The 57,671-nt window shown below is 46.5% G+C and carries 56 protein-coding genes (2 of these 56 cut by a window edge); 27 read left to right on the top strand and 29 right to left on the bottom strand.

Going from position 1 to position 57,671, the window contains the following annotated elements; translation table 11 throughout:
- The 10 genes from purH to ppa form a co-directional block, all read right to left on the bottom strand.
- On the bottom strand, nt 1–1,560 hold the 5' portion of the coding sequence (gene purH, locus WG89_RS14270; RefSeq protein ID WP_062267235.1) for a bifunctional phosphoribosylaminoimidazolecarboxamide formyltransferase/IMP cyclohydrolase. Its footprint begins 27 nt before the window's first position; only the first 1,560 of its 1,587 coding nucleotides appear in the window; it begins with the start codon at nt 1,558–1,560; its stop codon lies beyond the left edge, outside the window.
- A gap of 319 nt (nt 1,561–1,879) precedes the next feature.
- Nucleotides 1,880–2,182, bottom strand: coding sequence for a DNA-binding transcriptional regulator Fis (fis, locus tag WG89_RS14275; protein ID WP_062267237.1), 303 nt, complete (start codon nt 2,180–2,182; stop codon nt 1,880–1,882).
- Nucleotides 2,179–3,120, bottom strand: coding sequence for a tRNA dihydrouridine synthase DusB (gene dusB, locus WG89_RS14280; RefSeq protein WP_245662922.1), 942 nt, complete (start codon nt 3,118–3,120; stop codon nt 2,179–2,181). Before dusB ends, fis begins: the two co-directional genes overlap by 4 nt.
- A 541-nt stretch (nt 3,121–3,661) precedes the next feature.
- On the bottom strand, nt 3,662–4,513 hold the full coding sequence (locus WG89_RS14285; protein ID WP_153301602.1) for a DUF3426 domain-containing protein: 852 nt from the start codon (nt 4,511–4,513) through the stop codon (nt 3,662–3,664).
- Nucleotides 4,514–4,719: 206 nt separating this feature from the next.
- A complete protein-coding gene (prmA, locus tag WG89_RS14290) occupies nt 4,720–5,616 on the bottom strand; it encodes a 50S ribosomal protein L11 methyltransferase (RefSeq protein WP_062267240.1) in 897 nt (298 codons plus the stop codon).
- A gap of 148 nt (nt 5,617–5,764) precedes the next feature.
- Complete coding sequence (accC, locus tag WG89_RS14295) at nt 5,765–7,108, bottom strand: acetyl-CoA carboxylase biotin carboxylase subunit (protein WP_062267242.1); 1,344 nt, start codon at nt 7,106–7,108, stop codon at nt 5,765–5,767.
- 10 nt (nt 7,109–7,118) lie between these two features.
- Nucleotides 7,119–7,580, bottom strand: a complete 462-nt coding sequence (gene accB, locus WG89_RS14300; RefSeq protein ID WP_062267243.1) for an acetyl-CoA carboxylase biotin carboxyl carrier protein — start codon at nt 7,578–7,580, stop codon at nt 7,119–7,121.
- Between the two features lie 178 nt (nt 7,581–7,758).
- Nucleotides 7,759–8,205 (bottom strand): type II 3-dehydroquinate dehydratase, encoded by a 447-nt coding sequence (gene aroQ, locus WG89_RS14305; RefSeq protein ID WP_062267245.1) that lies wholly within the window; start codon nt 8,203–8,205, stop codon nt 7,759–7,761.
- A gap of 185 nt (nt 8,206–8,390) precedes the next feature.
- On the bottom strand, nt 8,391–10,229 hold the full coding sequence (dsbD, locus tag WG89_RS14310; RefSeq protein ID WP_062267246.1) for a protein-disulfide reductase DsbD: 1,839 nt from the start codon (nt 10,227–10,229) through the stop codon (nt 8,391–8,393).
- A 199-nt stretch (nt 10,230–10,428) separates the two neighbouring features.
- Nucleotides 10,429–10,956, bottom strand: coding sequence for an inorganic diphosphatase (ppa, locus tag WG89_RS14315; protein ID WP_062267249.1), 528 nt, complete (start codon nt 10,954–10,956; stop codon nt 10,429–10,431).
- Nucleotides 10,957–11,159: 203 nt separating this feature from the next.
- Here ppa and WG89_RS14320 point away from each other — a divergent pair, with 203 nt between their 5' ends.
- Entirely contained in the window at nt 11,160–11,579 is a 420-nt protein-coding gene (locus WG89_RS14320) for a CBS domain-containing protein (RefSeq protein WP_079253846.1), read from the top strand.
- A 58-nt stretch (nt 11,580–11,637) separates the two neighbouring features.
- Here the strand turns inward: WG89_RS14320 and WG89_RS14325 are convergent, their stop codons facing one another.
- Nucleotides 11,638–12,258, bottom strand: coding sequence for a trimeric intracellular cation channel family protein (locus tag WG89_RS14325; RefSeq protein ID WP_216638491.1), 621 nt, complete (start codon nt 12,256–12,258; stop codon nt 11,638–11,640).
- Between the two features lie 152 nt (nt 12,259–12,410).
- Between WG89_RS14325 and WG89_RS14330 the strand changes: the two genes are divergently transcribed.
- From WG89_RS14330 to frdD, 16 genes are all read left to right on the top strand, one after another.
- Nucleotides 12,411–14,201, top strand: a complete 1,791-nt coding sequence (locus tag WG89_RS14330) for a hypothetical protein (RefSeq protein WP_062267254.1) — start codon at nt 12,411–12,413, stop codon at nt 14,199–14,201.
- 131 nt (nt 14,202–14,332) lie between these two features.
- Nucleotides 14,333–15,184 (top strand): hypothetical protein, encoded by an 852-nt coding sequence (locus tag WG89_RS14335; RefSeq protein ID WP_062267256.1) that lies wholly within the window; start codon nt 14,333–14,335, stop codon nt 15,182–15,184.
- Between the two features lie 18 nt (nt 15,185–15,202).
- Nucleotides 15,203–15,679 carry a SycD/LcrH family type III secretion system chaperone gene (locus WG89_RS14340; protein WP_245662920.1) on the top strand — a complete coding sequence of 159 codons (477 nt, stop codon included), beginning with the start codon at nt 15,203–15,205 and terminating at the stop codon, nt 15,677–15,679.
- A 16-nt stretch (nt 15,680–15,695) separates the two neighbouring features.
- Nucleotides 15,696–17,258 (top strand): type III secretion system translocon subunit SseC family protein, encoded by a 1,563-nt coding sequence (gene sctE / locus WG89_RS14345; protein ID WP_062267260.1) that lies wholly within the window; start codon nt 15,696–15,698, stop codon nt 17,256–17,258.
- A gap of 15 nt (nt 17,259–17,273) precedes the next feature.
- Nucleotides 17,274–18,743, top strand: coding sequence for a hypothetical protein (locus tag WG89_RS14350; protein ID WP_153301604.1), 1,470 nt, complete (start codon nt 17,274–17,276; stop codon nt 18,741–18,743).
- A 62-nt stretch (nt 18,744–18,805) separates the two neighbouring features.
- Entirely contained in the window at nt 18,806–20,428 is a 1,623-nt protein-coding gene (locus WG89_RS14355) for a TyeA family type III secretion system gatekeeper subunit (protein WP_062267264.1), read from the top strand.
- A 17-nt stretch (nt 20,429–20,445) separates the two neighbouring features.
- The gene (locus WG89_RS14360; protein WP_153301605.1) at nt 20,446–20,820 is read left to right on the top strand and encodes a CesT family type III secretion system chaperone; all 375 of its coding nucleotides are present in this window, start codon (nt 20,446–20,448) and stop codon (nt 20,818–20,820) included.
- 244 nt (nt 20,821–21,064) lie between these two features.
- Complete coding sequence (locus WG89_RS14365) at nt 21,065–21,481, top strand: EscI/YscI/HrpB family type III secretion system inner rod protein (protein WP_062267267.1); 417 nt, start codon at nt 21,065–21,067, stop codon at nt 21,479–21,481.
- A gap of 78 nt (nt 21,482–21,559) precedes the next feature.
- Nucleotides 21,560–22,351: a type III secretion system inner membrane ring lipoprotein SctJ gene (sctJ, locus tag WG89_RS14370; RefSeq protein WP_062267268.1), complete on the top strand. Its 792-nt coding sequence runs from the start codon at nt 21,560–21,562 to the stop codon at nt 22,349–22,351.
- On the top strand, nt 22,348–23,043 hold the full coding sequence (locus WG89_RS14375; RefSeq protein WP_062267270.1) for a SctK family type III secretion system sorting platform protein: 696 nt from the start codon (nt 22,348–22,350) through the stop codon (nt 23,041–23,043). The genes sctJ and WG89_RS14375 overlap by 4 nt, the downstream gene beginning before the upstream one ends.
- Nucleotides 23,022–23,687: an HrpE/YscL family type III secretion apparatus protein gene (locus WG89_RS14380; RefSeq protein ID WP_079253841.1), complete on the top strand. Its 666-nt coding sequence runs from the start codon at nt 23,022–23,024 to the stop codon at nt 23,685–23,687. The genes WG89_RS14375 and WG89_RS14380 overlap by 22 nt, the downstream gene beginning before the upstream one ends.
- 161 nt (nt 23,688–23,848) lie before the next feature.
- Nucleotides 23,849–25,063: an aromatic amino acid transport family protein gene (locus WG89_RS14385; RefSeq protein WP_062267274.1), complete on the top strand. Its 1,215-nt coding sequence runs from the start codon at nt 23,849–23,851 to the stop codon at nt 25,061–25,063.
- Between the two features lie 349 nt (nt 25,064–25,412).
- Nucleotides 25,413–27,197: a fumarate reductase (quinol) flavoprotein subunit gene (gene frdA, locus WG89_RS14390; RefSeq protein WP_062267276.1), complete on the top strand. Its 1,785-nt coding sequence runs from the start codon at nt 25,413–25,415 to the stop codon at nt 27,195–27,197.
- Nucleotides 27,198–27,211: 14 nt separating this feature from the next.
- Nucleotides 27,212–27,958 (top strand): succinate dehydrogenase/fumarate reductase iron-sulfur subunit, encoded by a 747-nt coding sequence (locus tag WG89_RS14395; RefSeq protein ID WP_062267278.1) that lies wholly within the window; start codon nt 27,212–27,214, stop codon nt 27,956–27,958.
- A complete protein-coding gene (locus WG89_RS14400; RefSeq protein ID WP_079253842.1) occupies nt 27,955–28,344 on the top strand; it encodes a fumarate reductase subunit C in 390 nt (129 codons plus the stop codon). The genes WG89_RS14395 and WG89_RS14400 overlap by 4 nt, the downstream gene beginning before the upstream one ends.
- 11 nt (nt 28,345–28,355) lie before the next feature.
- The gene (gene frdD / locus WG89_RS14405; protein WP_062267282.1) at nt 28,356–28,706 is read left to right on the top strand and encodes a fumarate reductase subunit FrdD; all 351 of its coding nucleotides are present in this window, start codon (nt 28,356–28,358) and stop codon (nt 28,704–28,706) included.
- Nucleotides 28,707–28,768: 62 nt separating this feature from the next.
- Here frdD and WG89_RS14410 read toward each other — a convergent pair whose 3' ends face one another.
- Entirely contained in the window at nt 28,769–29,494 is a 726-nt protein-coding gene (locus WG89_RS14410) for a hypothetical protein (protein WP_153301606.1), read from the bottom strand.
- A gap of 191 nt (nt 29,495–29,685) precedes the next feature.
- On the opposite strand from WG89_RS14410, the gene WG89_RS14420 reads away from it, so the two are divergent.
- The 3 genes from WG89_RS14420 to WG89_RS14430 all read left to right on the top strand — a co-directional run bounded on the left by WG89_RS14420 (nt 29,686) and on the right by WG89_RS14430 (nt 32,496).
- Nucleotides 29,686–30,690, top strand: coding sequence for an adenosine deaminase (locus WG89_RS14420; RefSeq protein ID WP_062267288.1), 1,005 nt, complete (start codon nt 29,686–29,688; stop codon nt 30,688–30,690).
- Complete coding sequence (locus WG89_RS14425) at nt 30,683–31,372, top strand: SDR family oxidoreductase (RefSeq protein ID WP_062267290.1); 690 nt, start codon at nt 30,683–30,685, stop codon at nt 31,370–31,372. The genes WG89_RS14420 and WG89_RS14425 overlap by 8 nt, the downstream gene beginning before the upstream one ends.
- A 158-nt stretch (nt 31,373–31,530) precedes the next feature.
- Nucleotides 31,531–32,496: an MBL fold metallo-hydrolase gene (locus WG89_RS14430; RefSeq protein WP_062267292.1), complete on the top strand. Its 966-nt coding sequence runs from the start codon at nt 31,531–31,533 to the stop codon at nt 32,494–32,496.
- Nucleotides 32,497–32,553: 57 nt separating this feature from the next.
- Here the strand turns inward: WG89_RS14430 and WG89_RS14435 are convergent, their stop codons facing one another.
- Together WG89_RS14435 and WG89_RS14440 are read right to left on the bottom strand one after the other, a co-directional pair.
- Nucleotides 32,554–33,249, bottom strand: a complete 696-nt coding sequence (locus WG89_RS14435; RefSeq protein WP_062267295.1) for an anti-sigma factor — start codon at nt 33,247–33,249, stop codon at nt 32,554–32,556.
- Nucleotides 33,234–33,800, bottom strand: coding sequence for an RNA polymerase sigma factor (locus tag WG89_RS14440; protein WP_062267297.1), 567 nt, complete (start codon nt 33,798–33,800; stop codon nt 33,234–33,236). Before WG89_RS14440 ends, WG89_RS14435 begins: the two co-directional genes overlap by 16 nt.
- A gap of 136 nt (nt 33,801–33,936) precedes the next feature.
- Between WG89_RS14440 and WG89_RS14445 the strand changes: the two genes are divergently transcribed.
- A complete protein-coding gene (locus WG89_RS14445; RefSeq protein ID WP_062267374.1) occupies nt 33,937–34,557 on the top strand; it encodes a MarC family protein in 621 nt (206 codons plus the stop codon).
- On the opposite strand, the gene WG89_RS14450 is transcribed toward WG89_RS14445, so the two are convergent.
- The 3 genes from WG89_RS14450 to WG89_RS14460 all read right to left on the bottom strand — a co-directional run bounded on the left by WG89_RS14450 (nt 34,552) and on the right by WG89_RS14460 (nt 37,854).
- Entirely contained in the window at nt 34,552–34,875 is a 324-nt protein-coding gene (locus WG89_RS14450; protein WP_062267299.1) for an Hpt domain-containing protein, read from the bottom strand. The genes WG89_RS14445 and WG89_RS14450 overlap by 6 nt on opposite strands.
- 157 nt (nt 34,876–35,032) lie before the next feature.
- A complete protein-coding gene (locus WG89_RS14455; RefSeq protein ID WP_062267301.1) occupies nt 35,033–37,348 on the bottom strand; it encodes a DUF1631 family protein in 2,316 nt (771 codons plus the stop codon).
- Nucleotides 37,349–37,575: 227 nt separating this feature from the next.
- On the bottom strand, nt 37,576–37,854 hold the full coding sequence (locus WG89_RS14460; protein ID WP_062267303.1) for a hypothetical protein: 279 nt from the start codon (nt 37,852–37,854) through the stop codon (nt 37,576–37,578).
- Between the two features lie 277 nt (nt 37,855–38,131).
- Between WG89_RS14460 and WG89_RS14465 the strand changes: the two genes are divergently transcribed.
- The 3 genes from WG89_RS14465 (at nt 38,132) to WG89_RS14475 (ending at nt 40,092) form a co-directional block, all read left to right on the top strand.
- A complete protein-coding gene (locus WG89_RS14465) occupies nt 38,132–38,437 on the top strand; it encodes a hypothetical protein (RefSeq protein WP_062267306.1) in 306 nt (101 codons plus the stop codon).
- A 147-nt stretch (nt 38,438–38,584) separates the two neighbouring features.
- Nucleotides 38,585–39,493, top strand: coding sequence for a tRNA modification radical SAM protein MnmL/YtqA (mnmL, locus tag WG89_RS14470; protein WP_062267376.1), 909 nt, complete (start codon nt 38,585–38,587; stop codon nt 39,491–39,493).
- Nucleotides 39,494–39,564: 71 nt separating this feature from the next.
- Nucleotides 39,565–40,092, top strand: coding sequence for a GNAT family N-acetyltransferase (locus WG89_RS14475; RefSeq protein ID WP_172806820.1), 528 nt, complete (start codon nt 39,565–39,567; stop codon nt 40,090–40,092).
- A 94-nt stretch (nt 40,093–40,186) separates the two neighbouring features.
- Here the strand turns inward: WG89_RS14475 and sctV are convergent, their stop codons facing one another.
- From sctV to sctX, 3 genes are read right to left on the bottom strand one after another with little or no spacing between them, the layout of a single operon-like run.
- Nucleotides 40,187–42,274, bottom strand: a complete 2,088-nt coding sequence (gene sctV / locus WG89_RS14480) for a type III secretion system export apparatus subunit SctV (RefSeq protein ID WP_062267311.1) — start codon at nt 42,272–42,274, stop codon at nt 40,187–40,189.
- A gap of 53 nt (nt 42,275–42,327) precedes the next feature.
- A complete protein-coding gene (locus tag WG89_RS14485; protein WP_062267313.1) occupies nt 42,328–42,621 on the bottom strand; it encodes a tetratricopeptide repeat protein in 294 nt (97 codons plus the stop codon).
- A 20-nt stretch (nt 42,622–42,641) separates the two neighbouring features.
- Nucleotides 42,642–43,013 carry a type III secretion apparatus assembly protein SctX gene (gene sctX, locus WG89_RS14490; protein ID WP_062267315.1) on the bottom strand — a complete coding sequence of 124 codons (372 nt, stop codon included), beginning with the start codon at nt 43,011–43,013 and terminating at the stop codon, nt 42,642–42,644.
- A 358-nt stretch (nt 43,014–43,371) separates the two neighbouring features.
- Here sctX and sctC point away from each other — a divergent pair, with 358 nt between their 5' ends.
- The 3 genes from sctC (at nt 43,372) to yvcK (ending at nt 48,149) form a co-directional block, all read left to right on the top strand.
- The gene (gene sctC / locus WG89_RS14495; RefSeq protein WP_172806821.1) at nt 43,372–45,453 is read left to right on the top strand and encodes a type III secretion system outer membrane ring subunit SctC; all 2,082 of its coding nucleotides are present in this window, start codon (nt 43,372–43,374) and stop codon (nt 45,451–45,453) included.
- Nucleotides 45,454–45,609: 156 nt separating this feature from the next.
- Entirely contained in the window at nt 45,610–47,166 is a 1,557-nt protein-coding gene (gene glpD, locus WG89_RS14500; RefSeq protein WP_062267319.1) for a glycerol-3-phosphate dehydrogenase, read from the top strand.
- A 68-nt stretch (nt 47,167–47,234) separates the two neighbouring features.
- The gene (gene yvcK, locus WG89_RS14505) at nt 47,235–48,149 is read left to right on the top strand and encodes a uridine diphosphate-N-acetylglucosamine-binding protein YvcK (RefSeq protein ID WP_062267321.1); all 915 of its coding nucleotides are present in this window, start codon (nt 47,235–47,237) and stop codon (nt 48,147–48,149) included.
- A gap of 16 nt (nt 48,150–48,165) precedes the next feature.
- Here the strand turns inward: yvcK and WG89_RS14510 are convergent, their stop codons facing one another.
- The 9 genes from WG89_RS14510 to WG89_RS14550 form a co-directional block, all read right to left on the bottom strand.
- Nucleotides 48,166–48,807 (bottom strand): sugar transferase, encoded by a 642-nt coding sequence (locus tag WG89_RS14510; RefSeq protein ID WP_062267323.1) that lies wholly within the window; start codon nt 48,805–48,807, stop codon nt 48,166–48,168.
- Nucleotides 48,808–48,902: 95 nt separating this feature from the next.
- On the bottom strand, nt 48,903–50,120 hold the full coding sequence (locus tag WG89_RS14515; protein ID WP_062267325.1) for a glycosyltransferase family 2 protein: 1,218 nt from the start codon (nt 50,118–50,120) through the stop codon (nt 48,903–48,905).
- The gene (locus WG89_RS14520; protein ID WP_062267327.1) at nt 50,120–51,211 is read right to left on the bottom strand and encodes a glycosyltransferase; all 1,092 of its coding nucleotides are present in this window, start codon (nt 51,209–51,211) and stop codon (nt 50,120–50,122) included. Before WG89_RS14520 ends, WG89_RS14515 begins: the two co-directional genes overlap by 1 nt.
- Nucleotides 51,208–52,710: a GumC family protein gene (locus tag WG89_RS14525; protein ID WP_172806822.1), complete on the bottom strand. Its 1,503-nt coding sequence runs from the start codon at nt 52,708–52,710 to the stop codon at nt 51,208–51,210. The genes WG89_RS14520 and WG89_RS14525 overlap by 4 nt, the downstream gene beginning before the upstream one ends.
- Nucleotides 52,694–53,194 (bottom strand): hypothetical protein, encoded by a 501-nt coding sequence (locus WG89_RS14530; RefSeq protein WP_062267331.1) that lies wholly within the window; start codon nt 53,192–53,194, stop codon nt 52,694–52,696. Before WG89_RS14530 ends, WG89_RS14525 begins: the two co-directional genes overlap by 17 nt.
- Nucleotides 53,195–53,357: 163 nt before the next feature.
- The gene (locus WG89_RS14535; protein ID WP_062267333.1) at nt 53,358–54,524 is read right to left on the bottom strand and encodes a glycosyltransferase; all 1,167 of its coding nucleotides are present in this window, start codon (nt 54,522–54,524) and stop codon (nt 53,358–53,360) included.
- Nucleotide 54,525: 1 nt separating this feature from the next.
- Nucleotides 54,526–55,005, bottom strand: coding sequence for an acyltransferase (locus WG89_RS14540; RefSeq protein ID WP_245662921.1), 480 nt, complete (start codon nt 55,003–55,005; stop codon nt 54,526–54,528).
- Between the two features lie 208 nt (nt 55,006–55,213).
- Nucleotides 55,214–56,713: an O-antigen ligase family protein gene (locus WG89_RS14545; protein ID WP_062267336.1), complete on the bottom strand. Its 1,500-nt coding sequence runs from the start codon at nt 56,711–56,713 to the stop codon at nt 55,214–55,216.
- Between the two features lie 17 nt (nt 56,714–56,730).
- Nucleotides 56,731–57,671, bottom strand: the 3' portion of a protein-coding gene (locus tag WG89_RS14550) for a lipopolysaccharide biosynthesis protein (RefSeq protein WP_062267338.1). 487 nt of this gene lie beyond the right edge of the window; only the last 941 of its 1,428 coding nucleotides appear in the window; its start codon lies off the right edge, out of view; it ends in the stop codon at nt 56,731–56,733.

The raw sequence follows: 57,671 nt of genomic DNA on the forward strand, positions 1-57,671 counted from the left end.
AAAGACCATGGCGATGCCTGCTTCATTGGCAGCATCAATAACTTCCTGGTCGCGCATTGAGCCACCTGGCTGGATCACAGCTGTGATGCCTGCGCTGGCTGCTGCATCAATACCATCCCTGAATGGGAAGAAGGCATCAGATGCCATGACTGAACCGCGAACTTCCAGGTTTTCATCTGCGGCTTTAATGCCGGCAATACGAGCACTGTAAACCCGGCTCATTTGGCCTGCACCAATACCAATGGTCTGATGATCCTTGGCGTAAACAATGGCGTTGGACTTGACGAATTTGCCTACTTTCCATGCGAACAGCAAGTCATTGAGTTCAGCTTCGGTCGGTGTGCGCTCAGTCACTGTTTTCAGTTCCTGTGCAGTTGTGACCTTGATGTCAGAATCCTGGACCAAAAGTCCGCCATTTACCCGTTTGAAGTCCAGGAAGTGTTGAGCACTTTCAGGCAATGTTCCGCAGCAAAGCAGGCGAATGTTCTTCTTGTCCTGAAGAACGATTTCTGCCTCGCTATCCACTTCTGGAGCAATGATAACTTCAACGAACTGGCGGTCAATGATGGCTTTAGCCGTTACAGCATCAAGTTTGCGATTAAAGGCAATAATGCCACCAAAGGCCGATGTCGGGTCAGTGGTATAGGCTCGGTTGTAAGCTTCCAGTATGTCGGTGCCAGTGGCTACGCCACAGGGGTTGGCATGCTTAACAATCACACAGGCTGGCGACTCAAAGGACTTGACGCATTCCAGAGCTGCATCGGTATCTGCGATGTTGTTAAAGGAAAGCTCTTTGCCCTGAATCTGTTCTGCGCTGGAGACAGTACCTGCTGGAGCGGGCTCCTCAATATAGAAAGCAGCTTTTTGGTGAGGGTTTTCACCGTAGCGCATGTCCTGCACTTTCTTGTACTGGCGGTTGAAGGTGCGGGGGAAGCTTTCAGCTTCTTCTTTGGAGCCTGTCAGCGTTCCCAGATAGTTGGCGATGGCGCCGTCGTAGTGGGCTGTGTGCTCAAACGCTTTTACCGCCAGGTCGAAGCGGGTAGCGGTTGACACTGAACCGTTGTTTTCATCCAGCTCTGAAAGTACTCTTGAGTAGTCGCCGGCATCCACTACGATGGTAGTATCTCTGTGGTTTTTGGCGGCTGAGCGCACCATGGTTGGGCCACCGATATCAATGTTCTCGATAGCCAGTTCCAGAGAACAGTCTTCCCTGGCAATGGTCTGCTCAAAAGGATAGAGGTTGACGACTACAAGGTCGATGGGCTGAATATCGTGTTCAGCCATGACCGCTTCATCCTGTCCTGAGCGGCCAAGAATGCCACCGTGAACCTTTGGATGCAGGGTTTTGACTCTACCGTCCATCATTTCCGGGAAACCGGTGTAGCTGGAGATTTCCACAGCGGGAATGTCATTCTCAATCAGCAGCTTATAAGTGCCGCCGGTCGAAAGGATCTCAACGGATCGCTGGTGCAGTGCTCTGGCAAAGTCCACAATGCCTGTTTTATCTGAAACACTGACCAGAGCCCTTCGAAGAGGTGGCTGCTCGAAATCGTCTGCCATGATTCCTTTACTCACTGAATAATCGTTGCCTGAAAAGCTGACTGATTCTAGCTGGATTTAACTTAATTAGCAGCAATGTATTAAAGCGATTAGTGCAATTTCCGTTCTGGCTGGCCGTGAAAAGCGTTTTTAGGTCTGTTTTTTTCAGGTTTTAGGTGTTGAGGAAGACTTTTTGCCCGTCATGAGTCTTTAAAGTGACTTTCAAATTCAGGTAGAGGTCACTTAAAGCGGGTGAGGAGAATCATATTCGGGAGGCTTTAGAGAGGGAGAAAAAGTCGTATTTATGTCATCAAGCTAAATACGACTTTTAGGAGACCGGTTACAGCAGGTCGTACTGTTTAAGCTTCTTTCTCAGTGTTCCACGGTTAAGGCCCAGCAGAACCGCTGCTTTGGTCTGGTTGCCTTTCACGTAGGACATTACAGTTTCCAGAAGAGGGGCTTCTACTTCTGACAGAACCATTTGGTAAACATCGGTAACTTCCTGGCCATCAAGATGGCTGAAGTAATTGTTCATGGCTTTTTCTACGCTGTCCCGGAGCGTTTGGGTTTCGCTCTCGATAGGGCTGGTCAGTGCCTGTCCGTTGACAGATTGTTCGTCGGTAATAATATGGGGTGCCGTCATGCCGCAATATCCTTGTGATGACTTAAGGTTTGAAAATATTCCAGTATGCAGTTTTCTTGTTCTTCTGCAGACTCCAGGCTGTTGAAAAGCTTACGAAGCTTGGAGCCTGATGGACTGGCCTGCAAATACCAGCCAACGTGTTTTCTGGCGATTCTTACGCCCTGCACTTCACCATAAAACTTGTGAAGTTCCGAAAGGTGGCCCAGTAAAATAGACTGGATTTCTTTGTTGTCGGGTTCGGGCAGGTGCTCACCGTGCTCCAGGTAATGGTTGATTTCTCTGAAAATCCAAGGCTTGCCTTGAGCTGCGCGGCCTACCATAACGGCACTGGCTCCCGTGTATTCAAGTACTTCTTTGGCTCTTTCTGGCGAAGTAATGTCGCCATTGGCGATCACCGGGATTTCCAGTGCGTCGCTGATTCGGGCAATGGTTTCGTATTCAGCTTCGCCCTTATACATGCACTGACGGGTTCTGCCGTGGACTGCCAAGGCTGAAATGCCGCAGTCCTGAGCCATTTTTGCAATGTCCAGACCATTTTTCTGTTCTGGACTCCAACCCGTACGTGTTTTCAGAGTGACTGGAATATCAACAGCCTGTACTACTGACTTCAAAATGCGTTCTACCAGCTCCGGCTCTCTCATCAGAGCGGAGCCTGCTGCCTTGTTGCAGACTTTTTTAGCAGGGCAGCCCATATTGATATCTATGATCTGGGCGCCACGTTCCTGGTTAAGGCGGGCGGCTATCCCCATTTGTTCAGGGTCGCTGCCGGCTATTTGTACAGAGCGAGGTTCGAACTCTTCAGCGTGATGGTCCATCCTCAGACGGGACTTTCGGGTATTCCAGAGCTTTGGATTGCTGGTCACCATTTCCGATACAGCCATGCCGGCCCCCATTTTCAGACACAGCTGTCTGAATGGGCGATCTGTTACGCCAGCCATTGGGGCCAGAATAACCGGATTCTTAATAGTGTATGGACCAATCTTCAACAAAGCGGTTTGCCTCAATCCAGCTTTAAAACTGTCTAGAACTCGAAAATAGTCTAGAGCGGTAAACACCGCTGCTTGGAATCATGAAAAGTGCAAGAGGTTGATCTTGCCGCGTTTTCCAATATTTAAACGACTTTCAGCTTCTCTTTTTGGGAGATCAGACAGGCGTAGCCGGACATAATACTCTGTACAATTTTTAGACGAAAGGGGGTTCTACTGTGGGCTCTGACTGGAATAGCACTTACGATCAGGAGCAGTTATCACCACATACCAGTGTCCTGCCGGAAAAAATAACCTTACCGAGACCCTTATATAGTGACTTGTACGGAAAAAACCGCAAGCACTATTTTTAATGATTTGGGTGCTTTTTGATCTGGATCAAGTACTTACAGGCTTGTAGTAAGTACTTATTGCGATTTTTTTATTCAGAGTTCGAGATACCCCTACCGGTATAACACTACAGAAATAGGGGATATAGAATTATTGGCTTTATTCAGGTCTGCTTGGTAGGTAAAAAGCGCAGCTGGTAATTGGTAGCACCGTTACCCGGATCTACGATTTCCATGCTGAGCCTGATGGGTTGTCCACTGGGCATTTCTATGGAGCCGGCGAGTGCACCGCCAAGATACTCTTTGGGGCGAAAACGTCTGCTGGCTACAGGCTGGCCGTTAATGTCTGTAAAGGTTAATTCCAGTTGTGGCCAGGGTTGCGGGAAGGTGGCTTCATTAATAATGACGGAATCAACCACCAGTCCTGTTTCTTGTTCCGGATGGCTGCGTATATGAAGTTGCAGGCTTTTAATAGCTTTTACATCGACCAGTGCTGGAAGGGAGCATTTCAGATATTTGCAACTGAAGCTGTAGGCTGGCCGCAAACGGGGGTCCAGTGACAATTGATCCTTGTTAAACCAGGCGTATTGGGTCACAAGAGTTAGGCAGCTGATGAGAAGAAGGGTTGTCCAGCCCGCTATTCTCAGGGAATTTTTACCTTGTTCCTCATCCACCTCAACGTGCTCTTTATCTAACGTGTCCAGGAATGAGTGAAATTGGCGCTCTTCATTCTGAGGTGTTTCAGTATCGATTGAAGGGCCTGATTCAGACTTGCTGCCCAGAGATTTTTGCTGTGGTTCTGTTTTGGTAGGGGAGCTGGCTTTTTCTTGTTGATGGCTGGCAGCGGGTTGCTTCTTCTTTTCAAGAGAAGCGTCGCTGTTCATGTGGGTGCGAGCATCGAAAACCTCAAGACAGGACCCACACCTGACTGAGCCACTGGCAGCTCTGAGTTGAGCCTGGGTGACTTTAAATGAGGTCTGGCATTTTGGGCAGCGGGTGATTCGAGAGCTTGTCATGAAGCCTGTATGCATTACTGTCTTTATGGAATGACGAACATTAGATCAAAGAGCTGCAAAGGATGTCTACTGCCCAAAAGATAAAATATCCCGGGCAGTAGTTGGAAATGAGTTTTGTATCACACCATAAAAGGTTGAAATGATTACTCACTATGAATCACGTATTGTCTTCAGAAACGATTTTACAGTGACTGCATACGGTACTTTTAAAGTGCTTTACTGTTTCTGGTGCCGGTTACCAGTATCCAATCTTCATTGTGAACTACGGGCTCGAGGTCGAACCACTCTGAGTAGGTAGAGATAATGCTGTCTTTCTGCTCAGATAAAATGCCTGACAAGGCTATTTTACCACCCCTGTCCAGATAACTGGCTAGTCTCGGGGCTAGTTCAACCAGCGGGCCCGCAAGAATATTGGCAATCACGACATTAGCTTTATTTTCAGGAGCTTGGTCAGGCAGATAAACCTTCAGTTTCTCTGGGGCGATTTTGTTTCTTTCAGCATTATCAATGGTGGCCTCCAGAGCTTGGGGGTCAAGGTCTACACCCGTGACGGTTTTAGCACCAAGCAGGAGTGCTGCGATAGCTAAAATGCCGGATCCGCAACCATAGTCGATGACCGATTGGTTCTCGAAGTTTTCCTGTTTCTCAAGCCATTCCAGGCAGAGAGCAGTTGTTGGATGTGTGCCCGTCCCAAAGGCTAACCCGGGGTCAAGCATCAGGTTGATGGCGTCAGGTTCCGGAATTTCTTTCCAGCTGGGACAGACCCAGAGTTTTGACCCAAATTGCATGGGAACGAAATGCGTCATCCACTCTCTTTCCCAGTCCTTGTCTTCAACAATTTCAACCTTGTGACTTGGAAAAGGATTTTGCTGGTACTGAGACTGGAGATAGTCCACTACTGCTTCCATCTCGGTATGGGCGTCGAAAAGACCAATGACCATTGTGTGGTGCCATAGCGGGGTGCTGCCAGGCTCAGGCTCGAAGAGTGGCTGATCTTTACCATCCTGAAGGGTTACTGCACTGGCTCCAGCTTCCAAAAGCAGGTCTTCCAGTTCTTCAGCATGATCAGAAGAGGTGTCTAGTTTGATTTGTATCCAGGGCATGGGTATGGACTTAAGATTGGGGATTGAAAGTAGAGAGGGCTCCACCAAGTCCGACTCATTCTAGCTGATCGACGTGGGGGGACAAAGCGCGGGGAGGTATTGCATAGAAAAAACTCCCTGAAAACAGGTCTCAGGGAGTTTTTGTGGCTCAGGATTCTTCGAGTTTCTTTTCCAGATAGTGGATGCTTACGCCACCTTCCTGGAAGTTTTTGTCCTTCACCAGGTCCTGATGCAGGGGGATGTTGGTGCGAATACCATCTACTACTGCTTCATCCAGAGCGTTTCTCATTCTTGTCAGAGCAGTCTCGCGATCCGGTCCGTAAGTAATGATTTTGGCAATCAATGAGTCGTAGTAAGGAGGAATGCTGTAGCCACTGTACAGATGAGAATCTACACGGACACCATTACCACCGGGAGCATGGAACTGGTTGACCAGTCCAGGCGAAGGCATAAAGGTTTTAGGGTCTTCAGCATTGATACGACATTCGAATGCGTGACCTTCAAGTTTTACATCTTCCTGAGAAATACTCAGTGGCAGACCGCTGGCGATGCGAATCTGTTCCCTTACGATATCCACTCCGGAAATCATCTCGGTAACAGGGTGCTCTACCTGAACTCGAGTGTTCATCTCGATAAAGTAGAACTTTCCATCTTCATACAGGAATTCGAAGGTACCTGCCCCGGAGTAGCCGATTTCTACACAGGCTTTTGTACAAGCGGCTGCAACAGTGGCTCGGGCATCTTCATCAATACCGGGAGCGGGTGCTTCTTCAATCACTTTCTGGTGACGGCGTTGCAGAGAGCAGTCTCGATCACCCAGATGAATAGCATTGCCATGGTTGTCTGACAGTACCTGGAATTCAACGTGGCGTGGGTTCTCCAGAAACTTTTCCAGGTAAACGACGTCGTTGTTGAAAGCAGCTTTGGCTTCAGATTGAGTCAGACTGATAGAGTTCAGTAGGGCTGATTCGCGGTGCACAACACGCATGCCGCGACCACCACCGCCTCCGGAGGCTTTGATGATAACCGGGTAGCCAATGCGACGAGCGATTTCCAGAGTGCGCTCATCGTCGTCTGTAATCGGGCCATCAGAACCCGGTACGGTAGGTACACCGGCTTCCTTCATGGCTGCAATGGCAGAAACCTTGTCACCCATGAGGCGGATTACATCAGGCTTTGGACCGATGAAAGTAAATCCGCTGCGCTCTACTTGTTCTGCAAAATCAGCATTTTCAGACAGGAAACCGTAGCCGGGGTGGATACCGGTGGCGTCAGTCACTTCGGCTGCACTGATAATGGCAGGAATATTAAGGTAGCTTTCTACAGGGCTGTTGGGACCAATGCAGACAGACTCGTCAGCCAGTCGCACGTGCATCAGGCTTTCGTCAGCCTTGGAGTGCACAGCAACGGTTTTTATGCCGAGTTCTTTACAGGCCCGCAACACCCTCAGGGCAATCTCACCCCGGTTGGCAATTACGATTTTATCCAGCATGGCATCTGTCTCAAACGATTGTGAACAGGGGCTGGTCGTATTCAACGGGCTGTCCGTTTTCAACCAGAATGGCTTCGATGGTGCCTGATTTGTCAGCTTTGATCTGGTTCATCATCTTCATAGCTTCAACAATACAGAGCACATCACCTTCCTTGACATGCTGTCCCTGTTCACAAAAAACAGGAGAGCTGGGTGAAGGGGCTGAATAATAAGTGCCCACCATTGGGGACTTGACCTGGTGACCAGACAGTTCAGATTTGGCTTCGGCAACAGGTGCTTCGGCCGCTGCAGCAACAGGCGCAGCTGCGACTGGAGCAGCTGCAGGGAGTACCTGAGGTGCAATAGCGGCTACTGGAGCATTCTGGGAGTAACGGCTGATGCGAACGGACTCTTCACCTTCGTGAATTTCAAGCTCGTCGATTCCAGATTCTTCCAGCAGCTCGATGAGCTTTTTTACTTTTCTGATGTCCATGGTCAATCTCAAATGCTGTTGGGCAGAAAAATCTGCCGTCGGTTAATAGGATTTCTGGTAGTGCATCGAGGAGCACTACCTTGATTACAGCTTTAGCCACTTGGCTTCTCTGAGCAGAAACTCTGGCAGGTGCTGCTCTCGTACAGTCATACAAGACAATACCCGGAGTTTCTTGCGTTCAGTGATTCTGGTCGAGGCGGTCTACAACAAAGGCCAGTGCGTATTCGTAGCCTTTGGGGCCCAAGCCTGCGATGACTCCTTCGGCAACATCGCTGAAGTAAGAGTGATGTCTGAAGGGCTCACGTCGATGTACATTGGAGAGGTGAACTTCTACAAAGGGAATGGCAACACCCAAAAGGGCATCCCTGATAGCAACACTGGTATGAGTATATGCGGCAGGGTTGATAATGATGAAGTCAATGTTCTCATCAGCGGCCTTGTGGATCCGCTCAATAAGGGCATGTTCAGCATTACTCTGGAAACAGCTGAGCTGGTGGCCCGCAGCTTTCGCCTGCTGTGTCAGAGTCTGGTTAATTTGTTCCAGTGTGGTTGCGCCATAGACGCCAGGCTCCCGGGTTCCCAACAGGTTGAGATTAGGGCCATTCAGAACAAGTAATGTTGCCATCAGTATCCTCTCATATTGGCATGCATTGTGCCGCAATGAAATGAAAGGGTCTAGTTCGTGCGTGTTACTGAACGTTAACGCCAGTTACCAAGCATTTCAAAGCCAGATGAGTTCACAATTCTGGTAACAGAAAAAGGGGTGTTCGGTGATATAAGAAGATGAAGAAGTACATTTGTAGCGATCTGTTAATTTGCCATAGTTAATTTCATCTTTTTAAGCAGCTCAGGTGATGTTAACTCGCCTTGGGAGCGTAGCTGGGCTCTTTCCTGACCTTTTGAGCCATAAAAAAGCAGGGCAGGGGGGCCGAAGAGCTGGTAGCTATCCAGCCACTTTTGCTGTTCGGGTGTGTTTTCGGTTATATCGAATTTAATCAGGTGCCACTTATTGATCTCGATGTTGGCAAATACCTGAGGGAAAACTTCTTTTTCCATGATTTTGCAGGAGATACACCAGTCGGCATACACATCAATCATGGCGGGTTTGCCATTTTTACTGGCTATCTCCAGTTGTCTTGATAGGTCTGCTACTGTTTGAACAGTCTGGAAAGGGCTTTCCATAAGGGGTATGGAAGCTGAATTACTGATGCTGTAGAGGGGCTTGAAGGGGTCTTTGTGGCCTTGTGCTGCACCAATGATCAAGAGCGCTCCATAAATGAGCAATATCAAACCGAGGGTTTGGGAGAGTAGTTCTGAACCGGATTTTTTATTGAAGTCTACGGCTCCAAACCATGAAGCGCCGCCAATAGCGAGGGCTCCCCAGAGGAAAAGAGTCAGCTGAGGGGCGATCACGCGCTCCAGCATCCATATGGCTACACCCAGCATCAGGAAGCCAAAAAATACCTTGACGTTTTCCATCCAGCTGCCAGCTTTGGGCAGGATTTTCTTGCCACACAATCCTATCAGCATTAAAGGCAGTCCCATGCCTAAACCCAAAGCCAGTAGTGAGAGGCCACCGACTAAGGCATCACCTGTTGTGCTGATGTAGATTAATGCCCCAGCTAAAGGCGCGGAAACACAGGGGGATACGACCAGAGCAGAGAGAAAACCCAAAACTACTGCTCCCCAAAGGCTGCCAGGCTTTTTCGGTTGTTGGTTGAGACGGTTACGGAGTTTTTCTGGCAATTGCAGCTCATAAAGACCAAACATACTCAATGCAAGGAGAATGAAAAGCACTGCAAAAGGAATCAGCAGCCAGGGAGACTGAAGTTTGGCCTGTAAGTTTAAACTGGCTCCAAACAGGCCCATGAGAGTCCCTGCCAGGGCAAAAGTTACAGACATGCTGAGAACATAACCCAACGAAAGATAAAACGTTCTCTTGCGGCTAGCTCCTTCCGATGCGGCTCCCACCAGAAGGCTTGAGAGGATGGGGATCATAGGAAGAACGCAGGGAGTAAATGTCAGTCCAATGCCCGCCAGCAGGAACAATAAAAGTGAAAGCCAGATGCTCTGGTGAGAGTCAGGTGAATAACTGTTCAGAGACGGGTTGTTTTCCTGATTTGAAAATGAGGTATCTAAGTCTTCGGCTGCCGCTAAATCAACATTTGGGTTGGCGACAGTGACGTCAATTGTGTGAGGGGGGTAACAAAGACCTGCGTCAGCGCATCCCTGGAAACGAACCTCGATTTCAGGCTCTGTCAGAGAGCTCTTAACCGGAATTTTGACAGTAATATTTTCAGGGAAGACCTCCAGAGTTTCTTCGAAATTAACGTCGTACTTTTCTTTCCCTTTGGGAAAGACTGGTTCGCCAATTTGGGTTTCTTTCTGGTTACTGGAAAAGCTGAATCTTTTTTTATAAAGGTAGTGTCCAGGGGTTACCAGAAAATGAAGCAGCAATGAGTTGTCAACGATTTCTGCGTTCAGCTGGAAGGCTTCTTCAACGGGAAGAAAAGTCTGAGAGCTTTTATTATTATTCTCAAAGAGCTGATCTAAATTGGCTGTAGCCAGTGATGAAAAGCACCAGGCAAGAAGTCCTGTAAGAAAAATAGAGAACTGAAAATATTTGCAGGATCTGGAGTGCTGAACCATGGAAAAAATCGGCTGTTTTTGTTTCAGGTTCTTTTATTGTGGAGTGAAACGGGCGGGATGCAAGCCCTGAAGCGTCTTGAAGCCGATGGAAAGTGCTGAAGGTGACACCTTCAGCACTTTTACCTCATACGATAATGCTTTGAAATAAACCTTAGATCATCTTTAGTGACTAAAGCAGCTTTATCGTATGAAGGCTGGGTTAGCCCTTGTAGTTGGCTACCGACTTTTTGATGACTTCAAAGGCTGCTTCTTTGCCTTCCCAGCCTTCAATCTTAACCCACTTGCCTGGCTCCAGATCTTTGTAGTTTTCAAAGAAGTGTTCAATCTGCTTAAGCAGCAGTTCTGGCAGATCAGTGTATTCCTGAACATCTTTGTAGAGAGAGGACAGCTTTTCGTGAGGTACTGCGATCAGCTTTTCATCCTGGCCACTTTCATCAGACATGTTCAGCATGCCTACAGTACGGCAGCGAATAACAGAGCCTGGTACAACCGGGTAAGGGGTGACTACCAGAACGTCCAGAGGATCGCCGTCATCTGCCAGAGTCTGAGGAATGTAACCGTAGTTGGCAGGGTAGAACATAGGGGTAGCCATGAAACGGTCTACCATCAGGGCATCGAGATCCTTATCGATTTCGTATTTGATAGGAGAAGCGTTGGCCGGAATTTCGATGGCAACGTAGATATCTTCAGGCAAGTTCTTGCCAGCTGGGATATTCGCAAAGCTCATGTGTACACCTTTGCCTTATTTCAAATTCAAATGAAAGAGGGTGGAAAGGCGCCATTATAAAGGCCTCAACGGTTATTGTCTCTGTTCGAAATGTGACTTTATGAAGGAAGTTTCATCAGGAACTGGACTTTGTCCGGAAAAGGGTAGAATACTTGTAAGTGTATGAATTGCTCCTGGCTGCTCGGAATAACCGGGGAGGTTATATGAGATCAATCAAAGTCAAAGACTGTATGACACCTCAGGTGATCACCATTCCACCCACGATGGAAGTGGTAGAGGCCATACGAATACTGCTCAATAACGACATAACTGCAGTTCCTGTAGTAGATGATAATGGCGGTCTGGTGGGGATTCTTTCAGAGACGGACTGTCTTCAGGGGACACTGATGGGAAGTTATTTTTCTCAGGAAGGTAGCTTGGTGGGTGAAAGTATGACTAGAGATGTGCTCACTGTTTCTCCCTATGACGATATTATCACGGCTTATGAACATTTTATGAAAGCCCATGCATTTCGTGTTCCTGTGGTTGAAGAAGGGGCTTTGGTAGGTATGCTCAGTCCTAAGGATGTGATGTCTGCAGTTCTTGAGTTTTATGAAAAACCGACAACTCACAAAGCTGTTTGATAAATCCCGTCAATACGCCTGAGGCTTTACTGCAAAGACCAGGCGTCGTTTTGAACGATTATTTTTTTGGGGGTTTTTGATCAAAGTTAAGGATCGGCAGCTCAATATTCATGGTAATTGCCAACATGCGAGCAACAAATCCTGTGATGAGTGTGATCAGTATACAGGCCGTCATAGACAAGGGGGTCATGCATAGAAGAAAGAATATCCAAGCTGCCATAAATGAAATACTCCCGTAGAGCTCTTTTCTGAATACCAGTGGCACCTGATTGCAAAGGATATCCCGCAGAACACCACCAAATGCTCCAGTGAACACCGCCATGATACTGGCGATCAGATAGTTATGACCCAATTCCAGGGTTTTCTGGGCACCAATAATACTGAAAGTCACAAGACCAATAGCGTCGAGCACCAAAAAAGCTTCCGATAAAAATCGTATCCAGGGTCTGATGATAATCACGACGATGACAGCTACTGTCGTCACAACAAGATACTCAGGGTGAGCAACCCATACCAGAGGATGGTTGTTCAAAACCAGATCCCTTATTGTGCCGCCCCCAAAAGCAGTTACTGTGGCAATGATGATGATTCCAAAAGGGTCCATCTGTTTTCTTCCGGCAGCAATTGCTCCAGACATAGCTTCAACAGTTATGGCAAGAATGTAGAGTATTTCCAGCAATACCTGTTCCCTCTCATTTAATGGGAGTGCCAAAAAGTTGGCGAAAGGTTAAGGGGATTACTTATTCGCTTTGTCTATCAAATCTACCTGCGGCAGTAATAGTTCATCTAAGCTTTATTAAAGTATATGCTGCATTTTCGGAAGAAGAGTCTATGCCAGGGAAAACGGGGGGCGTTGATACCCAATCTACACAACCTGTTGATCTAGTGCACCCAAAGCATCAGGTCAATGAAACAGGTCGACTGGGTCCCAGACATGTAACAGGAATACCGGGGCAAAACCTGGTGGGGAGACGTGACTCCCAAGGCTCAGGTCCTACACCAGAAAGTATACACTCTCGTACTGCTACTTCTAACCTGCAGGAAGATTTGCCAGAGCTGGTAGAATCAGAACTGGATGATTCTCTTGATAGTGATGAAGCTTCTCAGATGCTGAGTTCTTTGGAAGCCTCCAGGAAGTCTTCCAGAAGCAGAATACCTCAACCTCCGGGAGCTCATGGATCGCATCCCACTCCTGATCCGGATGATGAACTTGTTACACCTCAGGTAAAACCTCGGCAAACACCCCCGAATGGGCATGGAGAAGGTCCTGCCCCTGATCCTGATGATGAACTCATTTCTCCAAAAGGTACTTCTCCTTCTGCAAAGCCGCGAGTGTCTGTCAGTTCATCTGATGATCCTGATGTACAAAAGAGAAAAGAAGAATTTAAAAATGAGCTACAACCCAAACTTGGGTTTCTTGATAAGCATAAGAAAGAGATAACGGTCACAGCCGCTGGTGGTATCTTGGTGGGTATAGGAGCGGCTGCAGCGATTGGTTTCCCTCCAGCAGGACTGTGTATTTATGCCTGTGGAATAATGATGTTGAGTATGGGCCTTTCCAAGATGATGTTTGCCCTGGATGATGCACCTGATAATCTGCCTAAGCCGAAACCTGATGAACCTAAACCCAAGCCTGATGAGCCTAAACCCAAGCCCAGTGAAAATAGCTTGGATGATGGCAAGTTTATGGCCGTTCGCAAGCCTGTACTGGAAGCCCTTACTGAAGGTGATGGACCTATTCCTCTTCGGGAAGATGGTTCTTTGGATGAGGACGAAGCTAAGAAAAGACTTAAGAAGTTTGCTGAAGAAAGTAAGCTCAACGTCGATCCTGAAGAGCTTCTGGAGCAAATCTCAACAGGAATACAAGCGGGCTTACCGCTTTCTGAAGTGGTTGCAGAGGCTATTGCTGATGTCTTGAGTAAAGATAAGAATGTTGATCCTCATGATCCTGAATTCAAAGCGGTCACTAACGCTATTCTGAGTGCTGCAGAAGCCATGATGAATGCCACATCTGCCAGTGAGAGAGAGCAGGCTATGGCAGAATTTCTGGCGAAGCTGAAAGAGATGCTGCCCAGGATGAGTGATTCATCCTTGGATCAGCTGATTGCCATGACCAAAGGCGCTCTGGGCAGTGCAGGAACTGAAGAAGCGAAGGAAGTATTCACTAGTGTACTGAGGTTGCTTGAAGCAGAAAAAGCAGAGCGTTTGTTAAAACAACAACAGCAGAGCTCAGCTTCATTCAGCGCTTCAGCTGCCGTTTCTAAAGTTGTGCCTGAGCCTCCTGGACCTCCTCCCGAAGTTGCAAAACCTAAAAAGTCATCAACTAAACATCCGCCTCACTCTACCACTGAAACAGGGGCTTCTGAGGCAATTGATTTGTCTATTTCAAAAAATCTGGTTCATTTCAGAGTACTTTCTTTTGAACTTAATACCTTGGAGAGAGCAGATCGTCTTAATGACTCGGATAGAGATGAGTTTTTGAAAGCAGCAAGGGAAGTCCTTGAGAGGCCCAGAGATAAAAGAATAAAGGGTTCACAGTTTTTAGAGGAGCTTAAGGAACATGCTGATGACAGATTTGCTCAAGTGATAGGCAAACTCAAAGAGAAAGATCATTTCAAATAGCTATTAATTTACTTTTTTAATGAATTTTTCGCATATAAGACCATGAGATGAGAGTCACAGACTTTCAGCAACAGATTAATAGCCTAGATTAATTGTAATGTGATCAGCACAGAACGGCAGGGAGCCAACTTATGACTGAGTCCTCACCATCGGTGGATAATCAAAGTGGCGTTACGCTCACTGGAACGCAGGGATCAGTCCATCTCACGGATGCCAGAAGGGATTCCCTCAGGGCTTCAGGCTTCAGTGATGCACAGATAGAAGCGCTGCTTTCACTGGCTGATCCGGATGATTCGTTAGTAGCTTCAGATTTTAATATCGTTGATAAGTCAATACTTAATTCTCTTCAGTTTTCTGGTCAGTTGACGGATGCTGCAAGACAGTTGGTTTACGTTCAGACACCCGTTTCTTTACTGAATCAGGTCAGTGATCCCAGAAATTGGCAGGGTGAAAACTATATAGGTCCTGGGGCTGTTTCAGTTAATTCTTATCTTAATGGTGAGCCTGTCGACTTTTCCAAGCCCAGTCTCGATGCCTTAGTATTTTCGGTCTTATCCGCTCGGGCAGAAATCATAGAAGGTCAATTGAGAGATCAGATTGGATCCATACAGGAAAAAAATGCCCAATTGGAAGAGGCGAATGATTGGTTGGCAAGAGCCAGAGCTAAAAAAGCAGAGGCTGGTACATCAGGGACAGCGACCTTTGATCAGGAATTTAGAGACTTTTGGGCGTCACTTAATGCTGAGTTTCAAGAAAACGACAATAATACTGATACACCTATTTTGGATCATAACTCTGCAGATTGGGATGTCAACATTGAAGGTCTTAGAGCTAGAACTGAAGGTTTGACTAGTCAGACTCAGCTTGAGACAACTCAGTTGCAACAGACAATAAACAGATATAACCAAGCATTTGAGATGATGTCTAACTTTATTAATAAATATTACCAGTCGTTGAGCACAGTTATACAAAATCTACGTTGAATCATGGAGGGTACCAGTGTGAATGAAGAAGCCAAGGTCAATGAGGGTGAAGAACTTGAAGATATGCTTCTTGAGTTCTTTGGTAAGGGCGGTACCTTCAAAGACCTGAAGAATATGAGTGACGATGCTATGGAAGCTATATACAGCGTCGCTTATAACCTTTACCAGGGTGGGAAGTATGAAGAGGCTCAAAAGGTTTTTCAGTTCCTCTGCTTCTATGACCATTTCAACCGTAAGTACTTCATGGGGCTGGGTGCCTGTCAGCAAATGATGAAGCAGTACGAAAATGCGATTGAAATTTTCACTTTTGCCACTGTGCTGGACGCCGATGATCCCAGACCCATGATTTATATCGGTGACTGTCACCTTGCAATGGGTGACGAAGAAAAAGCAAAAATGTCCTACGAGACAGCAATAGAATGGGCTGGCAGTGCGACTGGTTATGAGGAAGAGAAACAGAGAGCCGAAAGCATGCTGGATAACCTGAGCAGTTAAGGGAAGAGGTACAAGGATGTCTTCAATCAGTCAGGGACCTGTCTCTACAGAACAAACCGGGAATATTAATCAGGCTTCTTTTGATGCCGTTGATTACGAAGAGAATCCGGTTCAAAGAGGTTTCAGTAACCAGAACAGTTACTCCAGAACTGAAGGTAGTGAAGCCCCCAAAGCACAGATCAATACTCCCGTTCTGGATGCTCCTGCTGCTGATGCTGAATCTGTTAAAGCTACCGATGAGGTTTTGAAGTATCAGGAAGAACTGGGTTCAGAAAAGTCTGCAAAGATTCCAAAGACGCCTGGTGAGGTTGTTCAGGAACAAAAAAATATCTCGATTAGAAAGCAGACAACAAACCTTCAGGGCAAGCACTCAGAGCTCGAAAAACTGGGATTCAGTAAATTCCAAATTGATGGAATGTTGGCTCTGGCAGATCCGAATGACCCGGAAAATTCTCTGGCTTCCATGCACTCAGTTTCTGCAAGAGTTAAGGATATGAATGTCAGGGGGGGAGATTCCAAACTAAATACTCTGTTTGATACCTTTGAAGATGTGATGGTTCGTTTCTCTGCCATCACCGAAATTCCTGATGATTTAAAAGTTGAGCTTAATAAAGATTTAGAGGCATTTACCAAAGCTGCTTTGAATACTGAGCAGCCTCTGGATATTGAATCAGCAACTACCTTATTAATACAGATCCAATCCAAGCTGCAAAATGAAAGATTAAAGTTTGACCAAGAGAGTATCAAAGTTGGTCAAGTCGAAGTGCAACAAAAAAGCGATAAAATTATTCAAAAAATCCGGGACTCTATTGAAAGAGTGGCGAAGGCAAAAGAGAGTGAATTAATTGGCAAAATTTTTGGATACATCGCTCTGGGATTTATGGCTATTGCTACAGCCGTTGTTGCTGTTGTGGGTCTTGTTTTTACTGGTGGTGCTCTCACTGTTTTGGCTGTAAGCCTTATGGTTGCTGCAACAGCATTAATGGTTACCATGATTGTTTCTTCAGAAACCAATAATTTTATGATGAAAATTTTTGATGGTTTGGCTGGAGATGATAAGAAAGGTGCTCGTATCGGCGCAATGGTTTTTTGGTCGGCTATTATGATCGCGCTTACGGCTGGTGCTGCAGTAGCTGGTGGGTTTGCCGGGGTAGGAGGGGCCGCGGCCAGCACTGCAAGTGCTGCAACTTCTGGTGCAGCTACAGGGACCTCAACTGCCGCGACTGTGGCTGCAACAGGAGCTAATACTGCGGCAACAGCGGCATCAACAGCATCAAAAATTACAACGATTTTAACCAAGTTGGCTAAAATTGCTCAACTTATCGGAGGAGCCTCTCAAGTTGCCTCTGGAGGAGCTGATGTAGCTACATCTGTTTATAACTATCAAGCTGATATCTTCAGAGCAGAGTCTTTGGAGAACAAGGCAGACTTGGCAAGAATTCAGCAAGTTATCGACGATACAATAGAATCCATTGAAAGGGCTCTTGAAGAGCTTCAATCGGGTTATTCAGTAGCAGCTAGTATTATTAAAGCTAATCATGAAACCAAGACCACGCTAGCGCGTAATCTGCGTGCCTGAGTTTCAAGGAGGTTAATGATGTCACAGATACAACAGACAGGCTCGACGCAGAATACACCGGTGAATCTGGGGGCCCGGACTGAAGGCTTTTCAGGTGCAGTTCCTCTGGATGAAGTTAGTCGTGGAGATTTGGGAGGAGATAATCTTCGCTATGTACAAGAAGCAAAAAATACAGATGTGTTCAATGGGCTGCAAAGTCGAGCCCCTGCTCTGGACATCCCAAATGATGTAAAACCAACTCATCTTGAAACAGCGAGTGCTGATATTAATGAGATCAGTGAGATAACCAGAAACTCTCTGTCTAGTACTCAGGAGCTGTCTAAAAGCCTCCGTAGTGGTGATTTGAGCCCAGAGCAACAAGCTCAATTTCAGAGAAACTCTGATCTTCTAAGAGGTGCGGTCAGCCACTTGAGTAACTTACATGGCCATAATGTTGGTAGTGCAGAGGGAAAGAGAAGTGTGTTGGCTGGTCTCGGGTTCAATCAGAGTCAGCTTGATGAATTGTTATCTCTTGCAAATAAGAATGATACGTTCTTACCGTCTTCCGGACACAATGGTGAAGAGTCGCTCAAGAGTAAAAAAGATGCTCTTCAATTGCTAGGGTTCAGTGAAAGCCAAACTAAAGTTTTATTGTCTCTTGCTCAGCCCGATGAAATTGGCAGTGCTGTTGGTTCAGATTCATTAAGCTTGACTGCCCAAGGTTTTAGTGAGAACCAGGCAAAACGTTTGGAGGCATTACTGAATGGACAGTCATTTGGTACAGATGAGCAAAAACAGTTACTGAAACAATTAGGTTTTGATGATATAGAGGCTGATGTTCTTCTTGGAGTAGCAGACCCACAAAAGCTGCTTGTTCAAAGTCAGCTGACCCAGGCGGTCGGTGCTGATCAACTGGCAGAATTACAGCAATTGGTTCAGGTGGCTGACGATTTTTCAAGAGGACATCCAGTTGGAGATAGCGTAAGAGAGCAGCTAGTAGATATTTTTACGGTTCTGGAGCTGCTTCATGAGGTAGGTGTACAGGGGCGTCGTAGAGCACGAGAAACAAGGGCTGTGGAATATGACGCTGCTAAGCAGGAAATTCTTAACCAGGCAGGAGAAGTCAGAAAAGCTGCTATTTATACTTTGGCTGCAGGTGTAGTTAGTGGTACTGCAAAAATTGCTGCCGGAGCCGTAGCAATTGGTGGTTCTTTCAGTGGTGGATCTGCGGCTCAGGCATCTACCAGATTGCAGCAGGCAACTCAGGCTTCTCAGCTTGTATCTGCTTCTGGAGATATCATTGCAGGAGGCTTTAATTTTCAGGCAAGTGAACATCAGGCGAGGCAAAAGGAGCACGAAGCTTTTCAGAAAGAGCATGACAACGCTGCTCAGAGTGCTTCAGAATGGATGCAGCTTCAACAGGACTTGCTTAAGACGGTACAGAGTAAACTTGATGAAATTATCCGTACCTGGTTCGAAACACTGAAAACCACCACTCGAGGTTAATTGAACACACTCTAAGGTAGCCGGGTTAGGAATTCCCGGCTGCCGCATGCAGGAGGCATGAAATGACTATTCCACTCGACAGGGCCGGTGGTGCATCACCACCGTCGTTCCTGGAGAGTAACCAGAACATCGCAGGCAACCAGGGTGCAAAAGGTAAGGTTGCTGGACAGGCTGTTCAGGTCAAGTCTGATTCTACTTCTGCACTGCTCGACAGCGCAGAAGAACTGTCAATGGTTGCTGACCGTTTCAAGCAGACCAAACTCAAAGACAGAAAGCTTTCCACAGGCTCAGAACTTAGCGATAAGCTTCTCGAGCGCATCAAAAAAATACAGGCTATTCAGGAAACCCAGGCATTCAAGGACCTGGTTAATAATTTCGTTAATCAGCCCAATCTCAATCTGAATCAGGTGCTTAAGCAGGCTCAGGAATTTTCTGATGATGTGCTTGAGCAGTTTGCTGCGCTTGATTTTGCGGCTGAATATTTCGAAGAGCTGGGTGATGAGGAGAAAGCTAATCAGATTCGAACAGCCCAACAAAGAATCAGGGAAAAGAATCTAACACTGATTCAGGCCGGTCTGAATATATCCGAATCTGCCGCCCAGATGATTGAAGAGATGGGCTTTGATGTTGATGTTCGAACCGTTCGTGAAAACTATGCCGGTCACCTCGATTCCATGGGAAAAATGGACCATGTTCGTGATGACGGCTCCTTGAAAAAAACTTACCGCTATCTGGTAGAAACTTATGGCGCTGAGAATCTGGAAAATGCGATTCAAGGGCAGCTTGATCTATTAGCAACAGATCTGAACAGCGTGACTCAATCCACCTCTCCAGTCAGATTAAAAGTTATTATTGATGATATGAAAGGATTGAAAATTCAGTCTGGTGTGCATGATGCCTGCTGTGAGGCAGAAGACAGAGTGGAAAGAACCTTTCCTGATGAAAACGTAGTGCGCTTTGTGCTGATGGAAGGAATGTTGGATCTTGTAGATCAACAGTGGGTGACAGAAACTGACTTTGATCAGCTGCCATTAAAGATGAATCTGGAAAGGCTTGAAGCCCAGATTTTTGCTCTGACCTCCATTGTTGATATTGTCCGATCCATTCCCGAAGAAGTTTTCACAAACGATGAAACCAAACTGAATATGCTCTCAGCTGCTACGGACAGCCTGGATAGCAAGATTGAAGATGAAGAATCAGAAATCATTGAAGAAGCAGCAATGGATGCAGAACTTGGTGAGGGCTTTATTGGTGAACTAACAGAATCTCTTGATCTACCGGCAGACAAAGTTGCTCCTACTCCATTTACTACGGTCAATAGCTCTGAGGAAACACAGCCTAAGCCTTCTACTACGGTTAACAGCTCTGAGGTAACACAGTCTGAGTCTCCCCAACCTCTAAAAGGGTCTGCAGATTATATTATCGAGAAGTTTATGGGTCGCTTGCCAGATGATACTTATGGTGACCTTTCCGATGCGTTTAATGACGTTAGGGCTCTGTCAGGTAACAAGCCTGAGCTTGAGAAGCTTTTATCTGAGATTCCAAAATTGAAGTCAATTGATCCAAGCCTATCTGAGTTTGCAGATAGAGCTGAAGAATTTATTAAACCTCTTCTTGCCCCTGTGGATGGTATTCCTGGAATGTCGGGTGATGACAGGCAGGGCGTGCAAGTTAAAGGAGGTTAGCATGAGGGATGCAAGGTATGGATTGGCGAGATGAAGTGATTTCTGATGTGGGAAAAGGCATTGGAGTCGAAAACCTTACCTTTGGTGAGTCTGGTGTGATCAGCATTGATTTTGAATCAGAAAGGACTTTATACCTTGAGAGACAGGAAGAGGGGGTATTGATCTATATGGTTCAGGGATTATCCAGATTTGATGCGTCTAAAAGTCTGATCCATGCGCTCAGAAAGTGCCATTACACTCAATCGCTTATGTTGCCATTGCAGGCAGGATTGAAGGGTGAAGAAGAACTGGTCTGGTTAATTTATCTGGATAATGAGCAGTTTGCCCAGCCAACGATTGAGAGTGCGATCGAAATTTTAATAAGACAATCTGAGCAGCTTTCCGCTGCTTAAGATTGCGAGGAGCCTGGCCGAGAATAGAGAGCCCGGCCTAAAGTCCAGGAAGAACGGGCAACAGCCTTGAGCGTTCTAGACAGTTCCACTTAATTTGATGAAATAGGTCAACTATTCGCACAAATTAAGTGAAAAACCTGCCTCGTTCTACTGAACTTTATGCTCGGGCGCTATTCTCGGTCAGGCTCCTGGGGATGCGGGCGGAGCCTGCTGATAACTTTGACCAACTCAAGAGGTCTGTTGTATGGCCGAAAATATTATCAACTCAGAAGGCCTGACAGAGAAAGCGCTTGAATCTGCTGAAACCTTTGCCACTCCTGAAAAAGTGGATGAAGGAGCGGCAGAAAAGTTCGGCAACTTGCTTTCAGGTGACGCTGAAGGACAGCAGGCTTTGGAAGCTGCTTCGGCGGTTGAACAGTCTGAAGGGGAAGCCCTGACACTGGGAGATAAAATTCTCAGAGGTATGCAGGGACTCAGAGAGCATGTTGAAGCAGGCAAGGAAAATGTGGTTTCCAACCTGCAGCCTGGTGAAACCATGACCATGCAGGACATGTTCAAAACCCAGATGGCCATGACCAACCTGATGGTCACCGAGGATTATATCGGGAAGATTGTCAGCAAGAGTACCCAGACATTCGATACTCTGCTGCGAAATCAGTAATTCCCGAAAGTATCCTGAAGCAGGTGCGCAACTGGCTGGTTATTTTGGATCCAGAAATACAGCCGGAGTTGCCCGCTCATGAGCAAGGGACCTGTGCACCGTACTCTGAAATACCTGGGCGTGATCTGCTTCAGCTTTTTGCTGGCAGGCTGCCAGGTAGAGCTTTATTCAGGCCTTTCTGAAAAGGAAGGTAATGACATGCTGGCTATTCTGCTGGATGGAGGCATACCGGCAGAAAAACTCCTCAACAAAGAGAAGATGGTAACCTTGATGGTGCCATCGGATGAAGTATCAAGAGCTATCAAGCTGCTTCGTGGATATGGTTATCCCAAGGAAAAGTATTCCTCAATTGGTGATATTTTCCCCAAAGACGGCTTGATTTCTTCGCCCACTGAAGAGAGGGCTCGCTATACCTACTCGATGTCTCAGGAGCTTTCTTCGACTCTATCAATGATCGATGGCGTGATAACAGCACGTGTTCATGTTGTGCTTCCTCAAGAGCAGGATTCTCTCAGTGATGTGAATTATCCATCCTCTGCTTCAGTGTTTATCAAGTATACCCCCGAGCTTGAGCTGGCCGGTTTTATTCCAAAAGTAAAAACGCTGGTTTCGAACAGTATTGAAGGATTGTCTCTGGATAAAATAACGGTTTCCCTGTTTCCTGCTACTCGAATCAACCAGGGGGGGAGTACCGCTCCAAAAATGGAGTCAGTGTTGTTTGTTAAGGTTAACCCTTCTTCTGCCGGTGCCCTCAGAGGGGTTGTTTATGGTCTTATCTTCTTGTTGATAATGGCGATGGCGGGTTGTGGTGGACTGTATTGGATGATGTTCATGAAGAAGAGCAAGAAAAAAGCCAGGAAAGCTGAATGAACGCTGAGCAACCACACCTTCAGGAAGGACATCAATTAGAACTGTTCCAGTCTGTTGCTGAGTTTAATCTCTATCTTGTGCGCTTTATCCATCATAGTTGGCTGAAAACCATTAAATTATCGCCTTTGGTGAAACAACTCAGGCAGGCAGGTAATGCTGATTACCATCTCTCTCACTTCCTGCTGAAAGAGTTTGATCTGGCCAATGATTACGATTATGACTTTGATGAAAAGCATAAGCGGATTGCATTGGCGGATGAAGAAGCCATTCTAAGGCTCTGTCTCTATCTGGGTATTATCCTGAATGAAAGTGTGATTCGAAATACCATAAAAAAGCAGGAAAGACTGTTGTTAGAGCAATTGCTTGGCGAAGAGGCTTTCCGTTTTGCTGTTAAGAAAGCCCAGTTTTTTAGCCGGATAGGCAGTGATTTAGGGCCGAGCTTTTTAATTGACTGGGATCATCTGGATAGTTTTAAAAATTACCTTATGCAATCGGGCTTACAGGTTCTCGGACGTGCATTTTCTGAAAGCTCGCCTGCCTTTATAAAAAGGTTGGAGCTGAAGCTGCCAGCTTCCTGCAGTAATCATATCCAGAAGGCCGATAAGTCAGCATTGGAAATCGATCAGTGTAAGACTCTGGTCGTTAAAACGCATAAAGAGGTGAATCGAAAATGGCGTCACCTGTTAGTCTGACTAGTGGACAATTGATCATTGATCCATCTGCCAAAGTGCTCAAGTCGAAAGACTATGCAAGCTATCTGGAGTCTGATGAAATCATCAAGAAGGCCAGGGAGCATGCCAGGGAGATTTTGGATCAGTCTCGTCAGGCGTATGAAAATGAAAAACAGCGGGGTTACGAAGATGGTATCGCTGAGAGTAAAGTGGACCAGGCTGAGCAAATGCTCAAAGTGGTCAGCCGAACCATAAATTACCTTTCTGAAGTAGAGAAAGCTCTGGCTGATATCCTGATGTCTGGCGTTAAAAAAATAATCGGGGAGTTTGACCAGGAGGAATTGGCGGTCAATCTGGTTAGAAATGCGTTGCAGCATGTCAGAAATGAAAAGCAGGTAACGATTCGAATCCCTCCCAGCCAATTCAAAATGGTCAAAGCCCGTTTGAATGAGATTTTGGCTGAGTATAAAGGCGTGGGATTCATTGATCTGGTTGCAGATCAACGCCTGTCTACGGGTGACTGCATCATGGAAAGTGATATTGGTGTTGTGGATGCCAGTGTTGATCTACAGATCAAGGCTTTACAGAAGCGCTTTGAGAGGATTAATTCCGAAGCAGTGAATAATATAACCAATGACGACTCCATGTTTGATGAGTCAAAGTAGTCTGAAACCGCTTTATAAAAATTACCTTCTATACTCAATTCTCCTCAGCCCCTATGTTATGGAATCTTTCGGTTCTCTCAAAAGGATTGTCTGTTCTTTTAAGTGTGTTTGATCAGGGCTGAAGCAGCACCAAACTATACAATCAGAAAGCTGAGGTCGTCATGGCAGAGCATAACCAATCCAGGTGTTTGGGGAGTGTTTTTATCCTGTCTGGAACAGCAGTTGGTGCCGGAATGCTGGCCCTGCCGCTAGTCTCAGCTCAGCTGGGTTTTTGGGTCATGTTAGGGCTGCTTGCCACCAATTTTCTGGTAGTGGTTCTGGCGGCGTTAATTACTCTTGAAGCTAATCTTCAAATTGATCCCGGATGCAGTCTTTATTCAATGGCTGCAAGAGTGCTTGGCAGGTGGGGAAAAGTACTGGCGGTCATATCTCCCTTGTTGCTGTTTTATTCCCTTATGGCAGCTTATCTGGCGGGTGGAGGATCTCTGGTTTACCAGTATCTTGGTGACTCAGTGGCTTTTGGTCCTCAGTTCAGCGTGATAGTTTTTACTGTTTTTGCTGGGGCATTTGTCTATTTCAGCACCCGATCAGTAGACCTGCTCAGTCGGCTGTTGTTTACCCTCATGATGCTGGCTTTTATTGCGGCTCTTCTGACCCTGTTTCCAGAGGTGAGTCATCAGAATCTGACTTATGAATCGGTTCAGTGGTGGCCGGCAATAATCGCAATTCCTGTGATTTTTACCTCATTTGGTTTTCATGGCAGCATCCCCAGCATTATCTTATATCTGAAGTCAGATACACGCAGAGTCGGGGCTGTGTTTGTTTTGGGGGCACTTGTCCCATTACTGGTGTATATCTTCTGGCTTTATGTTGCGACCGGAGTACTTTCTCAGCAGTCTCTTATTCAGTTGACCGAAAGTGGAGAGTCCGCAGGTGGATTAGTCAGAGAGCTTACCAATGCCGTGGGTGGCAGCCAGTTAAAGCTATTTCTACATGTTTTCTCCGACCTGGCTTTGCTGACTTCTTTTTTGGGGGTGTCGTTGGGTCTGTTTGATTATTTGGCCAGTCTTTTGCAACGGGATAATAGCTGGTTGGGTCGTCTGCAAACGGCATCTGTCACTTTTATACCTCCTGTCATTTTTGCTTTGTGTTATCCGGAAGGATTTATTTTGGCTTTGGGCTACGCTTCCGTTGCTTTAGCAATTCTTGCCATTCTTTTGCCAGTGCTTATCGTGACAAAAATAAGAAAAGATAAAAAATACCCCACGGGTAGCTATAGAGCTCCGGGTGGTAAACCTGGTTTGATTTTGTGTTTTTTCTTTGGTTGTCTGGTTATTTTTGCTCAATTCATGATTTCTTTGGGCTTTTTTACTTAAGTAAAAAAAGCTCTAAGAACCTGCTTTCCCATGCCTGAGTAAGAGTGCGTAAAATACTCACAACTATGAGATATCACGTGATTGCTTCACATGTTCTGAGTGAGTACATTGAGCTCATTAACTTGTTAATGGGTTTGGCTGACCACTGTTCAGGCGTGAAGCAGGTTGAGTCTTGAATAAGACTATACTGGTTTTCATGCGAGTACTGGGAATCCTTCCTGATCTATACGAAACAGTATCCAGACATTACCCAACAGGTTTCCTTTCGAACAATTTCACTTAACCCTGTCCGGTTTTGCAGGCGGCTGCTGCCAGACTGAAATCCGGACCTTCAGTAGAGGTTGGCATAATGCAGGTCATTAAGGCCGATGTTGCAATCGTAGGTGCTGGTGGTACTGGCCTTCGTGCAGCTATAGCTGTTGCAGAAAAAGACCCCAACCTGAAAATCGCACTGCTTTCAAAAGTATACCCAATGCGTAGTCACACTGTGGCCGCAGAAGGTGGCTCAGCTGGTGTTATTCAGGATCATGACTCTTTTGAGAATCATTTCAAGGATACCGTTTCAGGTGGTGACTGGCTCTGTGATCAGGATGCCGTAGATTACTTTGTTCAGCATTCTACTGAAGAGATGATTCGTCTGGAGCACTGGGGCTGCCCATGGAGTCGTAAGCCAGACGGTGACGTCAATGTACGTCCATTTGGTGGTATGAAGATTGAGAGAACCTGGTTTGCAGCGGATAAATCCGGCTTTCACATGCTCCACACGCTTTATCAGACATCTGTCAAATATCCTTCCATTGAGCGCTTTGACGAGTACTTTGCAACAGACCTGATTGTAGAAGACGGTCGTGCACAGGGTGTCGTTGCCATCGAAGTTAAAACCGGTGAGCCAAAGGTATTCCTGGCTAAAACGGTTATCTTGGCAACAGGTGGTTCAGGTCGTGTATTCCGCTTCAATACGAACGGTGCCATTGTTACCGGTGATGGTCATGGTATGGCAATGCGAGCGGGTGCGCCTCTGCGTGACATGGAGTTTGTTCAATATCACCCAACCGGTCTGCCAGGTTCAGGTATTCTGATGACTGAAGGTTGTCGTGGTGAAGGTGGCATTCTGTTGAATAAGCATGGCTACCGTTACCTGCAGGATTATGGCCTGGGACCAGAAACGCCCATTGGCGAGCCAAAGAACAAATACATGGAGCTGGGTCCACGTGACAAGCTTTCCCAGGCTTTCTGGAATGAGCAGCGCAAGGGCAATACTATCGAGACGCCTCTGGGTGACGCAGTCTATCTGGACCTTCGTCATCTGGGTGAAAAGAAGCTCATGGAGCGTCTGCCTCTGATCTGTTCTTTGGCCAAAAACTACGTCGGTGTTGATCCTGTTCATCAACCCGTACCTGTTCGTCCGGCTGTTCACTACACAATGGGCGGTATACGAACAGACATTAACTGTGCTTCTGATATCCCAGGCCTTTATGCTGCTGGCGAGTGTGCCAGTGTAGGTATGCATGGTGCCAATCGTTTGGGCTCGAACTCTCTGGCGGAAACAGTGGTGTTTGGAGCGTTGGTTGGTGATAAGGCTGCTGAATATGCTCAACATGCAGTCATGTCTGATGAGAAGAAGCTGCTTGATCAGGCTCAGATGCATCTGGCCAGCATTGAAAAACTTCGTAATGCCAAAGGTACTGAAAAAGCCTCCCACATTCGCCATGAAATGGTGAAAACCATGGAGCGTTGCTTTGGTATTTATCGTATCGGCGAAGAGATGCAAGAAGGCGTGGACAAGATTGCTGAGTTGCGTGAGCGATTCCGCAATGTCCAGGTTGAAGACCAGAGCAAAGCTTTCAATACCGAGCTATTACAGGCGTTTGAGCTACAAAGCTCTTTGGCAGTTGCTGAAACTATGGCAGTGGGTGCACTGGAGCGTAAGGAATCTCGCGGAGCCCATCAGCGAATTGATGGTTATGAAAAGCGTGACGATGAAAACTTCCTGAAGCACTCTCTGGCTTATTATAACGGCGATGCCGCTCCCCGTATGGAATACCAGGACGTCAACATTACTCGTTATCAGCCAGAAGAACGCGTCTATGGCGCAGCGGCTGAGAAGAACGCCGCAGCGACTGATAATAAGTGACGGGAGGGCTGGAAATGACTGACAAGACAATCAACATCGAAATTCTGAGGTATAACCCGGAAAGCGATGACAAGCCCAGCTATGGAAAGTTTGAGGTTCCTTTTGTCGATGAGTGGTCCATGCTGGATGCTCTCGAATACATCAAGGACGAACTGGACTCTTCCCTGGCGTATCGCTGGTCCTGCCGTATGGCTGTCTGTGGCAGCTGCGGTATGGTCATCAACGGAACACCAAAACTGGGTTGTGAGACCTTCCTGAGGGATTACAAAGGCACTATCAAGGTAGAGCCGCTGGCAAACTTCCCGATTGAGCGTGATCTGGTGGTTGATGCTGACGATTTCATCAAAAAGCTGGAATCTGTTAAGCCTTACATCATCAACGCTATGGAAAAGCCGGTTGAAGAAGGTGTTACCAAGCAGACACCTAAAGAGTTGAGTTTGTACAAGCAGTTCTCCAGCTGCATCAACTGCATGCTCTGTTACTCAGCTTGTCCACAGATGGGTATTAACCCTCTGTTTACAGGTCCTGCTGTCATTGCTCTGGGTCACCGTTATAACCTGGATACCCGTGATGACGGTTACGATGAGCGTACTGAAGTCATCCAGGGTAAGAATGGCGTATGGTCCTGTACCTTTGTGGGCTACTGCTCTGAAGTATGCCCTAAAAATGTCGATCCGGCTGCTGCTATCAACCAGAACAAGTTACAGGGTGCTCAGKACTGGGCCTTGTCCTTCCTGATGCCGCGTAAAGGAGGTAAATGATGAGTCGTCGTCCTTATGTGCGCCCAATGAAGCGTACCTGGTATATGGATCATCCTTTTTACCGTGCCTACATGATCAGGGAAGCCACCTGTGTATTTGATGCTCTTTACTGCATCAACTTGTTCTTCGGCATTGTGCAGTTGACTCGCGGAGCAGAAGCCTGGCAAGGCTGGTTGTCTTTTCAAGCCAACCCGCTGATGATTCTGTTCACTGTGGTAACTCTGGGTATGACTCTGTTCCATGCCGTTACCTACTTTGATATGACGCCACGAGTCTTGCCACAGCAGATTCGCAAGATGGTGGCTGATAACGTGGTCAACAAACTGATGTATGCGGGACTGGCAGGTGTTTCTGTCATTATTCTCGCTGCTGCAGTGCTGGTTTAAGGGAGAAGGTCATGAGTCAGAAAAGACACATTGAACCACTGCTATGGAGCCTGTTCGGGGCGGGTGGTACAACAATCGCCTTCTTCTTCCCGGCTATGATTCTGGTGATCCTGGCGGTTTCTCTGGGAGTGATTCCTGCAGAAGCTCTTTCCTATGAAAGAATGTCAGGCTTTTTCCTGAATAATCTTTTTGGTCAGCTGATTCTGCTGGTGGCGTTGGTACCATCCTATTGGGCTTGTATCCACAGGATTTACCACGGTATGCATGATCTTGGCTTTCATCCGGGGGCAGGTCTGAAGGTTCTGTTTTACGGCGCTACTCTTGTTTTGAGTGCAGTGACTGTGGTCATGGTCTTGTTCTAAACGAGGCTTACGTATGAAAAAGCCGCAGGTGGTTAACTTGCGGCTTTTTTGTATGTGAAATGCTAACCATTGCTTAGCGCACTCATCTCAATGCGGATTTGTTGAAGCTGCTGCGCTAAAGCTTTTTGCTGGTTAGGCGTTAATTGACCATCCTGCAGCTTTACCCCCAGTTTGTTGGCCATTTGACTTAATGTGAAGAGACATTCTTCTTCCATTCGTTTGGCCAGTTCAGGAAGCAGTTCCTGTCCTAACTTGCTGTTACTAAGGTATTCGTCCGCTCTAACCCAGGCAATGACTCTGACCGGGCTTTCTGAGGTTCCCAGTTTGGTCATGTATTCACTGATCTGTTCAAACTGTTCTTCCAGTGAAACCTGAGGGTCCACCAGCTTGCTGACGATATCAACAGCTGTGAGCTTACCTGCGTAATCTGCTAACAGCTTTTTGGCTTCTGTGGACGACTCTTTTGGTAAGGTTGAAATAAGCTTGTCGAGTTGATTCAGATCTTTTATGAAGCGCTCCATTGATTTTTGTGCACCGACCAAATCACCCTCTTCAAAAAACTTCAGCATCATACCCAGATCAGCTGGCTCTAGCCTTCCTTCTGAGGGGGGGAGTTTGACACCACGAGAAAGAATTGATCTTTTTCGTGGGCCTGATTCAGGCTTATCTGTAGAAAGATACTTTTTGGGTTGTGCCGGGTCTGAAGGCGCGTTGCCTTCTTCAACAGACGGCTTGGTGGGTTCAAACTGAGTATGGGGGAGTTGTCCTGAGCCATCAATTTTTGACATTTTACCATTCCGTGGTTTACCAGCCTTTCAAGATCTTCTGACAGAACCTCTGCCATCAGGACTTGATTTGCAAGCAAGGCGGTATAATGAGTATCTTCTGAAAGAATAGCTCTTTTTAACATGGAAATGCAGTATTCATGAAAGATTGAATAGGGTATTTCCATATTCGCTCATGAACAGGCAGAACTTTGATGATTGATTCTTTACCCAAGGCAGAGCTTCATCTGCATATTGAAGGTACGCTAGAGCCTGAGCTGATGTTTTTGCTGGCAGAAAGAAACGGCATTGACCTGCTTTATAGCAGCGTGGAAGAGGTTCGGCAGGCTTATCAGTTTACGGATCTCCAGTCCTTTCTCGATATCTATTATGCCGGAGCTCAGGTTCTTCAGACCGAGCAAGATTTTTATGATCTCACCTGGGCTTATCTGGAGCGCTGTCAGCAGGACAATGTGGTCCATACAGAAATCTTTTTTGACCCTCAGACCCATACAGACAGGGGGATTCAATTCGGTACTGTTTTTGAAGGGATTGATGCGGCTCTACAGGATGGTAGAAAAAAACTGGGGATCAGCAGTCAGATCATTATGTGTTTTCTACGTCACCTCAGTGCAGAATCTGCTATGGCTACTTTTGAAATGTCAAAGCCATGGCATTCCAGAATGATCGGTGTGGGGCTGGATTCTTCAGAGCTGGGACATCCGCCGGAAAAGTTTACAGAAGTGTTTGAAAAGGCCCGACAGGCTGGACTTAAAACCGTTGCCCATGCCGGCGAAGAAGGGCCAGCTGATTATATCTGGGGAGCGCTAGAAGCGTTAAAAGTATCGAGGGTTGATCACGGTGTTCGGTGCCTGGAAGATGAAAAACTTGTCAATTATCTGGTTGAAGAGCAGATCCCTTTGACGGTTTGCCCTCTGTCCAATATCAAGCTCTGTGTTTTTGATAATATGGCTGACCACAATATCAAGACCATGCTGGATAAGGGGCTTTGTGTCACCGTCAATTCGGATGATCCTTCCTACTTTGGCGGCTATATTAATGCCAACTTCCACTCAATCCAGAAGGCTTTGAAACTGAGCCATCAAGATCTTTATAAGCTGATTCGCAACAGCTTTGTGGCCAGCTTTCTTGAGCCGGAGGTTTTGGCAAAGCATCTTTCTGAACTGGATAGTCAATATAAGGAGTTGAGCAATGCCTAAAACGGCTGTCATAACCGGGGCGAATAGAGGATTAGGTCTGGAGTATTGTCGTCAGTTTCTGGATAGAGGGTACAAGGTTTTTGCTTGCTGTCGGGCACCTGAATCCGCAGAAGACCTGCTTAAGTTGAAACAGGGTAACAGCGACAGACTCGAAACCATTCCACTGGATGTTTCAAACCCTGCCCAGAGAACCAATCTGAAATACACGCTCCAGGGGGAGCAGGTTGATCTTCTGATCAATAACGCTGGCATGTATGGTCACAGGCTTAACTTTGGTGAAGTTCAGTCAGAAGAGTGGCATAAAGTGATGGAAGTCAACACGATTGCTCCTCTCTTATTGGTTCAGGAACTGTCAGAGTCTTTGTCAGCAGGTGCAAAAATTGTACTGATGACCAGCAAGATGGGCAGCATTGCTGATAACACCAGTGGTGGTAGCTACATTTATCGCTCAACCAAAGCTGCTTTGAATGCAGTAGGAAAAAGTATGGCGATTGATCTGGCAGGCAGAGGCATCAGTGTGGCTATTTGTCATCCGGGTTGGGTTCAAACCGATATGGGTGGACCCAATGCCCTGATCTCAACAGAGACATCCATCAAAGGCTTGATTGATGTTATTGATCAACTAAAGGTGGAAAACTCGGGTCAGTTCTTTAACTATGATGGCTCCATCATTCCCTGGTAGTCACAACGAAAAGAGCCTTGTTCGATTTTGGATGAGGCTACTCTTTTTCCTTAAAACTCAATATTTGCCTTAGGGTCTGTATTCACGCAGGAGGTATCTTAACCGACTAAACTTTTCAGAAATGAAATCATCTATGTCACTTTCTGAGGCCCGTTTTCATGCCTACTCCTTTTGCTTCGTCTGCTGATCTTTCTTCCAAAACCATAACGTTTGAGGCTATTGCAGAAGGTGTTTATGCCTTTACTGCAGAAGGTGATCCTAATACAGGGGTAGTGGTTGGGGAAAACAGTGTTCTGGTTTTTGATGCGCAGGCGACGCCAGGGCTGGCTGAAAATGTATTGTCAGCTATCAGGGATGTGACTTCTCTTCCTGTGCATTATGTTGTGCTCAGTCATTACCATGCTGTGCGGACTTTAGGGGCTTCTGCTTTTTCAAAAGCCAGAGTGGTAGCCAGTAAAGCTACAGATCAGCTAATTATGGAGAGAGGGGCGCAAGACATGGAGTCCGAGTTACGTCGGTTTCCAAGACTGTTTGAAGGTGCGGAGCGTATAACGGGACTTACCCATCCGGGCATTTTGTTTGATGAATCTCTGACACTGGATTTGGGCAACAAAAGAGTGGAAATCATTCATCCTGGAGCAGGGCATACAGGGGGAGATACAGTTCTCTGGATTCCCGAAGAGAAAGTACTTTTTTCCGGGGATCTGGTAGAGAATGGAGCGACCCCTTATTGTGGTGATGCTTATCTTCATCTCTGGCCTGATACGCTTTCACAGCTGGCTGAGCTGGGGCCAGAGAAATTGGTTCCAGGCAGGGGAAGTGTTTTGAAGAATAGTGATGCCGCCCAACAGGCAATTGAGTCAACTCGCAGATTTGTTTCCAGATTGCTTTGCTATTCATCTGAAGCTGTTGATCAGAAAAAGGGACTGTCTGCGGTTTATCGATATGTTCGAAAAAAAATGGATCAGGATTATGGCAATTGGGTGATTTATGAACATTGCATGCCATTTAATGTCAGCAGGGCATTTGATGAGGCATCAGAGGTTAATCATCCGGAAGTCTGGACCAGTGAACGGGATCAAAAAATGTGGCAGCTTCTGGAGGGGCAGGAGCCAGGAAAATAATCCTGGCTCCTGAAATACTGCATATGGGTGAAAAGGTTGGTTTCAGCTGATAACCCATTAATAGGTTCGGGTACTCCAGTCACCTTTATCCAGCACCGGGCCCATATCCCAGCCATTGGGGGCACCTTTCTGGTCTTCCAGTGTGATAACAATCTTGGCTTTGGAGAGCTTTTCTTCCCAGCCTTTGGGAATCGTCATCTCTTTGGTTCCGGATTCAGGCAGCATACCCAGGGAAACAGGTTCAACACCATCCACTACCAGCCATAGTTCACAGGCTTTACCAACAGGTACGGAATCAGGTTGTACTGTTTCCATGACCAGCTTCTTGCTGTTCAAGGAGGCATTGAGAATCCAGCCTGGGCTTCTCTCTTGATTGTTGACAACGTATACATATTCCATATTGTCAGGGTTGACTGACTGGAAATTGGCAAACAGCACCATCAAAGCCAAGGCTACAGAAGCAAAAGCCGATCCCTGCCAGAATCTCAGACTGCTCCAGAAGGATTCTTTCTGGCTTCCAGTCATGTTTTCAATGTTTTTCCAAACATGTTTGGGGGGGTCAACAGGGGGCAGGGAACTGTTCAGGACATCAAGATGCTCCCGCCATTCTTCAACCTCCCGCTGGGCTTCGTGGCTGACCGCCATCAGAGCTTCAAATTGAGCTTTCTCTTCTGGCGTCAGCAAGCCGAGCACATAGTCTGCTGCAGCCTGATTTCTTTCATCAGGGTTGCCTAGATCTAAGCGGTCATGCATTCCTTCAACCTCATCAGTCCACGTCTTATCCACGTTTTCACTGTTCCAATGGGAACTTCCAGCTGATCTGAAAGACTCTGATGAGTCTGACCATCAAAATAACTGAGTTCCAGACAGCGTCTCTGGTTATCGTTCAATGTTTTCAGACAACGATGGACTTCCTGACTATTCTGTCTATCAGCCACCATTTGCTCCTGGCTGGAACTCTGATCCTCTTGCAGGTCCAGAGTTTCCGTTTCCATTTGAGGCTCTCTGTTGAGTTTCCTTAAATGGTCCAACGCCTGGTTTCTGGCTATGGTGTTCATCCAGGTCATAGGTGCAGCTTTGCTGCTGTTATAGCTGGATGAAGCCTGCCAGATTTTGATATAGGCCTGCTGCAGACAATCTTCAGCAAGCTCCCTGTCTTTTAATATACGCAGGATCACAGCAAATAGTTTCGCTGACGTCAGCTGATAAAGATGCTTTAAGGCTTTTTGCTCCCCCTGGGCACACTTGGCCAAGTCTTCAGCAAGGCTTTGGGGAGACGGTGTAGATATGGCCGTTAGACTCATTCCGATTGTTCTGCTTATGGGTTCAAGAAGCGTACTCTACCGGATAAATCGCTGCCATCAAACCTCCAAAAATGACTACTTTTACCGATATGCAGTCATATATGGACGCTAAGAGCCCAATATGGGCAGTGAGTATATGCAACAGATAATCCATGACTTTGTACTTCTATTTGCTGTGATAGATCCAATAGGCACTCTGCTGCTGTTTCTGTCTATTACTGGAGGTTATTCTGCCAGAGACAGGAACCATATAGCCCTGAGAGCCAGCTTGTACAGTGGAGCCATTTTGTTGATCTTTATTGTTGTAGGACAGTTCCTGATGTCGGCTATGGGCATCCGGCTTGTTTCCTTTCAGATTGCCGGTGGCATTATTCTGTTTCTTTTTGGCCTGAAAATGATTTTTGGAGAAGATGTCTCTCATTCTCATGATCGGGCTGAGCCCGGGCATGATATCGCTGTCTTTCCTTTGGCAATCCCCTCAATGGCGAGTCCAGGTGCGCTCACGGCAGTGGTCGTTCTTACAGATAATCGTCGCTATGGAATAGAAGATCAGGTGTTGACCACTATTGTATTACTCAGTGTGCTTTTGATTACTTACTTGCTGCTCCTGGCAGCAAACACCATACATAAATGGTTGGGAGACAGTGGCTCTGCCATATTGATTCGAGTTATGGGGATGGTTTTAGGAGCATTGGCTGTGGAAATAGTACTTCAGGGCTTATCTGGGCTGAGTACTGCGCCGGTCACCCATTTATAGGTTTTTAATCGCTTCAGAAACACCGTCATAGCATTCCCTTATGTCTAAGAGAAGCGGTTTGAACTTACCAGTGTCAGATCGCTTTCCTGCTTCTTCAAGCTCTTCTGTCAATGCTGTCAGACGGCTGGCTCCAACGATTAATGAAGAGCCTTTGATTCGATGAGCAAGGCTGGCAATTTCACTGCCCTCTTGATTTTTAACAGCTCTGTCCAGTGAGCTGAGATCTTCTTCTGTGGTATTAAGGAATTCATCCAGCAGAGTTTTCATCAAAGGGGCATCACCTTCGGTCAATTGTTGTAAATTACCCAGGTCAATCAATGGATACCTCCTTTGTATCTGAATAAAACAGCCAAGAGCTGGAAGTGCAGCTCACCCCGAATCATAAAAATGGAAACAGAGCTCTTGTTACTTACAATTCCTTAATAGAAGGCAAGCTTCATTAAAGGCTCTTCTGGAAATATGTCGTCGACCGTCACTAAAACTTCAGGAATTTGTCCATGACTGCGTGCAGAGCTTTATCGAAGAACTGCGTGTCTTCAATCACTTTGATCCGTTCATGGTCTATGCCTGACTTGAGTTCATACCCCGACATTTCAGCGACTTTCATGCCAGAGCTGTTCACAAATATGTAGCGATTACTAACAGTGTTGATGGAGGAAAGCTTGCAGCGGAAGTGCTGATCCTGTTTGCCGATGAATTCGACCCATTGACCTACATTCAGTTGAACTTCGGTATGTATATGGGGTACGGAACTGGCCAGAGTTGATTCTTCATCATCATCTTCAATGGCTTCAGCGGTTTGAATTTCGTTAATCAGTTGCTCTTGTTCCTGACGTTGACTCTGAAGGACGATTTCCTCCATATCAGGCTCTCTTTGCTCTTCATCCTCATCGATGTCTTCAGGTGAAACAGTTATTGTTTCTGTCTCTCTAGGGAACTCAATAGGCATTGAAATCAGAGTGTTCAATGAATGCATCCATTCCACAACAACGAATGGGTCATGGCCAATCTCATTCAGGTAGTCAAGGAGCATATTCTTTAAAGCGAGCCAGTCTTCTGCAGGGATCGAATCGCGATTTTCTGCCTGCAGGTTCCATAACATGAGGTCAAGAGTGTTTATGGCATCGAACCACCGGATCTCATCTGCTTCAAAAGAGCTTTCTATGTGCTCCAACACGCTAGGCCATGCCTGATAGATCAACTGCTCGAGAGGTTCTGGTACAGAATATTGATAGGCGGAGACAATCTCTCTGACTATGTCCTCGAATTCGTTTTCAATTGTCTGTGAGTCTTCTGTTGCTTCAGCAATATCTTCTTCATAGAAGACAGGGGATTCCTGAGTTTCAGCTTCTGCGGTATTTCGTTTGAGTGCTGTTTCTTCTTTAATGTGGAGCAGTGACTGGTTGAATGTTTCTAGACAAGTGGAAAAAATATCCGGGTTTTGTGTGAAATGCTTGATGATGTATTTGACGGTTTCTTCAATTAACTCAATAACAGGCTGCTCTGTTTCAGGTTCTAGTGTCGTATGCATTCCGGCAGACGTCATATCATTGAGTAATTCCCTGGCTGCGTGATGACGATTGGTCAGAAATTCTTCTTCTAATAATGCGAGTTTCAACACAGGGATTTGCAGTAAACCGATCAGCTTTTTAACTTCATCCGGAAGTTCATGGTCATCCAGAATAAACTCGAACAACATTCCAACCATGTTGATGAGGTCTGTATGTCTTGGTGAAAGTTTTTGCTTTACCCCTTTATCTTTGAAAGCGCTTTTGATCGACTCTGACAGGCTGAAAAGTGATGCATGCTGACCTGTAAGCTCTTCCTGAATACTAGTCAGTGTGCTGGCGAGTTCAACACTGGCAAAGATTTTGGTGTCACTGTTGATGGCAGTGCCGGAAGTTGTTGACGTGCTATGCAATAATCCTTCAACTCTTGAGACTACTTTGTTGGCAATTGCATCCATTAGAGCGTCGTCCCATCCCTGATTATTCCCTTCAGTTTCTATTGCAGAGAAGTTAGGAGAAACGCCTGAGGTTTCAAGAACATCTTTATGATTACTGCCAGGCAAGCTTTCAATATGCTTTGATTCAGAAAAAGGTTTGTCATCAGGAATGTCGTCTATTTTGGTATTGGGTTTGCTAATTTTAAGTCCTAAGATATCAAGGTGGTCGTCTGCCTGAGCCCAGAGCTCCATCACTGCAGGCTTAATCTTTAAGGCAAATTGCAATAGAAGTTCCTGTGTTAAATCTGTGTCCAGCTGTGTCGGGATAAGGGCAAACGCAAAGCTTTCACATATTTTCTGGGCACCCATTGGGTTTCTTTCAGGCTCAATGTTCAATAACTCGGAAAGTCTGCTCTGGATGTTGTTAAATCTCTGCAGGTTGTCATTCATACTCAGTTGGTTGGCAGCATGTTGCCAGGCAAGCTTTTTCTCAAGGTCACCATTATCTATCAAGGCAAGCTCATTCAATGTGAGAGAGGTGTGAGAGGATTGTTCTTCTTCAAGGTGCTGGAAGTTTGTCAGAGACTCTTGCTCGAAACGTCGAGAAATTTCTTTCCTGTATCGTTCAAGGCTCTGCTTTTTTTCCATGAAGTGCATGATTTGTGAGTTGTTTTGACCTGATTCAGAAAGCTCTACAACGTATTGAATGAGTTCAGAGAGGATTGTATCGACTTGAGGAAGGATCAATTGCTGAAAAAAATTGATCAAAGCGGTGTTGATTTCACCTACTTGTGAGAGCTTCGCAGAACTTGGTAACGGTACAACATTGCTCGACGTTCCTGTCATAAACCTTACTGCTCCCTGTATGACAATTAGATCTGAGTCTTCCCTCTTTCTGTTGAAATGACCCATGTATGTCTGTTACGTCAGTCAGATAAACTGATTGCGATGACAATACACGTAAGTCATTTAACTAATTGTAATTTATTTAAAGCAGTAGATTTATAATCAAAAGAAATAAAAAGAGCTAAAAGGATTAAAGTTTGTCAAACCAATGATGACAAATAGGGTTTTTAACCCTGTTTCAGCTCTTTAGATATCTCCCTTGCTTTTTCCATGGCTTTGTTGAAACCGTTCTTGAAGAGGTTTTCCCGGATCTGTCTCTGAAGCTCTTCAGGACTGATCATACCTTCTTCTACTTCACCGGATTCTGATTCCTGCATCTCGGATTGCTTTTTGAGGTCAGCAAAGCGTTCAGCCTCTGCTGCATCGATCTGTTGTACAGGCTGGGTAGGATCCACCTGGCCTCGATTGGAAGGCTGTATGGGTTCCGCGTCCTGATTAGTGATCATTGTTCTCTCCCTGAGTTGATCATTGTTGTTGTGAGGCAAGAGCCTGTCGGAATTTAGGCCGAAATTGTCTTAAGTCCGACGGGCTCCTGTGTCTATTCTTAAGTTATATCGCCCACAAACATACTTCAGTGTAGATAACCGGGCATTGCGAACGAAAGGGAAGTTGTTCTATAGATCATGGATTGTTATTTCCAATCTGTGTAAGAACAGGGGGTTCATACCATAAAGCCCTCCATAGCTTCGCCGACAACTGCAATAGTTATGTTTGGAGAATGTTATGAGTGGCCAGCATTTCACATTGACCATCAGTCAGAGCACAACCGATTCCGGAGACTTTGCCATCCATATGAAGGAAGAGGGCAAGCCCGAACAGCTTCTGGTTCATCTTCGCTTTATGCACCTTCCCATGCTTGATGAAAAATACCTGGATGATGTGGTCGGAGTACTGGCCCGCAAGTTGGCCAAGCGTGTCATTGAGTGGCGCGTAGCGCCAGATTTAAATCCTGAAACCATGCCTGATGCCCAGGACGAAGCCAGAGCGGTCGTTGATGCTGTTCTGGATAAAATGAAGAAAGGGCAGTAACAGTCCTGATATCCCTTAGTTCACTTCTTAAATACAATGCATTAAGGCTTTTTCTGATTCGATTTGAATCGGTTGCCTTTATGTGTCCAGCTTCTCCATCCAGGAAAAGGTGTACGACTTTTCTGATTCATCTGAGTGCTTCATTTCATGGATATGACCCGTTATGTCAATACATTTGGTCGCTATTTGCGAGCAAAGTATGGAGAGAAGGTTCATAAAGTTTCTGTCAATGCTGCCTTTACCTGTCCCAATAGAGATGGCAGTAAAGGCGTTGGTGGCTGTACGTTCTGTAATAATGACTCTTTCAGTCCATCTACAACCAAGGCGGGATCTATTACAGGACAGATAGAGGAAGCGAAAAAAAGAGTTTCACAGCGGACAGGTGCCAAAAAGTTTATTGCTTACTTTCAGTCATATAGCAACACCTATGGCGATCTGAAAGATCTCAGACAGTATTATGATGAGGCGCTTTGTGATCCGGATGTTATTGGGCTGGCTGTGGGAACTCGTCCGGATTGTGTCCCAGACCCGGTGTTGGAATTGTTGTCCAGCTACCAGTCGAAAGGTTATGAAGTCTGGTTGGAACTGGGGCTGCAATCGAGCTTTGATGACTCTTTAATTGCGATTAATCGTGGGCATGGCTTCACAGAGTATAAAGACGCGGTTGAGCGTGCAAGAACATTTGGTCTGAAGCTTTGTACTCATTTGATCATGGGGCTGCCAGGAGAAAAGCCATCTGACACTCTAACGACATTTAATCGAGTTATTGAGCTTGGAATTGATGCAATCAAGATTCACCCACTCCATTTTGTAAAGGGAACTCAGTTGGCCCGGCAGTGGAAAAGGGGAGAGGTTCCTGAATTGACCCTGGAGCAGTATACGGACGTGTTATCTGAAATATTAGTTCGTGCGCCAGAAGATCTGCTTTTTCACCGGTTAACAGGGCCAGGAGACCATCAGTATCTGATGGGACCTGAATGGGTAAAACATAAATGGGATGTTCTGGGTGATCTATACAATAAACTGGAAGCCCGGACAGCAGGTGCATCAACCTGACGAGAGAGCTTCAGCCAGAGGGTATCTTGCCGATTGAATATCTGATGAATTGATCATGTCAGGCAATGGATATGCGCTTTGATCTCGGCAATGGATATTGTGTAAGAAGCTTTTTGTATGGTGATGCACCATCGCTTTCACGTCATGGCAACAATTGGAATGTAGCCAAGAATCTCAGGGATAGTTTTCCTCATCCTTATACCATCGAGCACGCCAGAGCGTGGATTCAACATGTGAAAGAAAACGAAGCAGACACTCGTTTTGTGATCGACCACGAAGGTGAAGCCATAGGCGAGATTGGTTTTGTTATTCAGCTGGATGTCCACCGTTTTACCGCTGAGATAGGTTACTGGCTGTCTGAGTCCCATTGGGGTAGAGGTGTGATGACCCATGCTCTAAACAGGGTTACTCAATATGCTATGGATGAGCTGGGTCTGGTTCGAATTTATGCCGATGTTGTGGAGCATAATCAGGGATCTGGAAAAGTCCTTGAGAAATGTGGTTTCCAGCTTGAAGGTGTATTCAGAAAGCATATCTACAAAGGTGAGGAGTACTTTGATCAATACGTCTATGGTCTTGTCCGCTCCGATGCTCAATAGCTGAACGTTATTGAGCAGTCTTCATTAGCCAATCATTCAATATTTTCTCAGAACGATCAAAAAGCCGCTCTCAGGGCTTTTCCCTGTTAGGCGTTTATAGGGATATACGACCGAGAGGCTGTACCGTAATCTCTTCTGTCAGCTCCTGGTGAGAAAGAACGGCAAGGTCATACACTTCCAGCTCAAGAAGCTTTCTGACGTATCGGCGAATGTCCATGGAGGTGATCAGGACAGGTTTGTGTTCCAGGTGACCAATTTTGCCGACAGTGTTTTTAACGTTCTCAACAAAGCGTGCAGACTGGGATGGGTCCAGAGCCAGGTAGCTGCCTGCAGAAGTCTGTCTGATCCCACCTCGGATGGTATCTTCAACGTCCTGGTCCAGGAGATAAACTGGCAGCATGTTCTTGCCATTAGAATACTTATAACTGACATAGCGCTTCAAAGAGGAGCGGACATATTCCGTTAATTGAACTACTTCCTTCTCCTTATGACCCCAGACGACAAGAGCCTGAAGGATCGATCTTAGGTTTCTGATAGAGATATCTTCGGAAACCAGTCGCTGGAAGATCTCTGTAATCTTGTTAACGGGAAGAAGTCGTTGAACTTCCTTGATCAACTCACCAAAAGAAGACTCCATTTTTTCCAGAAGATAACGGGTTTCCTGAATACCAATGAATTCTTCAGCGTATTTCTTCAGTACATGAGCCAGATGGAATGTCAGAATCTTGGGTGCATCCATGTAATTAACATTGTTCTTTTCCAGTTTTTCCTTTTGGCTATCTTCCGCCCACAAAGTATCAAGACTGGGTAGAAAATCATCTTCCTGTTCGTATGGGATTTTCAGCATTTCCAGATGGTCAACGGTTTCACGAACGAAAACAAAACCAGGTCGGAAGTGGCCATTTGCGACGGGCACTTCCTGCAACATGATGGAGTAAGTGTTGTCCATCATAGAGTCATTAAATCGAAGGTGGATACCCGGGAAGGGGACACCCAGATCCATGTACAAAGCCTTTCTGACTTTCAGGAGCTCATCGTTCAACATCTGGGTATTCAGGGTCTCCTGAATGGATGTAGGAACGTCAATAATAAGGGGTAAAGTCTGGGTGAATTCTTCCTGCTGGTCTAGCCTGGATCTTGCTTCTCCAGGTGTTTCAGTAGCTGCTGCCATTGCAGGAATTCCACCCTCGGCTTCCTGTGCCATCTCACGGGTAGTCTTCCTCATGAGGTAGTAGCCGCCGCCACCAATCATCAAAGCCAGCATTAGGAAAATGAACGTTGGGAAGCCGGGGATCAAAGCAAAGCCGAGCAGTAAAATACCACCTACCAGCAGGGCTTTGGGTTTATCCAGCAACTGACCACCGATTTCGTTACCCAGGTCTTTGGAGTCTTCGTTGGATACCCGGGTAACGATAATACCTGAGGTAATGGATATGAGCAGAGCAGGTATCTGGGAGATTAGGCCGTCGCCCACTGTCAGGATGGCATAAAGCTGTAGAGCTTCACCTGCTGTCATATCTCCCATGGTGGTACCAATGGCAACACCAGCAGTTATGTTCACAAAAATAATGATCAGGCCTGCAATGGCATCACCTTTTACGAACTTCATGGCACCGTCCATGGAGCCGTACATCTGACTTTCTTTCTGGACCAGCTCACGGCGCTTCTGAGCTTCCTCCATTTCAATGGAGCCAGCACGAAGGTCAGCATCAATACTCATCTGCTTACCTGGCATACCGTCGAGAGAGAAGCGGGCACTCACCTCAGCAACCCTTTCAGAACCTTTGGTGATTACAAGGAACTGTACAATGGTGATGATCAGGAAGATTACGATACCGACGATCAGGTTACCGCCTACAACGAAATTACCAAAGGTATATACGATCTCGCCTGCGTCAGCTTGAAGGAGTATCAAGCGGGTTGTTGTAATTGAAAGAGCCAGTCTGAAGAGAGTAGTGACCAGCAGTACTGCTGGAAATGAAGAAAACTCAAGGGGTGATAGCAGGTAAATAGACGTCATCATCAAAATGAATGACAGGCCCATATTCAGTGCAATGAGAAAATCCACCAGAACGGTGGGCATGGGCAAGATAATAAGGCTAACGATCATTACCAGCATCGCTGCCAGTAATAGATCGTTTCTTTGGCCCAGTTTATTCATACCTGCGAGGACAGGGTTCATGTTTCACGACCAGCCTGTTTGCAGGAGAGAGCAGTCTGGTCAAGTAAGAGATTCTATTTTACAGCGGCTTTCTTTCTCTTTTTGAGCAGAGCTCGCCCCTTGATCCATTTAATGGCCCGGGTATCCATTCCAGGCTTCGCGTACTGCAGAAAAGTATCGGCGGCCTTGATGGAATCTTCAGGTCGGTCAATCTGCAGATAGGCATAGCTGAGCATGCGATAGACATCGGGGTTTTTTGGCTCAAATCGTTTAACCGCTTCCAGCAATGCAATGGACTTGCGAGGTTGAAGGTATTCCATGTAGTAAGAGGCCTGGCCTAACAACCATTGTCGTAATGGTTTGTTCATGGTGTCTGCTCCCTGTTCTTTTAGCCTGCAACCAGAACATTGCGGGTCATGGTCAGGTATTCCTGTAATTCTTTTGATTCTTTTAAAACAGCAAGGGCGGCTTTGGCTTCAGGCCATTCATCTGCATGTTTGCTAAGCAGACTCAGCGCCATATCGGTCATCATGTTGTGTTCATCAGGTGAAAGAGAGGGTGTTTTTTCAGATAAGCTGAGTGCGTACTTTCTTTCCCTGTTCTGAAAGGTTCTACCCATTTCCAGCGCTTTCCAGAAATGGGCAGAAATACTGTCTCCGGAAGGTTTGAAGGAAGACTTGTCTTTGGGGAAGTCCTTATCAATAAAGTCGGTATTCACAAATGAAATACCCGACAAACCGTTTTTAAAAGACACGTCCATGATGCTGAGCCTCAATTAAAAGGAAACTCTATTAGCATCGGCTGGGTGACAATAAACCGAAGTTAAGCCCTGAAAAGTGTGTAAATGATTAGAATTGAAGGGTAATCTTGGATACACTGGATTTATTCCGTTGTATATTTATTTTTGCTATTAAAAATAAAAAATTAATTAGGAAAAGTTTATTTAGCCGTTAACACCTTTAATTTCAGGTTGTTTTGGAGGTTGTCTGCTTTAGGGCAGTCTCCCAGAAGATGGGCATGGAGGCACTCTTCGGATGGGCTTAAAGACTCTCGGAACCTGGCTGATCATTTCGCCTGTTCAGGCACTATTTATCTTATTTCTTGCTTCGGGTTTATCTGTGCCTTATTCAGAGGCAACCGTCTGGTCATCTGTTTCGAAACCAGACAATGCCCGAAGGCATATTGTTCGTCCTGGAGAATCGCTTTCAATCATTGCTCAAAATTATGGTTTTGAACTGCAGGAATTGGCGGATTTTAATAACATCACGAACCCTGCAAAGTTGCTCGTAGGACAAACTATTTACCTTCCTGACAGCTCTGCTGACACCTCCACAAATGATCCCTCTGTTTCCAGAGTTGCCGCTGAGCAGCCCGCACAGGTACTGGATGCAACTGCTTTTCCTCCAACCCGTTCCAAACCGGATGAAGAAGAATACTTCAAGCTGCAGCAGTGGATGGGCAGTCAGAAGCAGACAACGGGTGTCGATAGCGTAGATTACAACTACGTAAGGAAAGCGCCAAAAACTGAAAATACCGCTGGGTTTGATATTCCTCTTGAGCAGGAAGGTTCGTCTGAGAAAAAAATGACGAAAGCTTCAAACCCCGATCAACAGATGCGCGATGAAACAGGTAGACAACCTCTTTATGAAGAAGAGGAAGAGGAGGTTAAGGATTCTGACTCACCTGCGTTGGCTGTTTTTGGGGATCGTCCCTACGCCTATTATGGAAGTGGCGAAGATCTGGTTGAAGCCATTCAGAACTTTGCTGCCAGTTATTATGTGCCTGTTGTTATTGCAGAAGATGTCATTGGGGAAGTGAATGGCAAGATTGGTCCATTGACTCCGGTCGACTTTCTGGATCATATGGCCAATATCTATGGGTTTATCTGGTACTTTGATGGTCACTCACTCTATATCTACAGTGGCAGTTCGGCCCAGCAGAAAATCATTAGTCTGGAATACATGACCACTAAAGGGTTCAAGAAAACTCTGAAAAAAGTGGGTATCTGGGATGGTCGTTTTTTCTGGAAAGAGCAGTCTAAGGATGGGTTGGTTTATGTCTCCGGTCCACCAAGATATATTGAAATGGTCAACCAAACAGCTGAACTACTCGATAAAAAAGAAGGTGAACGACAAAAAAGCAAACTCACCGTGCGTATGTTCAGACTGAAGTATGCCTGGGCCACGGATAAGAGTTTTAATTTCAGAGGGCAGCAGATTGTTGTTCCCGGAGTAGCCACCTTGTTGAACAGTATTATTAGTGGTGGCGGTGTTGCCAGTGTTGAGCGCAAGCCGGTTGAAACATTGAAAATCCAACCTGCCAAAGGGGTTGTTCGTCAGGGTGTGAGGAAGAACCAGCAGGCTCAGCAACCCGAACAGGCCCTGAATTCAGGGGCTAAGGTTGAAGGCGCTTACATCAGTGCAGACCCTAGGCTGAATTCCATTATTGTCCATGACCTTGAATCCAAGATGGCAATGTACGAAGGACTGATTGAGTCTCTGGACAAACCTTCTTCACAGGTTGAAGTCAGTGTTTCTATTATTGATGTGAATACCGCTGACATAGAAGCTTTGGGTGTTGACTGGAACAATACCCGGGGGACCAGTTCTGAAATAAAATTTGATCCAGGCTCTTCAACCTATAAAGACAGCTTTTCTTCGTTTACAACAGTACTGGGTATGAACATTGGCAGTTTTAATGCTCGACTGAGTTTATTAGAAGACGAAGGGAGAGCCAAGGTAGTGTCCAAACCTTCCATTCTGACTCTGGACAATCTGGAAGCTGTTTTTGATAACAGCAGTACATTTTATGTTCAGGTGGCCAGTCAGGAAGATGCGGAACTGTTTCCTGTAACGTCAGGTACGGTTGTTCAGGTTACTCCGCGCATTGTGAAAGAAGAAATTGGTCGTCGCATTCATATGAGTGTGAATATTCAGGATGGAGGCGATTCCAATGACCAGAATCTCACTCTGCCCAGGGTCAGTAATAGTTCGATTAGTACACAAGCGATCGTAAACGAAAATGAAAGCTTACTGATCGGAGGCTTCTACAAGGAAAGCCAGGACCAGAAGACGACCAAAGTGCCTGTACTGGGAGACATTCCTGTCCTGGGTCGACTCTTTCGGGCCGACAGTAAACAAAGCACCAGCCAGATGCGCCTGTTCCTCATAACGCCTCGTATCCTCAGTGCGGGAGCCTGATAGGTTCCCCTCCGTCCTGATAGCGTCATAATTCTGTTATAAGCCACCTATAGATTCGTATTTATTCGCATTGGTAAACATATTGCTTTTTTTTGTACTATAAATTTCGATATAGTTTAAAAATATTCGTAAATTTTCGTTTTTGGGTATGGCTGAATGAAGCAGACGCAAACAGAGGCTCTTTTTGACATCTACGTTATCGGTGGCGGCATCAATGGTGTTGGTATTGCCGTAGATGCTGCTGGCAGGGGCCTCAAAGTGGGTCTGTGTGAAAAGTCTGATCTGGCGGGTGCTACTTCTTCAGCTAGCAGTAAACTGATTCATGGCGGTCTCAGATACCTTGAACATTATGAGTTTCGCTTGGTGAAGGAAGCTTTGGCTGAGCGTGAAGTTTTGTTAAAGATGGCTCCTCATATCGCATCGCCCATGCGCTTCTGCCTTCCTCACAGACCTCATCTGAGACCCGCCTGGATGATCAGGGCTGGGTTATTCCTTTATGACAACCTGAGCTCCAGAGTTTCTCTACAAGGTTCAAAATCTCAAAAGTTTGGCCAAAACTCCGCATTGAAGAAAGACTTCAAAAAAGGCTTTGAATACTCTGATGCCTGGGTCGATGATGCTCGATTGGTGGTTTTAAACGCCATGGAGCTGAAAAGGCGAGGTGGGGAAGTTCGCACCAGAACTCAGGCTGTCCATGCTGAGCGCAATAATGGCGTTTGGGACATTACATTAAGAGACGAAGTGACCGGTGAAGAGTCTGTTGTCCACAGTCGTGCTCTGGTCAATGCTGCGGGCCCTTGGGTGCAGTCTTTCTTCGACAAAGGCTTGAAGAAAAAGTCACCCCGCAAGATTCGTTTGATTAAAGGCAGTCATATTGTTGTACCCCGAATTCATGACGAACCCAGAGCTTATATTCTGCAAAATGAAGATAACCGGATTGTTTTCGTCATTCCTTATCTGAATAAATACTCTTTGGTGGGTACCACCGATGTTGAGTATAAAGGTGATCCGGCAGAGGTGAGTTGTTCAGAAGAAGAGAAGCGTTATCTTTGTGACGTAGTGAACAAACATTTCAGGCAGCAGATCTCTCTGGATGACATTGTCTGGGATTATTCTGGTGTTCGCCCTCTCTGCGAAGATGAGTCTGACTCCCCTCAGGCTATTACCCGTGATTACACCATGGAGCTGGAAGATGAGGGCGGCAATGCACCTCTCCTGTCTATTTTTGGTGGCAAGCTGACAACCTACCGTAAGCTGGGTGAAGCGGCTGTAGGTAAGTTGCAACCTTATTTCCTAAAAATGGGCGCGAGCTGGACAAAAGAGAGTCAGCTTCCAGGCAGTGAACAATTCAAGGGTGTTCAGGCATGCACTGAGGAGCTTTGCAAGGCTCATCCATGGCTGACGCAAGATATCGCTGCCCGTTATAGTGGCTCATACGGCAATCTCAGTTACCGACTTATTGGTAAAAGTCGATCTGTTGAAGACTTTGGAGTTCACTTCGGAGCAGGTCTTTATGCTGCGGAAGTTGATTACCTGATTGAAAACGAGTGGGCTTATACCGTTGAAGATATTTTGTGGCGCCGCAGTAAGCTGGGTATTGAATTGGATACCCAGGAAAAAGAGCGTCTCGGAACCTATCTGACTCAGAGATTGCCAGAGTTGCTTCCTGAACGATTCGGCAATAATGGCATACCGTTGGAGAAAGTGGTCTAAAGGTGGAGACTCTAGTCCCACCTTTAATCTATAATTTTTTATTACAGCCACTACCCCTCAAATATTAAATGCAATCCGTCAACGCTCTCTTTAAATGTCGTCGTATTGCCGCCATAGGCGGTGGCCATGGTCTGGGAAGAGTCATGGCCAGTCTGGGTTTCATGAAAGATCGTCTCGCAGGTATTGTTGCTACCACCGATGATGGAGGCTCCACGGGTCGGTTGAGAGAAGCCAGTGGCTGTATCGCCTGGGGTGATCTGAGAAACTGCCTTAACCAACTCTGCTCTGACAGTCCCAACCTTGCCCGCATTCTTTTCGAGTATCGCTTCAAGGAAGATAGCGGAGAGCTAACCAACCATAATCTTGGAAACTTGATCCTTCTTGCTATGGATCAGATGTGTGTTCGACCCATGGACGCTATCAATCTGATACGTCAAATGCTGCAGGTTGAAACCGATTTGATTCCTATGTCTGAAGAACCAGCCAGTCTTGCTGCCATGCTGGATGATCAACAAATTGTGGGTGAGACGACCATTGATGCGTTGGATCAAAGACCAGACCGCCTGATGCTCATCCCAGATATCAAGCCAACCCGGGAAGCTCTGACTGTTCTTGAAGAGGCAGATCTTATTATTCTGGGTCCAGGCAGTTTCATGACCAGTATTCTTCCTGCGTTGCTCATGAAAGATGTAGCTCAGGCCATTCAGCAGAGTGATGCCTTGACGGTATTTATCGGCAATATCAGCCCTGAAGTTTCTGCTGTCAGGCAGATGGAAATAGGTGAGAAGCTGAACTGGATGAAGGAAATGACGGGGGTATACCCTGATGTGCTGCTTTGGCCTGAGGAGCGGGAAGCGCCAAAAGGGGTCAGCTGTTCAGTATTTCATCAGCCTCTGGCAGATCCTTTCCAACCGGGTGCTCACAGTCGGGAAGGAATGCGCAGAGCACTCGATATACTGGTAGCGAACCATCTTAATTACTGAGCGCAAAACCTGATGGTTATTGCCCTTTGCCAGTAACCATTACCCAGAAAGTTTTGAACATGATGGTAAAGTCCATCTTCAACCAGTCTGCAGGGCTGCTTAGAGCCAGAGCGTAAGCATGGTCGTAAGCCACTTTGTTTCGAACATCATCAATGGTTTCGTCATAGCTCAGGTTCACCTGGGCTAAACCTGTGATGCCTGGAACGACATCGAATGTTCTTTCGGTATAAAAGGGAATGTTGTTTTCCAGTTTGTGGCACATTCCTGGACGTTCTGGTCTTGGTCCTACAACGGACATGTCACCCATTAGAACATTCCACAGTTGGGGCAGCTCATCGAGTCGGGTCTTGCGGAGGAAGTTACCGACCTTGGTGATTCGTGGGTCATTCTTGGCTGCCCAGACAGGGCCGCTTTTGGATTCTGCATCAGCACTCATGGTTCTGAATTTCATCATCAGAAAGAGGCTGACATAGTTTTCTCTCTGGTAGCCAATGCGCATCTGGCGATAAAAAACCGGACCAGGACTGTCCAGTTTGATAGCTAACGCAATAAAGGGATAGAGAGGCAACGTCAGAACAATTCCAATCACTGCAACGGATATGTCCATGGCTCTTTTACATAGAGCGGTTATAGGATGGACATAGGTGACATCTTTCATGGTTCTACTCCTTGGTACATCATTTTATGCCCGGTGAATCACCGGGTAACTGCAGGGCATGCCAAAACATCCCCTTACTGCTGTAGGCTGAACAGTCAGTTCTGGACAGCCCGACTCCTTTTATCTTTACTGACAACCCTTTTCCATTGTCCTGATTCCATGCCAGCCAGGTAGCGGACCAAACCTACGGCCATCGCAATATGACCTGACATGATGTAGTAGACGATTCTTATCAGCTTCCATGAGGGCTGCTTTTTAATCAGTATAAAGAAGACTGTGAGTAAGTAGACGGCCACCTGAGCAGCCAAAATGGGTATGAACACTGGATAGTCAAAGCTCAGCCATGCAGATGAGATCAGGATTAAAGTGAAAAACACCGGCATTAAGGGCCTGAGAAACTTTCCGGAAAAGAAATTGAACGCTATCTTTCCAAACTTGGGGTGAAGCAGACCGATGTGACGAATGGCCTGTTGCACATTGCCAGCGGCAATTCTTTTGCGTCGATTAAAGTCCATTTCGTTGCAGGCTTGCTCCAGCTCCAGAGCCATAATCCGCTCATCATAGAGACACTTGTAGCCTTGCATAACGATGCTGACTGGCAGGGTAAAGTCATCGTTGATGGTATCAGCTGGCAGCTTTTCAAAGAGATCTCTGCGGAAGGCATAGAAAGCACCGTGGACTCCCAAAGTAGCGCCCAGAGAGCTTTCCTGGTTTTTGATCCTTCTCTGGTAGCGCCAGTAAGCCTGTTCACCAACGCTCAGAGAGTGGAAGAAGTGATAGCTGCCACAGACAACCCCTGTGTCTTCATAACTGAGCTGTGCAGCCGCAATCAAAAGACTGTCGGTAGAGAGAATGGCAGATATGTCCGACAGCGCAACCACGTCACATTGACACAAACTGATCGCTTCATTCAGGACAGCCACTTTGCCACAGTTTTCGGGTTTTTCGACCACTTCTATATCAAGATGGCAGTTCTCAACCTGACTGGCGGCACGTCTTGCCAGTTCTGCCGTATCATCACTACAGCCATCACAAACGACAATAATTTTTAATTTATTTTCCGGATAATCAATAGCCCCCAGATTATGAATCTTTTCGGATATAACCGCTGCTTCATTATGGGCAGGCATGATCAGGCAGATTCTGGGAAGCATATGATCCAGAGGACTGATCCTGTAATGTCGATGATAATAGGGAGGAGGGGATGAAAGGCCTTGCTTTGCCAGCCATTTAAGCACAACAGGGTAACCGACATGGTGATAGATCACGATGAAGGATGCGATCAGGAATACAGACAACCACAGCCATTCCATTACAGCTTTCCTCCCTCATACAGCTGAACATATTGATCAATCATTCGAGTCAAATTGCCTTTCTGGATAACAAAGTTTCTGGCATTTGCACGGGCTTCAGTCGTACACCCATTCTGTATCTGTCCGCACAGAGCTTTTGCCAGGGAATCTTCATCACCGGGATTGACCAGCATACCTTCCGGAGCGACGGCTTCACTGCAGCCACCTACATCGGTTAAAACGATATTTCTGCCACATGCTTGAGCTTCCAGAGGTGAAAGAGGCAGTCCTTCCCTGAGTGAGGCCAGGCAGAAAACATCAATGGCATGAAAGAAGCTGGGCATATCTTCCACAACACCCATGAAATGAACGCGATCTTCAATGTTCAGCTGTTTGGCTTGTTCTTTAAGCTCATCTTCCAACTCTCCACCGCCAGCGAGAGCAAGATGACTGTCAGAAGGCATTTTTGAGAATGCTGAAATAAGGACATCATGAGCTTTCACAGAGGTGAGCCTTGCGGCACAGCCAACCAATGGAACATTTTTTGGGAGGTTCAGGTGGTCGCGGGCTTCATCCTGGTCGCCAGGCTGAAAGCGGTCTGTGTCAATGCCATTCATGATCACAGAGGGTTTGAATAAAGGGATATATTGCCGGATGCTGTCTGCCACTAATTCTGCATCTGCAGCGACAGAAGGCCTTAATAAATGGAAAAAGCTACCTACCAGAACTCTTCTTTTAAGGTTGGCCAGATGCCAGGCATCGTGTTCAGTATGAACATGTCTGCAGGAAGCCAGTTTTGCTGCAATCCCGCCATAAAGCATGGGACCCACATGATGACTGTGTATAACATCGACTTTTAATGTTTTGAGCAGACTGGCGAGTTTTCTGACATCAGCAAACTGAATTCCGGGCTGCTTGCCAAGAAAATGCAGTCGCGGAACATCTGCCAGCCGTGGCCAATGCTTTACAGCTTCTTCGAAATTGCCTTCCAGGCTGATGATATGCACTTGTTCAGGATCGGGAGCACTGCGTTGAAGGTCAAGGACCATTGTTTCGATGCCACCGGGTGCAAGGTGCTGTACGATTTGAGCAACAACTAACTTCTGACTCATGTGGCTTCTCCTGAAAAGGTGTCTGTTTCCGGGCTGTAAGTCAGACAGAGTGCCTGTGGCATTGAAGGTATTCGGGTGATGACTGGAACACCTGTCATCGTTTCCAGTGTTTCTCGCAGTCTCAGGCTGGTGTCAGAGATTTCTGCAATGGCGGTGAGGCCGGTTCCAATGCCAAGGCCGGCAAAAAAGCCTGCAACAATAAACAATATGGAAGGCAGTGCATTGGGTTTACTTGGGGTGAAGGGTTCGTCTATGACTTTGACTCGTTCCAGTTCCTCATAACGACCAAGATCTCCTGACACACGCGCCATCTCGTAGCGCTGAAGGAAGTCCTCGTAAAGTTTCATCTTGATGTCGTAGTCACGTTGTAATTCGTTGAGGTGCCTTTCCACCTGCGCAAAGGATGTCACTTTATTTTCCATTTCAAGCGCAATGGTTTTGATACTCTCAACTTCATTCTGAAGACTGATGACTTTGGCGTTGGCTTCTTGTACGGCCTGGAGCTGTGAAGCAAGAATGGTGGTAGAGCCACTTCTGGTTTCATCTATTTGCGTGGGTGACGTAGCTGCCAGGTGCCATAGTCTTTTAATATCGTCTGGTTTGAGCTGACTGGTCTCAGTGATCATTCGCTTGCGCTCACTTTCCAGCCTTTCCAGCTCCCGCAATGAAGCCTGAACTTTACTGTGCTGCTCTGTGTACCTTGAGCGGAGCATGCTCAAGTCGGCTCTGACTTGAATTAATCGTTCTTCCAGCTTTCCTATGACAGGGTTGGTCTGTGCCAGGTTGTTGTTGAACTCATTGAGAGCTGCTTCTGCACCGGCAAGATCTGTTTTCTTCTCCATGAGCAGTTGCCTCAGCTCTGCCAGACGAGTGATATTGGCCTTGTGGAGCTGAGGAAGTTCCAGGGCAAACTGTGCCTTGTAGTCAGCCAGCTTTTCTTCTGCCCCGTTGAGGGCTTCCCGTTGTCGCTGAAGCTGGTTTTTCAAGAAATCTTCGGATGTTGTTGTCCAGGATTTATGGGGGGCCAGAACAATCGACAGGAAGTGTTTGGTGACCGTTTCCAGAAGATAAGCTATGTCTGTGCGATTTTCCGAACGGTAGTAAATCTTGATCAGCTCACCCCCGAAAACAATGGAGAGCGATCGGGATAACTCCTGAATCTGCTTATCAATTTCTTCTTCTGATGATTGATCTGTGATGTAGCCCAGATCACGGGCTACAGCACCCAGGACATTCCGGCTTTTCAGAAGGATTTTCAGTGCAGATTGACGTTCTTCAAGGCTGGTGGATAGAGAAAAGTCTTCAAGAATAGGGTTCAGCTCACTGGTATCCTGAAGCAGAATGGTAGTGTGTGCCTCATAAAACTTGGGCGCGAGAAAACTGGCAAAAAAGCCTACGAAAGGCATGATTAACATAGGCACGACGATCATGTATCGCCTTCGCCAGGCAATAGCCAATAGCCTTAAGAGGTTTCTCAGTACATCATTGGACACTGTCACCTCCCAGCACCTGGATGGTGACAGTGTCGGGTTCCTGATCAGGGATATAGAGTTCTTCTATCTGGGTTGAATAGTCCTTTAGATAGCTTCTCAGCTCCTGGACTCTGACCCAGGCATCATTAATGGACTCAAATCCTTCATCAGAAGAAGGTGATATAGAAAGAATGATGCTCAGATTATCGCTGTCTGGCAGGGTCTGGAAAAACAGTTTGATGACTTTCTTCTGATGTTCAGAGATATGATTGGCATCTTCCTGATAGTTCAGTGAGAGCTGCCTGCGATACATATTGTTTGAAAGGGTCAAATCTTTCGATTGATTGCGCAGTTTATCGATGGCGTTAAGTAGCTCTTCTTCTGTTTGTGGCGGCTTGTCAGTCAGAAGTTTTTCAAGGGGAGCATGGGGTTGGTTGGCACAACCAGTGAGAATGGCCAGTGTAAATAACAGCCACAGTGTTGTGCATCTGATTACCGGAACCCTGTTCACATCGACTTCCCTGTTTGATTCCCTGATTCATCCTTCAGAACAGGGAGAACTGTCATTTTTCTAGCGGGCTGGGAGTTATAAAAACTACTAATGTCGTTAGTGGTGTATTTTTGACAATCCTATACACACTGATTTATCTCCAGCTCTATCTCATTGTAGATGCTCAGTTCTCAGTGAGCCTTTCAGGGAATCGTGATTCCCTGTTGGCCAGATGATCGATCAATTCTTCCAGCTGAGCGGCTCTACTTTCCCAGGACTCATTTCGAACCACTGCCTGTCGAGCTTCTTTTTCGTTTTTCTGCTCGTAAGCTCGCTGAATAGTTCTTGAAAAAGGTTCTCTGTGTGACTGAATGGTGACTTCATTCTCGTAGACCCTGACAGCAGGGAAATCAGTAGAAGCTATTGCTGTGCCTGAAGCCAGGTACTCTCTTAACTTCAGAGGGTTACAGGCTTCAATCTGTCGGTTATGGCAGAATGGCAGCATAGCCACGTCCCAGTTTTGAACGTAGGCTGGAAGTTTGGAGTGAGGCTTTGGACCCAGAAACTGAACATTGGGCAGTTCTTGCAAAGCACCCACATCCGTTTTAATGGTTCCGACAAAAACAAACTGCCAGCCAGGCAGAGCGGTAGCTGCCTGAGTTAACATCTCAACATTGAGCCATTCTGAAATACTGCCGTAAAATCCGGCAACCGGTCCTTTTCTGGGAAAGTCACCAGGGTGTGAGCAGGGAGAGGCAAAAAGGTCGTAGTCGACCCCGTGAGGGAACATAACCGTTGATGGACCAGGCAGCTTCTCGGCCAGCTCTGTACTGACAACCAGAATCAGGTCGACCTTGTCTGCCAACTCCCTTTCCATCGGGTTTACAGTTGAATGATCGACGCCATCCAGAGCGTTAAAATCATCGCCACAGTAATAAATAGAAGCTTTTTCGTTCAGGGCTCCAACAACGTCGACAGCGGTTGGCAAGGAAGTCCAGAGAATAATGTCTTCAAAACCATGTTCCCTACAGGCTTCACTGATGTGTTTCACCAGTTGTTGTTTGTTGAATTGGCGTACAAAAGAGAGGTTGTGAAATGGAATGACCTTGGGACTCAGAACAATAGGGGAGGGGCCCTCGCTGACATCCTCAGAATTTTTTTTTGCTCCGCCAAACATGCTCTTTGCTTTAAAGATAATACGTTGCATGTCCTTTCGGTTCAGCCCGGGGCTTCTCATGCCAATGGAGTTGATCCAGATGACACGGTGCTTTTTCAGAAGGTGCCGAATTAAATGCTGGGTGCTGGAGGGCAGGCCTCCCCAGTCTTCACCAAACACCACCAGATCAGCCATATCAAGCCTCCAAGCTGTCCTTTTGGTGATCAAGAGATTTGATCACTTTGGCTGGAATCCCTCCTGCCAGTACTCCTGGAGGCAGGTCTTTTGTTACAACACTTCCTGTGGCTACAATGGTTCCGGCGCCAATACGCACGCCTCCCATAACCGTTACTCCAGCAGCGAGCCAGACATTATCTTCAATAATGATGTCACCCACCTGATCATCGGTATCGGGCAGTCCTTTGGCTCTATCTACAGGATCGGTTGGGTGGCCCGGGTAACCGACCAGACGTACCTTGACTGCCAGTCTGACGTTGTCGCCAATTTCAATTTTGCGGCCAACAAAAATTTCGTTTTGCCAACTGATACCAACGTTGTCGCCTACTTTCAGAATTGGGGTTTCAGAACTTGATGCTCGGCCACTGATCGTTGTGTGACCGGAAATGCGGCAGTTATTCCCCATGGTGATGGAAAGAGGGCCAAGTAAGAGTGGCATACCAGAGTAAACATAAAGTCGCTTGGGATTATTCGTTAGGCGACTTTTAAATAGAGGTGTCCAATACAAGGATCGAAAAAAGCTGGAAATCAGGCCCGTTATCATTTTGTGGGCATGATACAAAATGCTGTGTATTGGACGGATTAAAGGAAATTCGAAGTGTCGGATCGCTTTGAGTGATGAAAAAATAACTCGAGCGATAGGTGACTTACCGGACTTCAGCCAGTTTTTCAGGCTGTTGATCATTGGGCTTTTCCTTGCCATTGTTCGAAGAGTTGTTGGATTTCCCTGACTTTTTAACTATAGACTCTTTTTCTTCTTCTGCTTTTTCAGGGTGATAGGTATCCATGTAGTTGGCTATGGCAATACTGATCGAAGTAATAATGTAGATTGGCCAGAGAAAACCCTGACTCAAAAAGCTACCGGAAACACAGAAGCCGACCAGCCCCGCATAAGTCCCAACGGTTATTGCTGTTAGATGAGGGTCGTATTCCGGTGACCCTCTGTTTCGATCCAGCCGCTCCAGGGAAGATCGAATGGACATGAAGATGTTGAATATCAGGAAAAGGAACAAGCCCAGCCCGAAAAATCCGGCTTCTGCCAGTACCTGGAACCAGGTACTGTGGGTCACGTGTGCCTGACCTTCTGCACGACTGTGGGTGGCATAATCCCAATAATTATCCAGAAACAGTGAAAGCCCTACACCGGTCATGGGGTTTCTCAGGCCCATAAAGAATGCTGCTTCCCAGGCATGAATCCGACCCATTGCTGAAGCATCTACGCCTTCTTCTGCCGCCCCCCCGGACTTACGGTCATTGATACCGGCAGCTGCCACCAGAATCATCAAACCAAAACTGCCAATACTGATCAGCAGCAGCTTTGACTTGATAATTCTGAGGCCAAATATGCCCATAACCGCTACTGTTGCTAGCAGCCCCCCCCGACTTTGGGTGGCGATAATGGATGATACAAAAATAACGAATCCCACGAGTCCAAGCAGTGTTCTTAATCTTCCAGTTCCCCGGGTTACTGCGAAAGCAATGGCATAACTCATAGGGAAGCTGAGAACCAACGACAGGTCATTGGGGTCACCCAGGCTGGTACCAGGAATGGTGACACGGGTTTCTTCTACCATGCCTATGCCATTGGCATTGTTGTAAAGAGTGACGTAGCCAACAGCCAGTCCGGAGCAAATAATCAGAAAGTGAGCAAGCTTGAAGTGCCAGTGCTCGGTCATCAGCCAGGAAATAGCCAACACCATGATTCCGATCTTTACATAAACACTGGTGAAACTGCCAAAGGCACTGGGTGGGTGGCTAGAGAAGGCAATACCCAATACAACCCAGCCAAAAAAACGGGCAAAAGCTGTGTGCTCTTTTCGCCAGTATACTTTTACTTTCCGGGTCAAAATAATATGCCATGCCAGAACAAAGTAGGATCCAAGCGCTGTCAGCATAGGAATTTTGATGGGATCCAGTTGTGGAAAGACTTCGTGAAGTCGGAAAAACGAGAACATGATGAAAATCAGTACGACAACAAAAGGCTTACGTAAAATAAAAATCAGGCCCAGAGGAATGGCTGCCAGAGGAATCAGGGCTATAGGGTGAGGAAGCAGAATTGCAGGCAAGGCCGCCAGTACACAGTAGATGCTGGCTACCATAGTCTGGTGCTGGTTAGCAAAAATTCTCTCTAGAACCGGACCTCGCATATTTCCTCACTAAGGCACTAGTGCCTGAGATACCCAAGTATGGTCTGGGACTGCTTTCGAAATAGCAGCAGCATTGATAACAGGAAAATCAGGCCTCCAGATAAGATCATTGATCCAAAAAGTAACCAGCTGTTGAGATCCAGTGCCTGATGCCGGAAATACATGAGTCCTGCCAACATCAGTGCTGAACTGATAAACCCAGGAGCCAGAGCTTTAAAGAAGTCTCTGGCTGAAACCTGAAAAACAGGGAGCATATTCCAGAGGTGTAAAACGAAGCTGACACCCGTGACTCCCAACCAGGCAAGGCAGGCGCCGGTTACACCATACTGAATCCCAAAGATAATCATGGGTAACATAATCAGTGATCCGAGTAAGGCTCGGGTGTTCTTTTTGGGTTCCCCAACAGCGGTAGACGCTGTGGCTAGAATCTCCGATAGCATTCTCAAAGGGCTTGATAAACACAGAATCTGGAAAGGAATGATGGCTGCAGTCCATTTTTCTGAAAGCACCAATGTGATTAGCTCCGGAGCTACCGCACACATACCAAAATAAATCGGAAAGAGAGCCAGACTGGCTAACTGAATGGACTTGATCAGGTACAGGCCAGCTACGTCCTTCTCATTTTGTAGCTTTGCGAAAGAGGAAAGACCAAGGTGATTGAGCAGTTCACCTATTTTGTCACTGGGCAGATTGGCCAGATTCCGGGCAACAGAGAAAATACCCAATTCTGTTTTATTCAACAGTTTGCCAATACTGATACTGGTGAAAACATTGTAGAGGTACCGAAGCACATCATTGATGGTGGCCAGGCCACTGAAAGCAGCTATTTTTGAAAAACCCTGAAAATTCAGTGCAGGCATTATCCAGCAGGGCTGAAGTCTGAAAAAACCAATGGTTGAGACCAGTCGCATGAATAAATGCCCCAGGATCAGAGACCATACGCCCCATCCTGTTGCCG

The sequence above is a fragment of the Endozoicomonas arenosclerae genome (genome assembly GCF_001562015.1).
GTDB lineage: Bacteria > Pseudomonadota > Gammaproteobacteria > Pseudomonadales > Endozoicomonadaceae > Endozoicomonas_A > Endozoicomonas_A arenosclerae.

Coding starts and splice junctions, on each gene's coding strand:
- mnmL (WP_062267376.1), top strand. CDS start 38,585: ATGGATATGACCCGTTATGTCAATACATTTGGTCGCTATTTGCGAGCA.
- WG89_RS14375 (WP_062267270.1), top strand. CDS start 22,348: ATGAACGCTGAGCAACCACACCTTCAGGAAGGACATCAATTAGAACTG.
- WG89_RS14320 (WP_079253846.1), top strand. CDS start 11,160: ATGAGATCAATCAAAGTCAAAGACTGTATGACACCTCAGGTGATCACC.
- yvcK (WP_062267321.1), top strand. CDS start 47,235: ATGCAATCCGTCAACGCTCTCTTTAAATGTCGTCGTATTGCCGCCATA.
- WG89_RS14435 (WP_062267295.1), bottom strand. CDS start 33,249: ATGCATGACCGCTTAGATCTAGGCAACCCTGATGAAAGAAATCAGGCT.
- WG89_RS14365 (WP_062267267.1), top strand. CDS start 21,065: ATGGCCGAAAATATTATCAACTCAGAAGGCCTGACAGAGAAAGCGCTT.
- WG89_RS14330 (WP_062267254.1), top strand. CDS start 12,411: ATGCCAGGGAAAACGGGGGGCGTTGATACCCAATCTACACAACCTGTT.
- WG89_RS14485 (WP_062267313.1), bottom strand. CDS start 42,621: ATGAACAAACCATTACGACAATGGTTGTTAGGCCAGGCCTCTTACTAC.
- sctJ (WP_062267268.1), top strand. CDS start 21,560: ATGAGCAAGGGACCTGTGCACCGTACTCTGAAATACCTGGGCGTGATC.
- WG89_RS14440 (WP_062267297.1), bottom strand. CDS start 33,800: ATGAGTCTAACGGCCATATCTACACCGTCTCCCCAAAGCCTTGCTGAA.
- WG89_RS14425 (WP_062267290.1), top strand. CDS start 30,683: ATGCCTAAAACGGCTGTCATAACCGGGGCGAATAGAGGATTAGGTCTG.
- prmA (WP_062267240.1), bottom strand. CDS start 5,616: ATGCCCTGGATACAAATCAAACTAGACACCTCTTCTGATCATGCTGAA.
- frdA (WP_062267276.1), top strand. CDS start 25,413: ATGCAGGTCATTAAGGCCGATGTTGCAATCGTAGGTGCTGGTGGTACT.
- WG89_RS14400 (WP_079253842.1), top strand. CDS start 27,955: ATGATGAGTCGTCGTCCTTATGTGCGCCCAATGAAGCGTACCTGGTAT.
- fis (WP_062267237.1), bottom strand. CDS start 2,182: ATGACGGCACCCCATATTATTACCGACGAACAATCTGTCAACGGACAG.
- WG89_RS14515 (WP_062267325.1), bottom strand. CDS start 50,120: ATGGAATGGCTGTGGTTGTCTGTATTCCTGATCGCATCCTTCATCGTG.
- accC (WP_062267242.1), bottom strand. CDS start 7,108: ATGCTGGATAAAATCGTAATTGCCAACCGGGGTGAGATTGCCCTGAGG.
- WG89_RS14430 (WP_062267292.1), top strand. CDS start 31,531: ATGCCTACTCCTTTTGCTTCGTCTGCTGATCTTTCTTCCAAAACCATA.
- WG89_RS14460 (WP_062267303.1), bottom strand. CDS start 37,854: ATGATCACTAATCAGGACGCGGAACCCATACAGCCTTCCAATCGAGGC.
- accB (WP_062267243.1), bottom strand. CDS start 7,580: ATGGACATCAGAAAAGTAAAAAAGCTCATCGAGCTGCTGGAAGAATCT.
- aroQ (WP_062267245.1), bottom strand. CDS start 8,205: ATGGCAACATTACTTGTTCTGAATGGCCCTAATCTCAACCTGTTGGGA.
- sctV (WP_062267311.1), bottom strand. CDS start 42,274: ATGAACCCTGTCCTCGCAGGTATGAATAAACTGGGCCAAAGAAACGAT.
- WG89_RS14420 (WP_062267288.1), top strand. CDS start 29,686: ATGATTGATTCTTTACCCAAGGCAGAGCTTCATCTGCATATTGAAGGT.
- WG89_RS14385 (WP_062267274.1), top strand. CDS start 23,849: ATGGCAGAGCATAACCAATCCAGGTGTTTGGGGAGTGTTTTTATCCTG.
- WG89_RS14520 (WP_062267327.1), bottom strand. CDS start 51,211: ATGAGTCAGAAGTTAGTTGTTGCTCAAATCGTACAGCACCTTGCACCC.
- WG89_RS14350 (WP_153301604.1), top strand. CDS start 17,274: ATGATGTCACAGATACAACAGACAGGCTCGACGCAGAATACACCGGTG.
- WG89_RS14445 (WP_062267374.1), top strand. CDS start 33,937: ATGCAACAGATAATCCATGACTTTGTACTTCTATTTGCTGTGATAGAT.
- dusB (WP_245662922.1), bottom strand. CDS start 3,120: ATGGCTGGCGTAACAGATCGCCCATTCAGACAGCTGTGTCTGAAAATG.
- WG89_RS14360 (WP_153301605.1), top strand. CDS start 20,446: ATGGATTGGCGAGATGAAGTGATTTCTGATGTGGGAAAAGGCATTGGA.
- dsbD (WP_062267246.1), bottom strand. CDS start 10,229: ATGGTTCAGCACTCCAGATCCTGCAAATATTTTCAGTTCTCTATTTTT.
- WG89_RS14380 (WP_079253841.1), top strand. CDS start 23,022: ATGGCGTCACCTGTTAGTCTGACTAGTGGACAATTGATCATTGATCCA.
- WG89_RS14335 (WP_062267256.1), top strand. CDS start 14,333: ATGACTGAGTCCTCACCATCGGTGGATAATCAAAGTGGCGTTACGCTC.
- frdD (WP_062267282.1), top strand. CDS start 28,356: ATGAGTCAGAAAAGACACATTGAACCACTGCTATGGAGCCTGTTCGGG.
- glpD (WP_062267319.1), top strand. CDS start 45,610: ATGAAGCAGACGCAAACAGAGGCTCTTTTTGACATCTACGTTATCGGT.
- sctX (WP_062267315.1), bottom strand. CDS start 43,013: ATGGACGTGTCTTTTAAAAACGGTTTGTCGGGTATTTCATTTGTGAAT.
- WG89_RS14455 (WP_062267301.1), bottom strand. CDS start 37,348: ATGACAGGAACGTCGAGCAATGTTGTACCGTTACCAAGTTCTGCGAAG.
- WG89_RS14410 (WP_153301606.1), bottom strand. CDS start 29,494: ATGTCAAAAATTGATGGCTCAGGACAACTCCCCCATACTCAGTTTGAA.
- WG89_RS14510 (WP_062267323.1), bottom strand. CDS start 48,807: ATGAAAGATGTCACCTATGTCCATCCTATAACCGCTCTATGTAAAAGA.
- ppa (WP_062267249.1), bottom strand. CDS start 10,956: ATGAGCTTTGCGAATATCCCAGCTGGCAAGAACTTGCCTGAAGATATC.
- WG89_RS14535 (WP_062267333.1), bottom strand. CDS start 54,524: ATGGCTGATCTGGTGGTGTTTGGTGAAGACTGGGGAGGCCTGCCCTCC.
- WG89_RS14355 (WP_062267264.1), top strand. CDS start 18,806: ATGACTATTCCACTCGACAGGGCCGGTGGTGCATCACCACCGTCGTTC.
- WG89_RS14540 (WP_245662921.1), bottom strand. CDS start 55,005: ATGCCACTCTTACTTGGCCCTCTTTCCATCACCATGGGGAATAACTGC.
- WG89_RS14285 (WP_153301602.1), bottom strand. CDS start 4,513: ATGACAAGCTCTCGAATCACCCGCTGCCCAAAATGCCAGACCTCATTT.
- WG89_RS14465 (WP_062267306.1), top strand. CDS start 38,132: ATGAGTGGCCAGCATTTCACATTGACCATCAGTCAGAGCACAACCGAT.
- WG89_RS14545 (WP_062267336.1), bottom strand. CDS start 56,713: ATGCGAGGTCCGGTTCTAGAGAGAATTTTTGCTAACCAGCACCAGACT.
- sctE (WP_062267260.1), top strand. CDS start 15,696: ATGTCTTCAATCAGTCAGGGACCTGTCTCTACAGAACAAACCGGGAAT.
- WG89_RS14475 (WP_172806820.1), top strand. CDS start 39,565: ATGCGCTTTGATCTCGGCAATGGATATTGTGTAAGAAGCTTTTTGTAT.